Source organism: Micromonospora sp. DH14, assembly GCF_029809455.1.
GTDB lineage: Bacteria > Actinomycetota > Actinomycetes > Mycobacteriales > Micromonosporaceae > Micromonospora > Micromonospora parva.
Window position 1 is genome coordinate 1 of record NZ_JARVKT010000002.1, and the last position, 56,512, is coordinate 56,512.

Consider the following 56,512-nt stretch of genomic DNA (forward strand, 5'->3'; position numbering starts at 1 on the left):
CCCGGTTACATTCCGAACCCGGAAGCTAAGCCCTCCAGCGCCGATGGTACTGCACTCGTGAGGGTGTGGGAGAGTAGGACGCCGCCGGACAATCTTTCAGAAGAGGCCACCCCTCACGGGGTGGCCTCTTCTGCTTTCTACGGCCCCTGTCGAGAATGGGCGCACCGCCGGAGCTCAAGGTCGTGCTCGATCCATGATGTAGTGGCCTTGTTGGTGTGCTGTTACCACTTACAAGCAGGATATTGCGCGATCGTGCGGGTGTGGTGACCCCTGCGTGGCGGCGGTCCTGAGCATGGGGGCAGCACGGCGACAGCGCGGCCGAGCTGCCCCACACCTGACTCAGAAAAGGGCGACGTGGAGCGGACCTCAGGAGGGCTTCGGTCCGCAGACGTAGCGGGGCTCCGCGTCGTAGCGCCAGGTGAACTTCTCCCGCTTGACCACCACGCCGCCCTTCTTGATGACCCGGAAGGCGTCCTGGGTGAAGCCGTTGATGCCGTTGGTCTCGATGCACGAGGGCCCGGGGGTCAGGTGGATCTGCTTCGGCGTCGTGATGTTGCGGCGCGGGCTGTACTCCGTCTTCACACTGTCGTAGATCTTCGTGCTCCAGATCGACACGGTGACCGAGCTGGACGTGTACGACGTGTCGATGAGGACGCCGTCCTCGGTGTTGTTGCGGAACTTGAAGTCCAGGTTGGGCCAGAAGATGGTCGACTCGATGACCGCCGGGTACCTGTCGAACCAGTACGAGTGCGGCTTGTGCTCGACGTCCTCCAGGCCGGCGTAGTAGGTCGCGTTGAACAGCGTGGTGGTGAACTGCGAGGTGCCACCACCGACCCCCGGCACCAACTTGCCGTCGAGGATGACCGGCGCGTCCCGGTAGCCCTGGGCGTAACCGCGTTCCCCGGTGTGACCGTTGAGCGAGAACGTCTTCCCGGGCAGCACGACAGTGCCGTCCACCTTCTTCGCGATCGTGGCGATGTTCTGGCTGCGCGACGAGGCCATGCCGCCGGTGAACCGGGTGGTGAAGGTGGAGACCCGCTCCTTGATGCCCAGGCCGGCGAGCTTCTCCGCGGTCAGCTGCGGCGGCGTCGGCTTCAGCTCGCCGGTCACCTCGCGGCCGTCTGCCTTCGGCAGCACGGCGAGCAGGTCCCGACTGAGCGCCGCCGTGTCCAGCTGCTGCCCGGACTGTCCGTCCTTGACGGTGGGTCGGCCGCCGGCAATGGTCATCGTGGCGTCCTTCGGCGGTACCTCGATCGCGGCCAACTTCTCGCCGAGCGCGGTCCGCAGGCGCTTCACGTCCACCGTGGGGGTCAGCTTGCCGGTCTTGTCGGCGTTGAACCGCAGGCTCTTCGCGATGGCGGCGGGCGGGACCGTCACCGAGCCCTTGCTGGTGCGCAGGGTGACCGGTGCGGCCACCGCCGGCTTCGCCAGCTCGTTGACCAGCCGATCCAACTCCTCCGGGGTGGTGGCCGGGTGGGTCTCCACCAGCGGCACGGTGACCGGCTCGCCGGCCAGCCAGCCGGCGCGGACCACCTCGGCGGAGCGTTCCGGGCTCAAGGCCAGCCCGGGCTTGGGCTGCACCACCTTCGGGGTGGTGCCCTGATAGGTGATCGCCGGCATCGTCATCCCCTGGGCCTGGGCGCCGAGCACCCTGCGGAGCGCGTCGTCCAACCGGCCCACGTCGACTGTCACCACCGGCTCGACGGTGCGGGAGCCGACCAGCCGGCTGACCGGGTGCGCGTCGGCCTCAGCCGCCGCCGCGACGGTCGCCGGCACGTCGACGGCCAGCCCCACGTCGGCCGGTTTGATCTCGGCGGTACGCCCGTCGACGGTGACCTTCAGCGGTGTGGCCAGCGTCGCCGCCCGCCGGTCCAGCTCCGCCCGCAACTCCCGGTCGGCGTCCGCGCGGCTCCGGCCGCCGAGTTCGGTGCCGAGCACGCTGGTGCCACGGGGAACGTCACCGGCGTACGCCCAGGCGCCGGCACCCGCCACGGCGGCGACGACGCCACCGGTGATGCCGGCGGCGAGCAGCATCCGCACCCGACGTGACCGGCGCGGGCCGTTGTCGGGTTCGCCGGGAGCGGCTGTCGTGACCGGCTCAGGTCCATCGTCCGGCCAGGTGACGGCGGTGACCTGCACGGTGGGCCGGTCGTCGACAGGTGGACTGTTTTCGCCGTACAACGTCACTGCAACCTCGATCGCCAGGGTGCCGCGGGAGGTCCTCCCTCCCGGAGCCACCTACGGTAACGAATGCCCAGCCGTCCTCGCGGCTGCGCCCACCAGGCGCTGCCACCGCGTGCCGTACGGCGTGTCGCACCGACCCGGGGGCGGTGCCGGGGGCGGATCACCGACGTGGCACGGTGACCGGGTGGGCACTGCGGAGCGGGTGTTGGCGTACGGGGGCGGCTGGCTGGACCGGGCAGGCCCGTTGCGTACCGATCCGACGCGGTTGAGCGAGCTGTTCGCCGAGCCGACCACGGTGCTGCTGGCCATGTGGCGGGACCGCTGTCTCGTCGACGGCGACGGGCCGGTTCGGCTCAGCGCGGAGCGCGCGGCGCTGGTCCGTTCCGCCGCCGCCGAGACCGTCTTCCTGGGGCTGGACGCGGAGGTCGCCGTGTTCGCCGCGGACCTCTCCGACCTGCCCGAGCGGTCCGCCGTCGAGCTGGCCGGCGCGGTGCGGTCCGTCGACGTGCGGGCCCTGGTCGGGCGGCTCGAACCCGGTCACGCGGCCGTCCAGGCGTACGCCAGGGGTTTGTTGCACTGGCACCGGCAGCAGCGATTCTGCGGGACGTGCGGCGCGGCGGCCGTCACCGGCGGCGGCGGGCACCTGCGGACCTGCACCGGCGCGGAGTGCGGGCGGCTGCTGTTTCCCCGGATCGAGCCGGCGATCATCGTGTTGGTCGAGGCACCCGGTCCGCCGGGGCGGTGTCTGCTGGCCCGGCACGCGGGCGCGGCCGAGGACGCGTACTCGACGCTCGCCGGTTTCGTCGAGGTCGGCGAGAGCCTGGAGGACGCGGTCCGTCGGGAGATGGCCGAGGAGGCGGGCGTGACCGTCACCGACGTGACCTACCAGGGGTCGCAGGCGTGGCCGTTCCCCGCCGGCCTGATGGTGGGCTTCCGGGCCACCGCCACGTCCGACGAGGTACGCGTCGACGGCGAGGAACTGCTGCAGGCGCGCTGGTTCACGCGGGCGGAGCTGCGGGACCGGGTGGCCTCGGGTCGTCAGCTCGGTCGGGTGGACGCGATCGACCACCGCCTCCTGGCGGACTGGCTCGCGGAGGGTTAGTCGGGCTCGCCCACCGGTGCCCGGGCTGGTCGACGGGCCGCCACCGCCATCATGGCGGTGACGACGACAGCCGTGCCCAGGGCGGCGAGAAGGAGACCGGGGACGGTGTGTGGCCGCAGCGTCGCGGTGACGGCCACCAGGCCGGCCATGCCCACCCACAACGGTGCCGCCGCCCACCGTGCGCCGGCCGCGAGCCGGTCGTTGAGCAGCACGAACGTCACCGCGTAGAGGGCGCCGACCGCCGCGAAGAGGGGCGCGTACCGGCCGAGGTGGTCGTAGTCGGGCCCACCGGCGAGGCGGAAGGCGAGCCCTCCGGCGAGCGCCGAGGCGAGCACCAGCACCAGGCCGCATCCGCCGGTCACCGCGAGCGCAACAGTACGGCTGCGCCGGTCGCCGCGGGCCAGCCGCGGTAGGGCAAGGACGGCGGCGACCTGCGGCGCCCAGAGCGCGCCCTTGCTCAGCACGGTGCCGACCGAGTACGCCCCGGCATCCGCCGGGGGCAGCAGCTGCCGGGCCAGCAGCAGATCGGCGTAGGAGACGACGAGCATGGCCAGCGTCGCACCGCAGCCGGCGACAATCTGAGCGACGGCCAGCCGTGGGACGTCGGACTGTCGTCCGGGCTCGCGGGCGAGTCGGTCCAGCACCGCCGGGGCGAGCGCGGCGGTCAGCGCGCCGGCCGCCAGCGCGCCGGTCGGTCCCGCGCCGAGCAGCAGTCCGACGATCACGCCGCCGTAGCGGCCGGCGGCGAGCACTGCCATCCCGCTGGCGAGTCGTACGAAGCGCTGGCCACCCTGCAACTCTCCGAGGGGCCGGGAGGAGAGCACGATCGCCGCTGTGGTGACCGCCAGCAGCACGGGCATCTCGACCGGGAGATCCAGGGCGGTGACCAGCAGTGGCGTCGCCACGGTGAGGGCCCCCGCGCAGACGGCCGCGGTGATCGCGGTGAGCCGTCGGGTGTCGGAGGACCCGTGCCGGGCGTGGTGCACGGCGACGGCCAGTTGCAGACCGAGCCCGGGCACACCGGCGATGGCCACCAGACCGAGGGCGGCGGCGAGCGCGCCGAGGTCGGCCGGGTCGAGCCGCCGGGCGGCCAGCACCGGCACCACGTAGGCCAGGCCGTTGACGAGTACGCCGGCCACCGTGACGCTGATCCCGGCCGCGCCGAGGCCCGTACTCCGGCCGCGGGTCAGCTCGGTCTGGGCAGTCTCCTCGGGACGGACCTGTCGCCGACCGCTCACGTGATCTCCGAGAAGGTCGGGAGCTGCTCGTCGGCCGGTGCCGCCGCCCGGTCCGGTTCCGGCGCCGCCACCGCCGGGGCGGCCGGGGTCCCGGCGGTCGGCGTGATCCGGCGGACCGGCCGTCGACGGACGGTGGTGGAGAGCCAGAGGGCACCGAGGGCGGCGACGATCGTGAGTTGCAGCAGCCCGTCGGTGTTCCGGCGCGTCGAGTCGAGGTAGAGCCAACCGGCGAGCAGTACGAGCGCGCCCGGGAGCCAGGTCTCCACGGCCCGGCTGATCGTCCTGGCCCGACGTGGGTCGGCTGGCCAGGGCAGGCGGCGTGGGCCGGGCACCGCCAGCATGAATCCCGCGGCGACCAGCAGGCCGCCGACGAGGCCGCTCCACAGCACCAACGCGCCGGCCCCGACCGCCAGCAGCGGCAGCGAGCGGGTGACCCGGCGTCTGCCGCGCGGTACGGGACTCGTCGAGGTTCGCCCGGTGGGCTGTCGGGCGGGCAGCACCGCGAGGAGGACCACCACCGCGAGCAGGACGCCGCCGAGGAGAAGCCCTGCCCGGTACGGGGTGTCCGGTGCGAACCGCAACCGCACCTCACCGGAGGCGTTGGCGGGAAGGATCCAGCCCTGCTGCCAACCGTCCACCACCAGTGGTTTCAGCGTTCGCCCGCCGAGGGTCGCCTGCCACCCGCTGTTGGTGTTCTCCCGCACCGCGAGCACCCGGTCGACGGGGTGGCCGGCCACCCGTACCCGCCGCTCGGTGGCCGTCCAGGATTCGATCTCGGTGGTGCTGGCGGTCGCGGCGGCCGGCGTGGGTGTCCGCGGCACCAGGGCGACGGTGGTGGGCGAGGCCAGCTGGCTCGGCGTGGCGACGATGCGATGCTCTCCGCTGCCGAGGTCGAGCTGCCGGGGCGTGTTCCGCCCGCACGGCGTCACCGGCATCTCGCGCATTTCCAGCAGGTCGCGGAGCGTGCCGCGCAGCGAGGTGGTCACCCGCGCCGGGCCGATCTGCAGCGTTGGCCCCGACCCGCAGGCCAGCGACAGGGGGGTGTCGAGGCGCGGTCCGACGGTGGGTGCGCCGGGCAGCACCGTCACCTCGCCGACCGCGATGGGCAGCTTCTCCGGCAACCGCAGTTTGTACGGGTCGGTGCTGGTGGCGGACGGCTTGTCGAGGAACTGGATGGTGATCTCGTCGGTCCGCATCGGCGGGTCCAGGCGGAGCAGCCCGTCGTCGCCGAGCAGGCTGCTGCGGAAGCCGTCGTCGCCGACCACCCGCACACTGCCCAGGCGGGTGGCGGCTGTCTTGTCGTCGACCGAGAAGCGGAGCCCGGTGATGGTCTGCGGCTTGAGCCACGTGAGTCGCAGGATCGGCGCCTCGTCGTCGATCGCCGGTGACCAGCTGGTGGCCGGGTTGCCGTCGAGCGCTGCCCCGGCCCGGCCGGTCGGGTCGGGCGCTGCCGTCGAGGAGGCGCTGATCTGCGGCGCGAGGCGCAGCGGCTGCGCGTCGGTTACCACCTTGTCGAGGGCGCTGTCCAGGTCACCGCCGGCCGTCGGCCGCGCCCACAACTTGGCGTCGTACGCGCCGGCCACCGGCAGGGTCAGCGTCCGGTCGATGGTGGAGGCGTCCTCGGAACCACGGATGGCGTCGGTGGAGCAGTGCGGGTGCCCGTCGACGGAGAAACAGGCCGGCGTGGTGGGTGCTGCCGACACGACGACCGCCGCCGGTCGGTCGGTGGCCGGTGCGGCGGGGAGGACCAGGGTGCGGCTGGTCCGGATGCCCGGAATCTTGATCTCGGCGATGCCGACTGATCCGTTTCCGAACGGGCGGAGGTCGTACGCGCCGTCGACCGAGACCCGGACCTTCCGGGTGGCGTGGACGCCGGGCAGTTCGAACACCATGTGGTCGGTGAACTGTTCGACGGTGACGCTCTCGTACCCGGCACTGACCGTCACCGTCGTGGGCAGGGCGTCAGCCTTCAGGTCGAACCACACCTCGACTCTGCTGACAGCCGTCGGATTGGCGAGGCTCACCTCGATCCACTGACGGTCGCTGGGCGAGTACGGCGCGGACTGCCAGGAGGTCGCCGGGTTGCCGTCCATCGCCGCGTACGGCTGGTGTTCGGGGCGGGCGCCGCCCGGCGAGTCCACCTGTGAGCGTGCGGTAGAGGTGCGGATCGCGTCGATGCCCTCGAACCGGGCGACGGTGGAGTGCTGCGCCCCCCATTCGGGCAGGTAGTCGTGGGCTGGCGCGGCCACCTCGAAGGTGTCGTCGGCGGTCAGCGTCTGGGAGGTGTTGTCGCGCAGTCGGCCGAACGACACGTCGCGCCTGCGCAGCCCGTCGGTCAGCACCACCGGGCCGGCGACGTCGGCGGTCGGCGCGTCGCCCGCCAGGACGGTGGGCGCCGTGCCGAGCTGACCCGCCGCCGCGAGGTCGAGAAGTGATTCGGGGCCGCCCACCACTGTGGTGACGTCGGCTTTGTCGTACGCGACCACCGGTTCGACCGGCCGGTCGACCCGGTAGACCTCCAGCGCCCGGACGGGCACGTCGAGCCCGTGGTCGCGGAACTCGTCGGCGGACGAGGGTCCGCCGCGCAGCGGCCCGAAGGACGTGACGCGGGTCAGTCCGGGTGAGCGTTCCAGCGCCTGGCGGACCACCGCTGGGCGGGCAGTGTCGGAGCGGCCGTGGTCGAGGTCGGCGCGGAACAGGACGTGGCTGATCCCGGAGCGGGCCAGCAGGTCCGCCAGGCCGGTCGACCCGGCGCCGTTGGCGAGCGTCGATTCGATCACGTCCAGCAGCCGGATCGTGGTCGGTGGGGTGAAGGGGATGGCGTTGCGTACCGCCCACCGGCTGCTCAGCAGCGGCTGGGTGATCTCGTCGGTGGTGTTTCCCCAGTCGTACGACGGGAAGCGCGCTCCGGGTACGACGAGCACCCGCCCGCGTCCCGTGTTCGCGTCGAGCCAGTCGGTGGCTTCGTGCCAGTAACCGGGCACCTCCTTGACGCTTCCCGGGGTGGCGAGACCGCCGGCGAGCGCGGGCGTGGCGACGGTGGTGACGGCGACGATGGCGACACCGGCGGTCAGCCAGGCGCGGGCGACGGTGCGCGGGCGGTGCCGGGCCGGCGCGGTGCGTGCCGCCCGGACGGCCAGCCCGATCAGGTGCGCCATGCCCAGGGCCACTGGCAGGCGGAGCAGGACGTCGAACTTGTGCACGTTGCGCAGGGGTGCGCCGACGCCGTCGAGGAATTCCCGCTGTGGCCCGGCGAGGATGTTCGGCAGGTCGCTGATGTGCCCGAGACCGACGAGCGCGACGCCGAGCAGCAGACCGGTGATGAGGAACCGGCGGTGCGGCATGCCGCGTCGGGACAGCCCGAGGACGCCGAGGGCGGCGACCGCCAGGGTGGCGGCGACCAGCACCGCCTCGTTGGCCAGTCGCGCCCCGGACGGGATGGTCGGCCCGAACGGCGAGGCCAGGTAGGCGACCCAGTAGGAGGCGCCGCGCAGCGTGGTCACCGCGTCGGTGACGCTCGTGGTGTTGCGGGCGGTCTCGATGTAGTCGAGGAAGGGAGGGCTGTACCGGCCGAGGACCAGCAGCGGAACCAACCACCAGGCGGTGGCCAGCGCCACCGCGCCACACCAGGCGGCGATGGCGATGACCCGGCGGCGTAGGGGTTGGAGGGTGGCGAGCCAGAGCACCGCCAGTGGCACCACCGCGAACACGGCGGTGGCGTTGACGCCACCGGCGCAGGCGACGGCGAGGGCCGACCCGGCGACGGCGCGCCGCAGGTTCGTGCCGGCGGCGAGGCCGACGAGCGGAATGAGCACCCAGGGGGCGACCGCGCTGGGCCAGGCTTCCACCGACGACCAGCCGAGTTGGGTGAGGATGCGCGGTGACAGCGCGAACGCGACACCGGCGATCATGCGACCGGCGGGCGTTCCGATGCCGAGCCGGCCGGCCAGGCGTACCGCGCCGAGGTAGGCGACACAGAAGAGCAGTGCCCACCACAGCCGCTGCACCACCCACGGCGCGAGGCCGGACTCCGACCCGAGCAGGAAGAACGGGCCCATCGGCCAGAGATAGCCGTACGCCTGGTTCTGTAGTTGGCCGAACGTGCCGGTGGGGTCCCACAGGTGCAGCGAGCGGAGCAACCACCCCGCCGGGTTGACGTTCAGGTCGACCTTGGTGTCCGGGACGACCTGGCCCGGGGCCTGCTGGAAGGCGAGGGCGGTCAGCGCGATGCAGATGACCAGGTGCCGGAACCGTCGGGCCGTGTGCCGGCTCCGGCTGGACCCCGGAGCGGCGCCACTGGCCACCTCTGCACGCATTTCGGCTCCTGTCTTCACCGGCCGGACGCGCACCTGCAGCAGACGACTGTCGCGCGACGTTGTCCGGACCGGGCACGGACGGGCGACCAGGGACGCTGCGGTGGCGTTATCGGGAGAACGGCCGTCCCCACGGCGTGTAAGCGTGTGGCAGGCTGCCGACCATGTCAATGCCAGAAGCTGAGGCCGAGACGCATCCGGAACGCGTCGCGTCCGATGGCGACGGGCCCGGGCCGATCGGCCGATGGCTCCGCGCCGACCCCGTCCGCGCCGTGGCGATCGCCCTGATCGCCGTGTCCGTCGCCTGGCGTGCCGGCCTCGCCGCCCGTGGCTGGTTCTCGCAGGACGAGTTCGTCATCGCCGCACAGGTGCTCGACACCGGCCTGGACCCGGACTATCTGCTGCGCACGTTCAACAATCACCTCATGCCCGGCGGCCTGTTGGTGGCGTGGGCGATGGTGCGAGCGGCGGGCTTCGCCACCTGGCCGTGGGTGTTGCTGCTGGCTGTTGGTCAGGCGGCGACCGGGATCGCTCTCTACCGGCTGCTGCGTGACCTGCTCCGCCCGGGTTGGGGTCTGCTCATCCCGCTGTGCCTGTACGTGTTCAGCCCGCTGACCCTTGAGGTCTCCTCGCTGTGGTTGGTCGGGTTGCTCGTGCTGCCGATGCAGTTGGCACTGGTCCTGGCGGTGACGGCCCAGGTCCGGTACGTCCGTACCGGGCGCCTGCGGCACCTCGTGGTGGTCGCGTTCTGGCTGGTGTTCGGCCTGCTCTTCGACACCAAGTCGCTGCTGATCGTGCCGCTGTTGTTCCTGCTGACCGTCTTCCTCTTCACCTCCGGTGGCGGGTGGGGCAGTCTGCTGACGGCGGTCCGCCGGTACTGGCCGGCGTGGCTGGTGCTCTCCGTGCTCTCGGGGGCGTACCTGGCGTTCTATCTGAACCGTCCCTCCGGCGAGCTGAGGGAACCGACTTCGGTCGGTCAGGTTCTCAACTTCCTCGGTGACCTGATCGGCGAGACAGTGGTGCCGGGTCTGCTCGGCGGCCCTTGGCGCTGGACCTACGCCGGTGACGGTCCGCCGCTCGTCGACCCGTACGACATCGCGAAGTGGTTGTCCTGGGCGGTGTTGGCGACGCTCGTCGTGGTCACCGTTCGGCGACGCCCGTCGGCCGGGCGGGCCTGGCTGCTGCTCACCTCGTACCTCGGGCTGGTGGCGGTCCTGTTCGCGGTGACCCGGCTCGGCGGCCCGCTCGGTCCGCTGATCGGTGTCGTCCCCCGGTACGTCGCCGACGTGGTGCTGGTGGCGGCGATCTGTGTCGGCGCGGCGCTGCTGGGGATCAAGGACACCAACGAGGACGAGGTGTCGGCCTGGCCGGTGCCGACGGTCCTGCGGGAGCCGGGGGCCTTCGCTGTCGGCCTGGTCACGATGATCGTCGTGCTGGCGACGATCGGGGTGGGCACCCTGTGGAGCACCGGCCGTTTCGGGGACAACTGGAGTACCAAGTACGGGCGGGAGTATCTCGCGACGGCGCAGGCCGAGCTGGCCGCCGCGCCGCCGGGCACGGTCTTCCTGGACATGGCCGTACCGGACCGGGTCGTCGCCGGTTACTTCTGGCCGGACAATCTCCAGTCGCACTTCTTCCGCCCGGCCGAGCGCCGTCCCACCTTCGTGACGGAGGCCGCGAAACCGTCGACGTTCGACGATCTCGGCCGGATCCGTCCGGTCGTGGTCCAGGGGCGGAAGATCGTGCCCGGCCCGGTGGACGGTTGCGGGCACCTGGCGGAGGGCGGCCGACCCACCCGGATCCCGTTGGACGGGTACCTGGTGGAGTGGCCGTACGTGGTGCACTTCGGCTACCTCAGCTCAGGTGACTCGACGGCGCTGTTCCGGCTCGGGGACGCGACACGGGAGATCACCCTGCGGCGCGGGCTGAACGACGTCTTCTTCCTGTTGGAGGGCGCGGGGGACGCGGTCGAGGTCACCGTGCGGACACCGGGGGTCGGGGTCTGCACCGAGTTGATCACTGTTGGTCGGGCTGTGCCGGCGTCGTGAATGGTTGAGCGGACCGACGCACCGGTTCGACGGGCGCGGGACACGCTGCCGCTGTACGTGGTAGCGGCGGCGGTCACGGCGCTGGTGCTGGCTCCGCTGGCGAAGCCCGGCTACGCGCTGCTCTACGACATGGTGTTCGTACCCCGGCAGCCGTTGACCTGGGATCTCGTCGCCCCGGCGCAGAGCCTGCCCCGGGCGGTGCCGATGGACGCGGTGGTCTCGCTGGTCACCCAACTGGTGCCGGGCTGGCTGGTGCAGCGACTGGCGTTGGCCGGGGCGGTCTTCTTCGCGGCGGTCGGCGCCGGCCGGTTGGTGCCGACCGATCGCCGCGCGGTCCGGCTGTTCGCCGCGTTGGCGTACGCGTGGACGCCGTACCTGGCCGAGCGGTTGCTGATCGGGCAGTGGGGGCTGCTCCTCGCGTACGCCGCGCTGCCCTGGCTGGTGCGGGCGACGCTGGACCTGCGGGCCGGGCGCGCTGGCGCGCTGGCGCGGGTGGTGCTCGCCGCCGCTCCCGCCGCTATCACGCCGACCGGCGGCCTGATCGCGCTGGGCATGGTGCTGGTGCTGACGTCGGACCGGATGCGCGCGCCCCGGTCGCTGCTGGTGTCGCAGCGGATGCACCCGCACCGGTCCCGGCAGGCGTTTGCCGCGGTCGGCGTGCTCAATGCCCCGTGGGTGATCGCCGCCCTGGTCAGCGGTGCTGGTGGTGCCTCGGATCCGGCGGGCGTCGCGGCGTTCGCGGCCCGTTCGGAGAACTGGGCCGGCCCTCTGGTGGCGCTCGCCGGCACCGGGGGTATCTGGAGCGCGCAGGCCACGCCGGCCAGTCGCGCTGCGCCGCTGGTGCCGGTGGCGACGGTGTTGCTGCTGATCCTGGCCGGTGTCGGTGCCGGCCTGCTGCGGCGTCGGCTGCCCCCGGGCGGGGCGGCGCGGCTGGCGGTGCTCGCCGGGATCGGTGGTCTTCTCGCCGCCTTCGGGGTGCTCCCCGGCGGGGATGCCGTGCTGCGCTGGGCGGTGGTGCACCTGCCCGGCGCGGGGCTGCTGCGCGATGGTCAGAAGTTCCTGGCTCCGTACGCCCTGCTGCTGGTGGTGTGTGCGGCGTTGGGGGCCGAGCGGCTGGTGGCCCGGCTCGACCGGGAACTGGCCGGGGTGGTCCTGGTCGGGTTGCTGTTCCTGCCGGTGGCGGTCCTGCCGGACCTGGCGTTCGGCGGTGCCGGTCGGCTTCGTCCGGTGAGCTATCCGGCGGAGTGGCAGCGGGTGGCCGCATACCTCGACGAGGAGCCGGGGGAGATTCTCTCGTTGCCGCTGAGCGCCTACCGCGCGTACCAGTGGAACCCTGGTCGGGTGGTGCTGGACCCGGCGCCCCGCTACCTGCCGGGGACGGTCCTGACCGACGACACGCTGCGGGTCGGCGACGTCGCGGTGGCCGGCGAGAACCCGCGCGTCGGTGAGATGCGCCGGGCGCTGGCGGCCGGGCAGCCGGTCTGGACCACCGGGGTGCGCTGGGTCCTGGTGCAGCGTGAGGTCTCCGGCGAGGTGGAATCTGAGGTGCTCGGCGGCTTGGTGCGGGTGTACGACGGACCGTCACTGACGCTGTACCGCAACCCGGCGACCGTGCTGCCACCGGGGCCGTCCGGGCCGGCCCGACTGGCGGTGGTGGCGGCACTCGGCGCTGCCCTTCTGGTGGTCATCGCTGCCGCCGTTTCGGCACTACACCGGCGACCTACCGCGTGGTAACGTCCGCTCGCACGTCTCGCCATTGGAGGATTGGCATGCGTAGAGCTCTGACCCTGGCCGTGTCTGGCCTGGTGGCGGCGTTGCTGGGGATCCTGGCTCTCGGCGGGATCTCGGCCGCCGCGACCGCCACCGACGAGGAGGCCGTGAACCAGGCCAAGCAGGTCTCGGAGGCGGCCAAGCGGGCCGGAAAGAAGGACCCGTACGCCCCTGCGGTTTACGGCGACAGGTAGGACGGCTCGCCCCGCTGCGCGACCGGGCGGGGCGACTCCGCAGCCTTCAGGATCGCCTCGAAGCGTCCGCCGGCAGCCTGCCAGGTGAAGCTCGCCGCGTGCTCCCGGGCCTGGGCGCCCATCTCCCGCCGCAGCTCATCCCGGTGCAGAAGCGTGCGCACCTTCAGCAGGTAGTCGTCGATGTCGTCGGCCAGCAGCCCGGTGCGCCCGTCGACGACCGCTTCGGCGACGCCGCCCGCTTCCCGGAACGCGACAGTCGGGGTGCCGGCCGAACCCGCCTCCACGATCGTGAGCCCCCAGCCTTCCTTGAGGGACGGGGTGAGGGCCACCCAGGCCGAGGCGAGCAGGGCGGCCTTCTCCTCCTCGGTCACGAAGCCCCGGAACTCCACCCGCTCGGTGATGTCCAGCTCCGCGGCGAGTTCCCGCAGGTGTGACTCCCACCAGCCCTGGCCGGCGACGACCAGACGCAGTTGGGGCAGCTCGTCGGCGAGGGCCGCGACGGCTCGCAGCGCCACCTCGACCCGCTTGTGGGGCACCAGCCGGTTCAGTGTCACGAGCAGCGGGAACGTCGCCCGCTCGACGTCGGTGTGGGGCAGCGTCGGGGTGCCGTTGTGCACCACGGAGACCTGCTCCGGTGGCACGCCGAGCTCTGCCAACTCGCGGCGGGTCGCCTCGGAGACGGTGACGTAGCGGCACCGCCGGTAGAGGCGGACGGCGAGCGAGGACTCGATCCACCAACCGAACCGGGCCGCCCACTGTGGAAGCACCACGGGCCACTGCTCGCGATGCACGTGGTGGATCAGCTTGACCACCGGGCGTCGGGCCCACAGTGGAGCGAGGAACGGCAGCCCGTTGCAGACGTCGACCAGCACATCGGGTCGGCCGCCGCGGCGGGCCGCCAGCGGTCCGATGCCCAGTGCGCCCACGACGTACCAGAGAGCCGCCCAGAGGTAGACGGTGTGCCGGCCGCCGCGCCGCACCAGCCGTACGCCCGCCTCGTTGATCTCGTCGGCGGGAGCCTGGCTGTGGGCGGCGCAGAAGAGAGTGGCGCGGAATCCGCGCGCCACCAGCTCGGCGGCGATCCGTTCGACGTACACCTCGGAGCCGCCACCCTCGGGGTTGCGGGTGTCTCGCCAGTTGAGGAACAACACGTGTTCGGGCATGCCGAAGCGACGCTCCACGCGAACCCTACTCTCAAGTAATTTAGCGACCCGCGTCACATTAGGGGCTGGTGTGCCGGCCGGCAATGCCCCGATGGGCCAGCGCTGCGCTACCCGCCAGCGCTGCGCTACCCGCCGACGGTGGGCGTCGGCGTGCCGGCCGCGACGGTCGGCGGTGTGGTGGCCGGTGCGGCCACTGTGGGAGCGGGGGCCGCGGACGCCTGAGAACGCCCGGTGGGTCGACGTCGGGGCTGTGATCCGAGCAGTTGCAGGGGTCGTTCGACGCCGTAGTAGCTGACCGCGGCGTACATCAGACCGAAGGCCATGGTGAGGGCGAAGGTGTTGAGCAGCCCGCCGGAGAAGAGCGGTCGGTCGTCGATCAGGTAGATGAGTTCGATGACCATGGGGTGCCACAGGAACAGTCCGTACGAGACCGCGCCGAGCCACCGGGCGGACGAGCTGCGGAAGATCTCCTTGGCCCGGCTCGGCCCGCCGAAGGCCACCGGGATCAGAATCAGCGCCGCGATCATGAGGTACAGGGCCAGCTTGACGCCGAACTCGGCGGCCGTCGGCTCGGCGAGGTCGCGGGGGCCGGCGACGGGCGTCGTCGCGATCGCCATCAGGCCGACGGCGGCAGCCCAGCAGGTGACCGGCGCCGAGGCCAGGTCGTCGAGGACGCGGAAGGCCGCGGGTGCCGTTCCGGTGCGCAGGGCTACGTGCGCCGCCGCCAGTGCCATGCCCGTGCCGAACCAGGCGGCGTACGAGGGCAGCCACATGGTGTGCAGGGCGGTGTCGAGCCAGCCGAACCCCATCAGGGTGAGCCATCCCGCGGTCAGCAGCGCGCTCCCGCTGACGATCACGACGGTCCGGACGGGACGCCAGGAGCGGCCCACGGCGAGGGCGGCCACCAGCGGCAGGATCAGGTAGAACACCACCTCGGTGGCGAGGCTCCAGGTCTGACTGAGGCCGGCGCGCAGCTGCCCCGGCTGGTAGATCTGGGTGAAGGTGAGGTGGCGGATCCAGTCGGCGACGGACGCCTGCCCGTTCTGCGGCAGGACGATCAGGCAGACCGTCACCGCCAACCAGTAGGCGGGCAGGATGCGCAGGGCGCGCCGCCACAGGTAGCGCTTGCCGCGCGGCCGGGCCCGGCCCGTCGCGGCACTGAGGGCCCACGGCCGGAACAGCAGAAACCCGGACAAGACGAAGAAGATGGCGACGCCGACGTCCAGCCGAGCCAGCCAGCCGCCCCAGGTGGTGTTCATCGTGACGGCGGTCTGGAATCCGACGTGGTGACCGACGACCGCCACCGCGCCGATTGCTCGCAGCGCGTCGAGGGCGGGAAGGCGGTCGGTTACCGAAGGCTCCGAAACTGTTGGCGCGGCGGCTGTGGACATCTGGACATCCAGGGGGTCGCTTTGAAGGTGACCGGGGAGTAACCTCCCGCCATGTTAAGGATCGGGTGCCCCGGACAACAGGTCGTAGGGCGGCAGGTTACAGGAGGATGAGTGAAGCTTCGCGTGGGCGCCGCGCTCTTCGGGCTTGGCGTCTTATTGCTGGTCTTCGCGGCCGGGCTGCCGTTTTACGTGGCCCCCGCCGTGACCAAGCTGCCATATGATCTTGAGCCAACGACGTCCGTCGCCGAGGCGAAGAACGCCAAGTTCCTGAAGATCACCCGGGTCGGAGATTCGGCGACCATCGAGGTCCTGCAGGGTGACCTCACGTCCAATGTCGAGGTCATTCCACAGCCCGACGACACCAGGGACCGGCTTCCCGAGGACCTGAAGGGCGACACGGTGATCTGGGACGTCTACCAGACGGTCCGGCGTACCGACAGCCCCGAGGTGGTGGTCAGCCAGTACAGCACCGAGCTCGCTCTCGACCGGATCTCCGGTGCCGCCGCGCCGTGGAAGGAGCAGTGGCTCAACGAGACCGGGGCGGACGCGACTCCGGTCGGCAACGTCAAGTACTCCGGTCAGATCTACAAGTTCCCGTTCGGCACGGACAAGCGCGACTACCAGATCTTCGACCGTGATCTGAAGCGGGCGACTCCGGCGAAGTTCGTCGGCACCGAGAAGATCAAGGGCATCGAGACGTACCGTTTCGAGCAGCGGATCGACAACGAGGCGCTGGCCACGCCGGAGAGCAGCCTCCAGACGTTGCTCGGTAAGTTCGCGCCGGGTGCCACCAGTGGTCAGATCGTCTACAGCAACATCCGGACGGTCTGGGTCGATCCGGTGACCGGCTCGTACGTGAACGTGCGGGAGCAGCAGCGCAAGGAGTTGCAGCCCAACACCGGCACCCCCACGGTGCTGCTGGACGCGGACTTCAACTACAACGACGACACGGTCAGCCGCAGTGTCGAGACGGTCAAGGACAACCGCTTCAAGATCGGCCTGATCAGCTTCTGGGGTCCGATCGTCGCTGGCGTCCTCGGTCTGCTCGCTGTCGTCTTCGGTGTGTGGCTGGTGACCCGACCCGAGGGTGGGACGGCCCGGCACCGCGCCGATCCGGCGGTCGACGACCCGACCCGGGTGGACCAGGAGCCGGTGCGCGACACGGACACCGTCGAGCAGCCCCGGCCGGAGCCGGTCGGCGGGCCACTGACCGACGAGATTCCGCCGGCTTCGACGAACTGGAAGTCGGAGGACCCGACGGTGCCGAGTCAGCGTCAGGTTCCGGGCGAGGTGGAGCAGCGCTGAGGCGCGTACGACCGGACGTGTGACTGAGGGGTGGACCGCAAAGCGGTCCACCCCTCAGTCATGTGGCAACCCGTGCCACCTGGGTACTTTACATTTGTTACTCGATTGTAATCAGTCAATGCCTCGTCACCGTGCGCCGATTGCCCTGTCGCCTCCTGCCGGCATTGAGGCCATTTAGGAGGGTTGCGATGGTCGGAACGGTGACGGTCCGTGATGCTGCGTCCTCGTGGGGTGGCCCGACTGTTACCGCCCGGTAATCGGGGGGTTGTGACCTGTGCGGCAACGGGTGCACCATCAAGCCCGATCGTTACCAGCCGGTAACAGGCCGCCGGCTCCCGGTGCGGGCCCGGCCGGAACCCGGCCACTCGTGCGCATCGTCCCGAGGAGGAGCCCGTGCAGGATCGGTTACACAGTCAGGGTCGTACCCGGTGGTGGCGTTTCGCCGCCATGATGGTGCCCGCCACCGTCGCCACGGGCGCCATCCTGTTCGGAATGTCGACCGGCGCGATCGCGTCCGACATCACGGTCTCCGGCCAGACCTTCAAGATTGGCGCCGATCGCCTTGAAGGCGACGGCTTCAAGCAGTACGGCGGCATCGTCCGCGAGAAGGGTAAGGACGGAAAGCCCGGCCAGGCCCATCCGATCGCGCTCTCCGAGATCAGCAGCGCCGAGCTGTACAGCCTCTGCCAGTCCGTCCGCGCCGACCTGCCGGGCCTGCCGGTGGTGCTCACCATCAACGCCGGTGAGGGCAAGGAACCGGCCCGTGCCAAGGACCTGCTGATCGCGATGGACTCGTTGGACGGCAACGCGACGTTCACCAACATCAAGATCGGTCGGGACGCCACCGACCTGAACCCGACCGCGCAGGCGGGCTCGTTCGGCCAGAACTCCGACCACGTCACCATCACCAACCTGCGACAGGTGTCCCGCTACACCACCGCGGCCACGTTCAACCTGATCGGCCTCCGACTCAAGGTCAACGTGGGTGATGACGCGAAGGGCAAGGAGTGTTTCTGAGGTGAGCCACGGTCCGCGGTGGTCGACACCGCGGGCCAGGCCCAGGTCCCTGTTCCCGCTCGGCCAGGAGGAGTACGTGACAACCGCGAACCCGTCCCACGCCCGGCCCGGTGGTCCGGCTCAGGCGTGGCGGCACTTCCGCCGCTGGCAGCGCAGCCGGCCGTTCTGGGGCGGACTGCTCATCATCCTGGCCGGGCTGGAGATGTTCGCCTCCACCCGGATGACCGTCAACGGCCTCAGTTTCCGCAGTGGCGCGACCGGCCTGCTCTCGCTGCTGATCCCGATCATCCTGGTGACCTGTGGCGTGCTGCTCTGGTTCAGCCCGGCGCAACGGCTGTTCTACTCGGTCGTCGCGGCGGTCACCGCGGTGTACTCGCTGATCGGGCTCAACCTCGGTGGCTTCTTCGTCGGCCTGCTGCTCGGCGTCATCGGTAGCGCCCTCGCCTTCGCCTGGACGCCGGTCCACCCCGCGCCGGCCACCCCGACAGCGGCCGAGATCGAACAGGACGACGATGTTCCGGGTGGCGGCGGGCTGGCCGGCGTCGGCCTGGCTGACGGTGGTCAGGACGGAGCCGACCGGGACGGCGGTGGGCAGACCGGTACCGACCAGGCTGAGCCTGGCCGCTGCGGTGTCGATCAGGCCGCTGGCGACGGGCGCGAGTCGGTCCGGGCGTCCGGCGAGGGTGCGCCGCCCGAGTGGCCGGGACGTTCCGCTGATCCGCGAGCCCTCGCCATCGCGCTCGTGGTCGTCGGCCTGGCAGCCGTCGGGCTGGCGGGCCAACCCCGAGCGGTGCAGGCCGCGCCGAACCGGCCGGCCTCCGGTGGCTGCCCCACCCCGCCCCGGGCCGTCACCCCGTCACCCACCCGTGGCGCGGCCACCCCGACGCCCACCCCGAGCCCGACGCGGGACGGCAACGTGATCACCGACATCCTGGACGGAATCGGCGATCTGCTCGGCATCGGCGGACAGAACGACCCCGCCCCCTCGGCAAGCCCCACCACCACGCCGTCACCCCGGCCGACGGGTACGGCGACGCCCCGCCCCAACCCCACCGACTGCCCGTCGCAGTCCCCCGGCAGGCCGGCCCCGGGCGAGCCGACGCCCGGCCGGCCGGCAACGGTGCAACCGGGCAAGCCACTGCCGCGCATCGCCGCCGACCCGGGTCTGCCGACGGTGGCCCAGACGGCGTCGAAGCTCACCGGGTCGTCGGTGCGGATGACCGGGTTGCGGTTCGAGGGGATCACGGACCTGCGCACCGCGCGGGGCAACCTCACGGTGCTGAAGTTCAGCATGCGGGAGGCGGTGACCACCGACTTCCTGCTGAGCGCCGACGGTCCCGCGGGGCGCAACCAGCGGTACGCGACGAACCAACTGACCGTCCGGGGTGACGTGGCCTTCTACGCGACCCGGTTCGTCGGCCGGCTGCTCGGCATCAAGATCACGCTGACTCCGGACCTGCCGTTACCGGACGGCCTTCCGATCACCTCGCCCATCCCGATCACGTTCACCGACCCGGTCATCGACCTGGCGTACGTCACCAGTGACACGCTGACCGCCCGCCCGGCGTTGGCGCTCAGCCTCAGCTGATCGCCCGACCGCGCGGGCGACCTCGGCTCGGGCGTGGCCGCGCGCGGCGACGGACCCGTCGTACCGTCGGCGCGCGCGGCCGTGGCCTGGTCAGAGCCGGGCCAGCGCCCGACGCAGCGGGTCGAGACCCAGCGCACCCAGGTCCAACGCCTGCCGGTGGAACTCCCGCAGGTCGAAGTCGGCGCCCTTGCGGGCCTTGGCGTCCTCGCGGGCCTGCAACCAGATCCGCTCACCCACCTTGTACGACGGCGCCTGCCCCGGCCAACCGAGGTAGCGGTTCAGCTCGAAGCGCAGGTTCTCGTCCGGGACCCGGCAGTGCGCCCGCATGAACTCCCAGCCCAGTTCGGGCGTCCACCGCTCACCCGGGTGGAAGCCGAAGGGGTTGTCCTTCGGGATCTCCAGCTCCAGGTGCATGCCGATGTCCACGATCACCCGTGCCGCGCGCATCGCCTGGCCGTCGAGCATGCCGAGCTTGTCACCCGGGTCGTCCAGGTAACCCAGCTCGTCCATCAGCCGCTCCGAGTAGAGCGCCCAGCCCTCGCCGTGCCCGGAGACCCAGCAGAGCAGCCGCTGCCAGCGGTTGAGCAGGTCGGCCCGGACGGCGGTCTGCGCCACCTGGAGATGGTGACCGGGCACGCCCTCGTGGTAGACCGTGGTCACCTCCCGCCAGGTGGAGAAGTCGGTGATGCCCTGCGGCACCGCCCACCACATCCGACCCGGGCGGGAGAAGTCCTCACTGGGGCCGGTGTAGTAGATGGCGCCGTCGCTGGTCGGGGCGAGGCAGCACTCGATGTGGCGGACCTGCTCCGGGATGTCGAAGTGGGTGCCGTGCAGTTCGGTGATCGCCTTGTCGGCCAGCGCCTGCATCCAGTCCCGGAACGCCTCCTTGCCCTGGATGGTCCGGGCCGGGTCGGCGTCCAACCGGGCCACGGCCTCGTCGACGGTGGCACCCGAGCCGGCGATGCGCCCCGCCACGACGCGCATCTCCTCCTCCAGCCGGGCCAGCTCCGCGAAACCCCAGGCGTACGTCTCGTCCAGGTCGATCTTGGCGCCGAGGAAGTACTGAGAGGCGAGCTCGTAGCGCTCCCGGCCGGCGGCCTGCTTGTCCCGCCCGTGCGGGGCCAGCTCGGTACGCAGGAACTGGCCGAACTCGGCGGTCGCCGCCGTCGCCGCCGCCGCGCCCCGACGCAGCTCCGAGCCGAGCGTGCCCTCCGCTCCCAGCCGCTCGACCAGCCCGTGGAAGAAGTTGTCACCGGTCGGGTCGACCCAGATGTCGCACTGCTTGGCCACCTCGACCAGCTGCACCTTCGAGCTGACCGCACCGGCGGCGAGCGCCTCGCGCAGGGTGGTCTTGTAGCCCTCCAGGGCGGCGCCGAAACCGTTGAGCCGGGCGGCGATGTTGGCCTGGTCGTCGCTGGTCGCGGTGGGCATCAGGTCGAACACCATGCGGATCTCGTGCAGTCCGCTGGTGATCACACTGACCTCGCTGGTCACCTCGCCGGCGTCGTACCGGGCGAGGTCCAGGCCGAGTCGTTCCTGCATGGCCTCCTTGGCGGTCCGTTCCGATTCGGTCTCCGGCTCGGTCACCTCCAGCTCGGCGAGCGTCCGGCGGGTGAGGTCCGCGCGGGCCCGGTAGCCGTCGGGCGACAGGTCGTCGAGCTGATCGTCATGGCCGGCGATGCCGACGAAGGTCGCGCCGGTGGGGCTCAACGGCGCCCACTCGGCCACGTAGCGGTTGGCGAGTTCATCAATTCGTCCCACGCTGCGACACTACGTGACCGCCCCACCGCTTTGTCGCCGACGTTTGTTGTGTTCGAGCTGCGGGTTCGGGCACGGCGTGACGTCCGAAAGGCGCGCGACTTTGTCGTACGGTTACGGCAGAGTGTCAGGGGTGACCACCGATACCACTCCTGACAAAGCGCCGGTCCGCGCCTGGCTGCCCGGCTTCGTCGCCCTCGCCGCGATCTGGGGCTCCAGTTTCCTGTTCATCAAGGTCGGGGTGGCCGAGCTGCACCCTGTTCAACTCACCCTCTACCGGGTCCTCGCCGGCGCGCTGACGCTGCTGGTGGTCCTCGCCGTGCTGCGCGACCGACTGCCCCGCGAGCCCCGGGTCTGGGCGCACCTGACCGTCGTCGCCGCCTTCGGCGTGTCAGTGCCGTTCACCCTCTTCGGTTACGGGGAGCAGCGGGTCGAGTCGATGCTGGCCGGCATCTGGAACGCCACCACCCCGTTGATCGTGCTGCCGCTGGCGGTGCTGGTCTTCCGCACCGAGCGGCTCACGGTGCGCCGGGCGGTCGGGCTCGGGCTCGGTTTTGTCGGGGTGCTGGTGGTGCTCGGGGTCTGGGAGGGCATCGGCGGGGCCCACTTCGTCGGGCAGCTCATGTGCTTCGGCGCGGCGGCCTGCTACGGCGTGGCCATCCCGTACCAGAAGCGGTTCGTCGCCGGCAGCACGCACTCGGGTCTGTCGCTCTCCACCGCGCAACTGCTGCTCGCCGCCGCGCAGTTGGCGATCGTCACCCCCTTCGTCGCCGGCCTCCCGCCGCTGCCCACCGAGCTTTCGGCGGGGGTGGTGGCCAGCGTGCTGACCCTCGGCGCGCTCGGCACCGGCCTCGCGTTCGTGATCAACATGCGCAACATCCGGGTGGCCGGCGCGAGCACCGCGTCCACCGTCACGTACCTGATCCCGATCTTCGCGGTGTTGATCGGTGCCGTGGCGCTCGACGAACGACTCAACTGGCACCAACCGGTCGGCGCGCTGATCGTGCTGCTCGGGGTCGCGGTCTCGCAGGGGATGTTCAGCCGCCGCCGGACCAGCCCGGTGGTCGGCGTCGGCGCACCCGCCACCCCGGCCGCCGAGCCCGCCCGCCGCTGAGCGACCACCTGATCGACAGGGCTTTCCAGAAATCGGGGTGTCCGGCGGACCCGGACACCCCGATTTCCTGAAACGCGAGTCGGTCAGCGCCGGTCGTGCGTCCAGGCCACCAACTGCTCCGCCGACCACGTGTTGACCACCCGGTCGGCGGGGACACCGCACAGTGCCGCGCGTTCGCAGCCGAACCGCTGCCAGTCGAGCTGGCCGGGCGCGTGCGCATCAGTGTTGATGGCGAACCGGCAGCCGGCCTCCAACGCGCGGCGGATCAGACGCTTCGGCGGGTCCTGCCGCTCCGGCCGAGAGTTGATCTCGACGGCGGTGTCGTGCTCGGCGCAGGCGGCGAAGACGGCGTCCGCGTCGAAGTCGCTCTCCGCCCGGGTACGCGCCCGGTGCCCCCGATCGCCCGGACCGGTCACCCCGGCGGGCCGGGACGACACCATCCGGCCGGTGACGTGGCCGAGGATGTCCAGGTGCGGGTTGGCGACCGCCTTCACCATGCGCCGGGTCATCTTCGACCGCTCGTCCTTCAGCCCGCTGTGCACCGACCCGACCACCACATCGAGCCGCGCCAGCAGATCGTCGTCCTGGTCCAGGGAGCCGTCGGCGAGGATGTCCACCTCGATCCCGGTGAGGATCCGGAAACCCTCGGGCAGCGCCGCGTTGACCTGCGCCACATGGTCGAGCTGCTGGCGCAGCCGGGCCGCGGTCAGCCCCCGGGCCACCGTCAGCCGGGGCGAGTGGTCGGTCAGCACCAGATACTCGTGGCCCAACTCCACCGCGGCCAACGCCATCTCCTCGATGGGCGAACCGCCGTCGGACCAGTCCGAATGGGTGTGGCAGTCGCCGCGCAGGGCGGCGCGCAGCGCCGTGGCCTCGGCGTCCAGGTCGCTGCCCTCGGTCGCCACCAGCCGGCGCAGGTAGACCGGCTCCTCACCGGCGAGGGACTCCGCCACACAGCGGGCCGTCACGTCACCGACCCCGGCCAGCTCGGTGAGCGTGCCGTTGCCGGCCCGTTCGGTCAGCTCGGCCGCGGGCAGGCCGGCCAACGCCTTCGCCGCCGACCGGAACGCGCGTACCCGGTAGGTGGCCTCGTTGGCCCGTTCCAGCAGGAACGCGATCCGGCGCAGGTCGGCGATGGGATCTCTCGCGCGAGCCATGTCAGGGCGCCTTCGGGCAGCCGTGCCGGCGTTGCCACGCGGTGACCTCGGCGGCCGGCTCCCGGTTGCCGCCGCGCCGCCAGGAGTCCAGGTAACGCGCCGGCCAGATCACCCCACGCCGGATCCACCAGCCGTCCTTACCGGTGCACCCCGGCGAGATGCCGAAGTGCACGTGACAGACGTTGTTCGCGTTGCCCGTGCGGCCCACCTTGCCGAGCTGCTGACCGGCGCGGACCCGCACCCCGGCGTCGACACCGCTGGTCACGACACTCAGGTGCGAGCCGTAGTACCGCACCCCGTCGTCGCCGAGCAGGGAGACCGACAGGCCGCCGTTGTCCGGGCCCTGTGGCCCACGTTTGCGGTACCGGTCGACGCGGCTCACCTCCAGCACCGTCCCGTCGGTCACCGCCACGAACGGCTCGCCGCAGTCGGCGAAGAGGTCCGTCGCCGGGTACGCCCCGTGCGTCGGGTGGTAGTCGACCTTGTCGGCGCGTACCGGAAAGACATGCTTCAGCCCGACGCGGGGTGCCGTCGCCGAGGGCGTGGCCGACGACGGCGCCGGCGGGCTCGGGTCGGTCGCCGCCGGCGACGGCTGCGACGCCGGCTGGTCGGCTGTCGCCCAGACCGCCGGTGGCGTCGGCGCGGCGCCGTCGGGCACCCCCGGCCGGGTGGTCGCGCAACCGGCGGCCAGCACCGGGGCGAGCAGCAGCAGAATGGGGTACGCCGGACGAGCGCGGCGGCTGATCGTCGGCGAGGCCATCCGGTCATCCTGGCAGAGCCGGTACCGTGGGCACGAGCGGCACGCGTGAGGGAGGGCAGCGACGGTGACCTTTGCCCGACCCGAACCTGGCCCGGATTTCGGTGCCGCCCGCCCGATGCCGCGTGCCCCGTCGGGTCTCTTCCCCTCCGGGCCCCCGACCCGACCCACCTACCGCGAGCCGAACCCGGTCACCGGCGGTGGCGTCGCCGCCGGTGGTGGCGCGGCAGCCGGTTGGCTGCTGCTGTTCGGCCTGCTCGGCACCGACGTGGCCAGCTACGCGTGGTGGACGGTGATCGCCGGCCTGCTGGCCTGGGTCACCGCCCTGGTGCTGGTCCGCTACGGCGACCGGGGGGTGGCCACCGGGGTCGCCATCGTCACGGCCGGTGGCTGGAGCATCGCCGCCGCCGTGGTGGCGGTCCGCTGGGCCACCAGTGGTGACTGGCCGCTGTGGTGACCGGCACGGACCGGCCCCGCAACGCCACCCGGTGACTGCACCGTGTGCCCGGTTGGCTGCGTAGCGAACGCCGTCTTGACGTGGCCGCCCAGACTCGGCACGCTCGGCACTATGGTCTGGACCACTCCGCGACAGGATCCCGATCGCAGCCGCCGCCGCCTGCAGTTGCTGGCCGAGCTGGCGGGTGCCCGGGCGGTCCGCCAGCGCAGCCGACCACAGCGGCAGCGCACCGAGCGTCTGCGGCAACTCATCGCCACCCGCCGTCGAGTCGTCGGCTGATTCGACTTTGTCAGGAATGACCCGCCCTTCGGGGCGTTGACGGGTCGCCCGCCGACCCGACCGGCTAACGTGCACGCGTAACGAGTCGACGCTGTGTCGAGGGCTATTGGGGGGACCGTGTCGTACTTCGCTGCGGCCGTGGTGCGCGACGACAGTGGCTGGACCGCTGCCGAGGTCAGCCTGCGTGGCGCCACCGACATCGACGAGGTCGCCGACCGGCTGCGTGACGTCGACCAGGAGGCCGACGTGTCGCTGCTCTTCGTCGAGGCCGACGACGCGTACCTGGTGATCCTGCGCCTGGACGAGGGCGAGGACCTGCGGGTGTTCGGTTCGGACTCTGCGTACGCCGAGGAGTCGCAGCTGGGGGCGCTGCTGGTCGGTGACCTGAAGACCTCGGTCACCGGGCTCGACGGTGACGACGAGCCCCGCCCGGCGAGCACCGGCGACGACGAGAGCGAACAGCCCGTCGTCGACCCGGAGGCCGACCCGGTCGGTGACGCCGACCTGCTGGCCAACCTCGGCATCTCCGCGCAGAAGCTGCTGACCCTCTGCACCCACGAGGGGATGATGCCGGCGGACGTCACCGCCGAGATCTGCCAGGTGCTCGGCTGCGCCGACGAGGTCGAGGAGCTGCGTGAGGTCTGAGCCGGCCGACGCCACCGATCCGTCGCTGGAGTCGATCCGGCCGGGCCAGCCGACCCCCGGTGCGGTGGGCCGCGCCGGGCCCGGCGCCCACGAGGGCCTTGCCGACACTGGTGAGATCGGCCGGCGGCAGCGGCACGAGCTGTGGATGCGCCGCGCCCTGGAGGTCGCCGTCGCCGGTCCGCCGGTCGACGACGCAGTCAGCACCGACGTCGACGACGTGCCGGTGGGGGCGGTGCTCTACGGCCCGGACGGCACCGAGCTGGCCACCGGACGCAACGAACGGGAGTTGACCGGGGACCCCACCGCGCACGCCGAGGTGCTGGCCCTGCGCCGAGGCGCCGAACGCACCGGCCGGTGGCGGCTCGACGGCTGCACCCTGGTGGTCACCCTCGAACCGTGCACCATGTGCGCCGGGGCGCTGGTGCTCGCCCGGGTCTCCACCGTCGTCTTCGGCGCCTGGGAACCCAAGACCGGCGCGGCCGGATCGCTCTGGGACGTGCTGCGCGACCGCCGGCTCAACCACCGCCCCGAGGTCTACGGCGGGGTGCTGGAGGCCGAAACCGCCACCGTCCTGCGCGCGTTCTTCCGCTGAGGTCGGGTCGCCGGTCAGGCCGGCGGCAGGGTGACGGTGACGACCAGCCCGCCGCCCGGACGGGGCTGCGCCTCGGCGGTGCCACCGTGGGCGCGGGCCACCGCGCGGACGATGGACAACCCCAGCCCGAAGCCCCGCGCGCCGACGACCCGCTCCCGCGACAGCCGCCGGAACGGCTGGAACATCGTCTCCACGTCGTAGCCGGGAACGACCGGGCCGGAGTTGGTCACCGTGAGGGTGGGTCGACCCCCGACCAGCCCGGTACGCACCTCCACCCAGCCGTCGGCGGGCAGGTTGTGCCGCAACGCGTTCTCCACCAGGTTGAACGTGAGCCGCTCCAACAGCACCGGGTCGCCGCTCGTCGGCGCCGGGGCCAGCGCCCGCCGTACCCGCACGCCGGGTGCCTGCCCGCCGGCCTGATCGGTGGTGTGCGCGCAGACCTCGGCCAGGTCGACCGGCGTACGCTCGGTCAGCTCGTTCTCCGAGTCGGCCAGGGTCAGCAGACCGTCGATCAGCCGCTCGTGGCGTTCGTTGACCGCCAGCAGCGACTCGCCGAGCCGCCGGGTCTCCGCCGACGCGTCCGGTCGGGTGACCGCCAACTCGACGAGCGCGCGGTTGAGCGCCAGCGGGGTACGCAGCTCGTGCGAGGCGTTCGCCACGAACCGGCGCTGCCCGTCGAAGGAACGGTCCAACCGTTCCAGCATCTCGTCGAACGTGTCGGCGAGCTCCCGTACCTCGTCGCGGGGCCCGGTGAGCGCGATCCGCTCGTGCAGACCACGGCCGGCGGTGTCCGCGCCGGCGATCCGCCGGGCCGTGCCGGTGATCTGGTGCATTGGCTGCAACGCCCGGCCGGCGAGTAACCAGCCGAACGCGATAGCCACCGTCGACACCACGATCAACGCGATGCCGCCCTGGGTGAGCAGTGACTCCAAGGCGTTGCGCTTCGCCTCGTCCTGCACCTCCTGCACCAGGGCGCGCAGATTGTCGATGTTCTGCCCGCTGTGCTGCTGGGGGGTGTTCTTCGGCAGGTCACGCAGGCTCACCCCGAACGGCTGCGGCATCCGCTGATCCACCAGCACGTATGTGACGGCGAGCAGGACCACTCCGGCCAACAGGAAGAGCCCCCCGTAGATGAGGGTGAGCCGGGCGCGGATCGTCAGCCGTTTCATCGGATCTGGTACCCCGACCCGGGGACCGTCTCGATCACCGGCGGGTCGCCGAGTTTGCGGCGAAGCTTCATCATTGTCACCCGGACCACGTTGGTGAACGGGTCGATGTGCTCATCCCAGGCGCGCTCCAGCAGATCCTCTGCGGAAACCACGGCGCCGTCGGCGCGCAGCAGCTCGGCCAGCACCGCGAACTCCTTGCGGGACAGCGCCAGGTGCCGGTTGTCCCGGCGTACCTCGTGTCGGGCCGGGTCGAGCTGGATGCCGGCGCGCCGTAGCGTCGGCGGGGCCGCCGGACGGGACCGGCGGGTCAGCGCGTGCACCCGAGCCGACAGCTCGACCAGGGCGAACGGTTTGGTCAGGTAGTCGTCGGCGCCGAGCGCCAAACCGGCCACCCGCTCCCGGACCGCAGCCGACGCGGTCAACATCAGCACCCGGGTCTCCCCGCCCGAGTCCACGATCGCCCGGCACACGTCGTCGCCGTGCACCACCGGCAGGTCACGGTCCAGGATCACAACGGCGTACTCGTTGACGCCGAGCCGTTCCAACGCGGCGTCTCCGTCGTACGCCACGTCGACAGCGAAGGACTCCCGACGCAGCCACTCGGCGATGGCGTCCGCCAGCACGTTCTCGTCCTCGACCACCAGCACTCTCACTCCTCCATGGTGCTCGGGGTGCGGTAACGGTGGCATAACCGCCGACGGTAACGCCGGGGATACGCCCGCTGCCGTGCAATGGGTGCGGCGTTCGGCGAACCGCGCCGGACCTGAGCGGAAGCGGACATCATGCGACGACAGATGCTCGCGATCCCGGTGCTGCTCGCCCTGGTGTTGGCCGGGTGCGGCGCGGGAGGCGACGACGGCGGCGGGGTCGCGACCGCCGGCGGGACGAAGGCCGTGGCCACGGCGAGCGGCGCGCCGGTCAGTGACTCGGACCAGCAGCTCGCCTTCGCCAAGTGCATGCGGGAGAACGGGGTGGATCTGCCCGACCCGGAGGCGGGCGGCGGCCGTCCCAACTTCCGGTTCGGCGCGGACGTGGATCAGCAGAAGGCCCGGGAGGCCATGGAGAAGTGCCAGGACAAGCTGCCCAACGGCGGGCAGCGACCGCCGCTCAACCCCGAGCAGGCCGAGCAGATGCGCACCTTGGCCAAGTGCATGCGGGAGAACGGGGTGCCGGACTTCCCGGACCCGGACGCCGACGGACGGGTCCAGATGGGGACCGGAGGCAACGCGATGAGGATGGGCGATCCGGCCATGAGGGCTGCACTGGAGAAGTGCCGGCAGTACGCGCCGCAGTTCGGGGGTGGCCGGTGACCGGGACCATCCGACGCTCACGGCTGCGCGCCGCCGTCACCGGCGGCGTCGTTCTGCTGGTCGCCGCCGTGGGCGTGGTCGCCGCGGTGGGCTTCGGCGGCACCGATGGTGGCCGCGCCCAGGCCGGCGACGCGCCACCCGCCACCGTCACTGTCACCCGGCAGACCCTCGCCGACTCGGAGACCGCCGACGGTGAGCTGGGGTACGGCACGACACGTACCGCCACGGCGAAGCTCAACGGCACCGTCACCGCGATGGCCGCGACCGGGGCGACGGTACGGCGGGGCAAGCCGCTCTACCTGATCGACAACGAGGAGGTGGTGCTCCTCTACGGCGGGTTGCCCGCGTACCGGACCCTCGCCCCCGGGGTGAAGGGGGCCGACGTCACGCAGTTCGAGAAGAACCTCGACGCGCTGGGCTACACCGGCTTCACCGTCGACGACGAGTACACCAGCGCCACCGCCGACGCCGTCCGGGAGTGGCAGGAGGACCTGGGGCTGACCGAGACCGGCCGGGTCGAGCCGGGGCGGATCGTCTACGCCGACCGGGAGGTCCGGGTGGAGAGCCACCAGGCGGACCTCGGCGACCTCATCCAGCCAGGCCAGGCGGCGCTGACCTACACCGGCACCAACCGGGTTGTCACAGTCGAGCTGGACGTGGACGACCAGCGGTTGGCCAAGCGCGACGCGAAGGTCAGCGTGCGGCTGCCGGACGGCCGAGCGGTGCCGGGCACGATCAGTACTGTCGAGACGGTCATCCAGGCCGGCGCGGCCGGCGCCAACGGGCAGGCCGGCGACGCCGAGACGAAGATCGAGGTGACAGTCGCGGTGACCGACCCGAAGGCCCTCACCGGCTTCGACCAGGCCAGCGCGGACGTCACGTTCACCGTATCGGAGCGCCGCGATGTGCTCACCGTGCCGGTGGCGGCGTTGCTGGCGCTCGCCGAGGGCGGCTACGGCGTCCAGGTCGCCGAGGGCGGTGCGAGCCGGATCCTCGCGGTGACCACAGGGCTGTTCGCCGACGGCCGGGTCGAGGTCACCGGCGGGGACGTCACCGAAGGCATGACGGTGGTGGTGCCGAGGTGAGCAGCGAGGTGATCGTGCTCGACCGGGTCAGCAAGCGGTACGCCGGCGGCGTCGTCGCGGTGGATGACGTGTCGCTGCGGATCGGCCACGGCGAGTTGGTCGCGATCGTCGGGCCATCCGGGTCGGGTAAGTCGACGATGCTGCACCTGATCGGCACCCTGGACCGGCCGTCGTCGGGCAGCGTGCTCATCGACGGGTACGACGCGGCGAAGCTGACCGACCGGGAGCTGTCCGCGTTGCGGGCCACCCGGATCGGCTTCGTGTTCCAGCAGTTCCACCTCGCCCCGGGCGTTCCGGTGGTGGACAACGTCGCCGACGGGTTGCTCTACTCCGGCGTACCGCTGCGGCGGCGGCGCGACCGTGCGGAGGCCGCGCTGGTCCGGGTTGGCCTGGGCCACCGGTTGGGGCACCGGCCGCACGAACTCTCCGGCGGGGAACGGCAGCGGGTCGCCGTGGCCCGTGCGGTGGTCGGCGAGCCGGCGGTGCTGCTCGCCGACGAGCCGACCGGCAACCTGGACTCCCACTCCGGTGCCGGGGTGTTGGAGTTGCTGCACGATCTGCACCGGGCCGGCACCACCGTCGTGGTGATCACCCATGATCGGGAGATCGCGGAGAGCCTGCCCCGGCAGGTGCGGATGCACGACGGCTCGGTGCGGCACGACTCGGCCCGCACGTCGGGCGGGGTCCGCTGATGGCGACGCTGATCCCGGCCCGGCTGGGACCGGCGGACGTCCTGCGCGTCGGCGGGGTGGGGTTGCGGACCCGTCCGCTGCGGGCGTTCCTCTCCGCGTTGGGCATCGCGATCGGCATCGCCGCGATGATCGCGGTGGTCGGCATCTCCTCGTCGTCACGGGCCGAACTGGACCGGGCGCTCGACGCGCTCGGCACCAACCTGCTCACCGTCGAGCCGGGCAGCACCCTGTTCGGCGCGGACGCGCAACTGCCCGAGGAGTCGATCGCGATGATCGGGCGGATCGGCCCGGTGACCGACGTGTCAGCGACCGGGCAGGTCTCCGACGCCAAGGTCTATCGTTCGGACCGGATTCCGGCGGGAGAGACCGGTGGCATCGCCACCCGGGCGGCCCGGCTGGACCTGCTCGGCACCGTTGGGGCCGAGGTGGCCACCGGCACCTGGCTCAACGAGGCGACCGCCCGCTACCCGGCGGTCGTGCTCGGCGCCACCGCGGCGCAGCGGCTCGGGATCACCGCGGCCGACCCGCAGGTGCAGGTGTGGCTGGGTGGACGGCCGTTCACCGTGGTCGGAACCCTCGCCGCCGCACCTCTCGCCCCGGAGCTGGACACCTCGGCGTTGATCGGCTGGTCGGCGGCCACCGAATACCTGGGCTTCGACGGCCACCCCACCACCGTCTACACCCGGGCCGAGGAGTCGCAGGTCGAAGCGGTCCGGTCGGTGCTCGGCGCGACCGCCAACCCGGAGGCGCCGAACGAGGTGGAGGTGTCCCGGCCCTCGGACGCGTTGGCCGCCGCCGAGGCGACCGACGACGCGTTCACCGGCCTGTTGCTGGGTCTGGGCGCGGTCGCCCTGCTGGTCGGTGGGGTCGGTGTGGCGAACACCATGGTGATCTCGGTGCTGGAACGCCGAGCCGAGATCGGCCTACGCCGGTCACTCGGGGCCACCCGTGGTCAGGTCCGGACCCAGTTCCTCGCCGAGTCGCTGCTGCTCTCCGCGCTCGGCGGGATCGGTGGGGTGGTGCTGGGCATCCTGGTCACCTCGGGATACGCGCTGTCGCAGCACTGGCCGACAGTGGTGCCGGCCTGGGCGATGCTCGGCGGGGTGGGTGCCACGCTGATCATCGGCGGCTTCGCCGGCCTCTACCCGGCCGTGCGCGCCGCTCGCCTCTCACCGACCGAGGCGCTGGCCGCCGTTTGACCTGGGTCGACGCGGCGCGGGCCCGGATCGACGCGGCGTGGCGGCCTGGGCGCGGTGTGATGCGGAAGAGCGGTATGACTCTGCGGCATATCTATACCCCTGAGTCATACCGCTCTCGGCGGTGACACCGCCCCCACCTGATCAGGTCAGGCGATGATCGTGTCGAGGGCGATCTCGACCATCTGGCTGAAGGTCTGCTCCCGCTCCTCGGAGGTGGTCTTCTCGCCGGTCTTGATGTGGTCGCTGACGGTCAACACGGTCAGCGCGCGGGCCTTGAACCGGGCGGCGATCGTGTAGAGCGCCGCCGACTCCATCTCCACCGCCAGCACGCCGTAGTCGGCGAGGGTGTCGTAGAGGTCCGGCCGGTCGGTGTAGAAGGCGTCCGCCGCCAGGATCGGCCCGACGTGCATGCTGATGCCGCGCCGCTCCGCCACCTCGACCGACGTCCGCAGCAGCCCGAAGTCAGCCACCGGCGCGTAGTCGATCAGCCCGTCGAAGCGCATCCGGTTCATGTTCGAGTCGGTGGACGACCCGATCGCCGCCACCACGTCCCGCAGTTGCAGGTCGGTGCTGAGGGCACCGCAGGAGCCGACCCGGATCAGCGTCTTCACGCCGTACTCGTTGATCAGCTCGTGGGCGTAGATGGAGGCCGACGGCATGCCCATGCCGGAGCCCTGGACGGAAACCTCGACGCCGTTCCAGCGGCCGGTGAAGCCCAGCATGCCCCGGACCGTCGAGTAGCAGGTGGCGCCCTCGAGGTAGGTCTCCGCGATCCACTTGGCCCGCAGGGGGTCACCCGGCATCAGGACCCGCTCGGCGATCTCGCCCGGCTTCGCGCCGATGTGCGTACTCATGGCAAAGATCCTGCCAGGCCGGCCCGGGCGATACCGGTTCGGCGTCGGAACCAGCGGTCCTGTACCCTCGTCGGCGGTGGCGTGTCCGAGCGGCCTAAGGAGCACGCCTCGAAAGCGTGTGAGGGTTAACGCCCTCCGAGGGTTCAAATCCCTCCGCCACCGCTCTGTAGTGCAGAAACGCCCGGTTGATCCGCGAGGATCGGCCGGGCTTTCTCGTTCAGATTTGCTGCTCGCCGCCGTCGACGAACAGTTCGCCTCCGGTCATGAAGCTGCTCTGGTCGGAGGCGAGGAAGAGCGCGGCGTCGGCGACCTCGTCCGGGTGGGCCATGCGGCCCATGGGCACCCCCGAGGCGATGGCCTGTAGCAGCCCGGGGGCCTCCGCGGGGCTGGACGCCAGACCTGCGAGCCCAGGGGTTTCGGTCGAACCGGGAACCAGGGTGTTGACCCGGATGTTCCGGCCCACCAACTCGGCGGCCCAGGTATCGACGGATGTCGCAGCAGTGCACCCGTACGACTTCTGGAGGTTGTTCCGCCGCTGACGGCCTCGTTGAATGGGCCGGCCCGGGTGAACCGGCCCAATCAGCGGCCTGCTTCGTTCAGGAAGGCCAGCACGGCAGCGACCCGGCGGTGCACATCGGTGTCGGGCGGCAGATCAAGTTTGGTGAAGATGTTCCCGATGTGCTTGCTCACCGCGCGCTCGGTGATCACGAGCTGGGCCGAGATGCTCGTATTGGTGCTGCCTTCCGCCATCAGGGCGAGAACTTCGCGTTCCCGTGGGGTGAGGTCAGCGACCGGGCTGCGCCGGGCGGCGACGAGCTGGGCCACGACATGCGGATCCAGGACGGTGCCGCCGCCGGCGACCCGACGCAACGCGTCGAGGAACTCCTCCACCCGCGACACCCGATCCTTGAGGAGGTAACCGACGGCGCCCTGCCCGTCGGCGAGCAACTCGGTCGCGTACGCGCGCTCCACGTACTGCGACAGCAGCAGCACCGGCAGGCCCGGGTGGCACTGGCGGGCGGTAATCGCGGTCCGCAGCCCTTCGTCACGAAACGTCGGTGGCAGCCGAATATCCATGATGGCGACGTCGGGTCGTTGCCGGCCGATCGCCGCGAGGATGGCGTCTGGCGTGTCCACCGCCGCCGTCACCTCGAAACCGGCGGTGCCGAGGAGCAGGCTGAGCCCCTCCTGAAGCAGGACGTTGTCCTCGGCGATCAGGACGCGCACGGCAGTTCCACCCGCAGCACCGTCGGCCCGCCGGTCGGGCTGCTCAACTCGACCCTGCCGTCCAGCGCCGCGACCCGGCGTCGGATCCCGGTCAGGCCGGTGCCGGTCGACGAGTGCGCGCCGCCGATGCCGTCGTCGGTCACGTTGACCACCAACCGGCCGGCCCGGTGCTCCACCCGCAGGTCACCACCGGACGCACGACTGTGCCGGGCGATGTTCGTCAGCGCCTCGGCCACGACGAAATAGGCGGCGCTCTCCAAAGCGGCCGGCAGCCGTTGCAGCGGACTGACCCGGACCGTCAACGGCACCGGGCAGTCGGCGGCGAGCGCGTGCACCGCACCGGGGAGCCCTCGGTCGGCGAGAATCGGCGGGTAGATGCCCCGTACCACAGCGCGCAGCTCGGTCAGCGCCGCCTCGACGCTCGTCCGGGCCCGGTCGATCAGTTGATCAGCGAGCGCCGGGTCGGCGACCCGCTGACTCTGCGCGACACCGAGCTGGATGGAGATCGCCACCAGCCGGGCCTGGGTGCCGTCGTGCAGGTCGCGCTCGATCCGCCGCAGCTCAGCCGCATGAGTGTCGAGCGCCTCGGCCCGGGTGGCGGTGAGCTCCGAGACCCGGCGCTCCAACCGGCTCCACGACGACGGGGCGAGCGACGCGCGGGCGGCCAGCGCGTACGCCACCGTGAAGGCCGGGACAGCCCACCGGAGAAGCACCAGCGCGACGAGCGCGAGCAGGGTCGACAGCAGAGCCTCGGCCCAGCTCGTGACTGTCACGACGTAGCTGAGCGGTGCCTCAGCCGGCACGGCCCACCAGACCAGAGGCACGATCAGCCCACCCAGGGCGGTCAGCCAGAGCAGCAGAACCCCGGCGGCGAGCGGCAACCCGGTCATGGCGTGCACGGTCAGCCAGGCCGCACTTCGATACGTGGCCGGATCGCCCGCGGCGGCGCGCAGCGGGGCGGTCGGCGATCCGCCCGGTGTCCGGGTCTCGGCCGTGACCGGCATGGCCAGCAGTCGGTGGGCGCGGCACCGCTCCAGCTCCGCGAGCCACACGAGGGCGCGCACCGCTGGAGGCAACAGCGCGACGCCGACCAGCACGAGACTCAGACCGAGCGCTCCGGCCAGCGCGCCGACCGCGACCGCTGACACGACGGCTGTGGCCGCGCCGGTCACCAGGTATCTCGTCGCCAACCATGCCCGCCGCATCGTCCCATTCTCTGTTCACAGCGGAGGACAAGCAGTGTAGCCAGCTACACCATCGACAGGGGTCTCTGCTCTCTCGTGGGCCCGCCCGGAGGTCTCTAGCGTCGGTGAGATGAAGTCACCGACACGACGATGGCAACGCCCCGGCGTGCTCGCCCTGGTCGTCCTGCTCACCTTCGCGGGTGTCAGCGCGCCAGCTGCGGCCCGCGCACCTGATCCTGGTTGCTCCGGGTGGCCGGCGACGACGACAGCGCTGCACGATCTGACCAGCACCCAGCGGCTGCTCGGCGCGGCCATCGAGGTGGAGGGACCCCGCTGCGGTCGATGGTCCGACGCCAGCGGCCGGGCGGACCTGCGAACAGGCCGGCCGATGCGGGCCGACGAACGGATCAGGATCGGCAGCTCGACCAAGACATTCACCGCGACCGTGGTGCTACAGCTCGTGGCCGAGGGCCGTCTCGGGCTGGACAGCCCCATCGAGGCGTACCTGCCAGCTCTGGTCCGGGGCAACGGGCACGACGGCCGGCGGATCACGGTCCGCGATCTGCTCCGGCACACCAGCGGCCTGCCCGACCACGTCGACGCGCTCGACTGGGACCGGTTGGATCGATGGCGGTTTCGGCACCATGAGCCCGCAGAGCTGGTCGCGGTGGCGCTGGCTCAACCACCGCCTGGTGGGAGCTGGCACTACTCGACCACCAACTACGTCCTCGCCGGTCTGATTGTCGAGCGGGTCACCGGCCGTGGCATCGGCGTGGAGATCACCCGGCGGATCATCGAGCCGTTGGGCCTGCGGAACACCTACTGGCCTGGCAACTCGGTGCGGATCCGAGGGCCGCATCCGCGCGGCTACGCGTTGGTCGCCACCGAGCAGCGGCGGGATGTCACCGAGTTCGACATGTCCTACGGCGGGGCTGGCGGCGCGCTGGTCTCGACCCTCGCCGACCAGAACCGTTTCTTCGCCGCGTTGCTCGGGGGTCAACTGCTGGATCCGATCCGCCTAGCCGAGCTGACCCGGACCGTGCCGACCGACCCGGACCGGCTGTGGCCGGCGGCCCGATACGGGCTCGGGATCATCTCGACACCCCTGGCGGGCTGCGAGGAAGTTCTGTACTGGGGGCACGGCGGCACGACGCCGGGCTTCCGGACCCTGGGCGGGGTCACCGCGGACGGCAGACGCGCACAGCTCGTCGTCAACGACGAGCCGGCGTCGTACGAGAGTTGGCAGGCGTTGTCCGCCACCGTCCACACCGCCCTGTGTGAAACCCGGTGAGCAGCCACCGAGCTGCCTTCCTGACGACAAAGGAGACGAGAATGTCCTGGACCGGTGGGACGACCAGCGCGGTGCGGACGACGGCGGTGCTGACCACACTCGCCATCACCGTCACTGCCACTGCGGGCCCCGTGTGGGCGGATGCCGATGGTCTCCAGGGTTACGAGCGACAACGCCTGATCTGGCACACGTGTCAGCGCGGTGCGGTCGACCAGGCCGGTGCGGAGCTGGATCAGGCGGGTGCCACCTGCACCGAGCTGACCGTGCCGTTGGATTACGCCCACCCGGGCGGCCGTAGCATCACGCTCGCGCTGTCCCGGCTCTCGGCGACCGACACCACGCGCCGCGTCGGCGTCCTGATGCTGAACACCGGCGGACCAGGCGCACCAGCCAGGTCGGATGTCCTGCCGATACGGCAGTGGCTGGGTGACGTCGGGGCGACGTTCGACCTGATCGGCCTCGACCCCCGCTTCGTCGGTCGCAGCACCCCGCTGGATTGCGGATGGCCGACCGGTACCTGGACCCGCTCGGCCGGGCCCGACCGCGCCACGTTCGACCGACTGACCGCATTCGAACGGGACCTGGCCGCCCGGTGTGCCAGCCGCAATGCGGACGTGCTGCCGCATGTCAGCACGCGGAACACCGCACGCGACATGGACCTGCTCCGGGCCGTGCTCGGCGAGCAGAAGTTGTCCTACCTCGGCTACTCCTACGGCACGTACCTCGGGGCGGTCTACACCCAGATGTTCCCCGAGCGCGCGGATCGGATCGTCCTGGACAGCGCGGTCGACCCGTCGAGCTACGGCGCCAGGGTGCTGCGCGAGGCCGGGCCCGCCAACGAGATCGCGTTGCGTGACTGGGCGGAGTGGGTGGCCCGCCACCATGACCGGTACGGCCTGGGCGGCACCGGCCAGCAGGTGTTGGCCGTCGTGGACGGCATCTACGCCGCTGCGACCCGCCGCCCGCTCTGGGTGGGCGAGTACCGGGTCGATCGGCAGTCGCTGCCCTTCCTCCTCCTCAACCGGCTCGGCGACGACCGGGACGAGGTCCACGCCGACCTCGCCGAGACGGTCCAGGTGCTTCGGCAGGCCGCGACATCGGGATCGGCGACACCCACCGCGTCGTTGGCGGACACCCTGTCGTTCATGTTGACCGGTGCCGACTCGGCGACGGGCAGCGTGCAGGCAGCGATCCTCTGTGCGGACGTGCCGGTGTCCCGCGATCCCGGCGACTATTTGCGGGACATCCGTCAGCACCGGGCCAGCGAACCTCGGTTCGGGGAGGTGACCAGGGCGGTCAGCCCGTGCGCGTTCTGGCCCCAGCAGTCACGGGAGCGGCCGACCATGGTGCGGAACGCGGTGCCCGCCCTGATCGTGCAGTCGACCGGGGACACCCGGACGATCTACCGTGCCGGGCAGGCCATGCACCAGGCGCTCACCGGCTCCCGCCTGCTCAGCCTGCGCGGCGCTCGGATCCACGGTGTCTTCGGCAACTACGGCAACACGTGCGTGGACGGCGTGGTCATCGACTACCTTGCCGACGGGCAGTTGCCGGCGGACGACCTGGACTGCGTCAACGCGCCATCGACCTGATCGGTCCGCGCGGGTCAAGCCGGGTTCGGCTAACCAACCCGCGCTGGTCGCGCCCGCGCTGGTCACGCCCCGGTCGGCCAGCCCGCGCTCGGTCAGCACGGGCCGACGCCCTCGATGAAGAGGCGGCGGGCCCAGTCCGCGTACCCGGCGATGGTTTTTCGGACCGTGCGCCCGTCGTGGAGGAACAGGTACGCGCGGTCGCCGCTGCGGGCGAGCAGCCCGTCGAGGCGGTGTGTCCCCTGTGGAGCACGGAGGCGGCTGACCTCCGGGTAGCGGTCCCAGACCTGGTCGACGGGGGAGCCCGCCGTGATGCCCTCCGGCGTCCGCATCGGGTCGCCGACCCAGAGCAGCACCAGTTTGTCGTCCATGAAGACCGGGCTGACGGTGTCATGGCCGGCGAGCACCGGCCCGCAGGCATCCAGGCTCGTGCGCAGGATGCCGCGTCGGGTCAGCTCGTCCTCGGTGGCACCGAATTCGATGTTCCGCAGGCCGCTCAGGTCGATGATCTCCACGCTGCCGACGGGCCGGCCGTCCGGGATCGGCCCGGTTGGTGGTACGCCGCTGCCGGCGATCGAGGCAGCAGTCATCAGCGTGGCGATAAACGCAAATTGTCGCAATTTCATGGAATCCCCCAGTCCCCAACGGAACGGGAGCATTCAGGTTGCTGCCAGTGGCCGGATTACTGATTTTCCCACTGCTCGACCAGCTCGTCCCAGTAGTCGGCGCTGAGCCGACGCCGCCCGTGCGCCAACCAGCCGTCGGTGTTCCGCTCCAGGTGCAACCCCAGTTCGGCGAACGGGTCGATCCAGGTGCCGGGCTCGACGCCGAGCCGGGTCAGGGCCCCGTTGATCGGCCAGAGCGGGCGCGGCGCTTCCAACTCGTCGTCGAAGCACGGGCCCCAGGACAGCTCCCCGCCCAGCCACACCGCCGCCGACTGGTAGCCGGCACCGGCACCGAACTCCGCCTCCAGGTACGCCACCGGCCCCGACTGTGACCAGCGGGTCAGCACCTCGACCAGGGCCGTGGACAGCACCAGGCCGAACGGGCGCTCGGCGCTCCGGTCGTCAGTCGCGAAATCCGGCAACGACCCGGTCAGTTCGATCACCAACTGTGGGGTGACGGGCAGCAGCGCGAAGTCCTGGCGCAGTTCGCCGAGGACCGCGTGATCCAGCTCGGCGGTCTGCTCGCGGAGCAGTTCGGCGTCCGCGACCACCGCGCTGAGCTGGTAACTCATCAGTCCCCCGTCGTCCACAGGGTGTGGATAGAACATGTGTACGACGGCGGCGGGCTCCACCGGCCCCGGGACCGTACCCGCCGTCCGCGCTCACCCCCGAATCAGCCGGGATGGTTCGTCACCGCACTGTCCGTTCGCCTCATTTCGATGGCCCGGTCGACTACCTATGGTTTCCTGGCGCCTATCGAAACGGGGTCTCTGTGCAACGAAGCGCATCTCTTCTGGTTCTCCCCATTGTTCTGGCCGGCCTGGCGGTGAGTGCCCCCGCGCAGGCAGCGGACGGCGTCCAGACCATCACCCGGGGCGGCGTCGTGCTCCAGCACCACGAGGTGTCAGTGCTGAAGGCGACGCCCCGGCTGCGCGGCACCGGTGCCGGCCGATCCGACTTCGACGGCGACGGCATCGACGACATCGCGGTGACCGGCGACCCGTCCTACTACAGTTTGCCGCTGGTCCCGGCCGGCGTGGTCACCGTGCGGTACTCCTCGGCCGCGAAGGTCGACTACCTGATGGGTGCCATCGCGGGGGACGGCGGCGCCGTCGCCTTCGGCATGGCGCTCGTAGCGGGGGACTTCAACGGCGACCGTTACGACGACCTGGCGATCGGCAACCCGGACGAGCCTGATCCCCGTACCAGGACGCACGCCGGCGGGGTCTGGGTCATCCCGGGCGGCCGCGACGGCCTGGTGGTCGACTCGGCCGTCCACTTCAACCAGGATTCGCCCGGTGTTCCGGACAATCCGGAAAGCTTCGACCAGTTCGGGGCCGCTCTCGCCGCCGGTGACATCAACGCCGACGGCCGCGACGACCTCGCCATCGGCGCCTGGGGCGAGTCGATCGGCACCAAGGCGAGCGCCGGTGCGGTCACCGTCCTCTTCGGTGCGCCGGCCGGCCTCACCGTCACCGGGGCCCAACACCTCCACCAGGACCAGACGGCGGTGCCCGGGTCGGCCGAGAACAACGACCAGTTCGGCTACACGCTCGCGATCGGCAAGGTCGACAACAACCGGTACCAGGACCTGGTCATCGGCGCTCCCCGGGAAAACGACGGCGTGAGCTGGGGCGGCAGCGGCATGGTCACCCTGATGTGGGGCTCGGCGAGTGGTGTGTCATCCGCCGGTGCCACCTCGGTCACGGGTGCGGCGATCGAACCCGACGATGGGACCGGCACCGTCGCCTGGTACCTGGGCGATGCGCTCGCCGTCGGCGACCTGAACGGCGACGGGCTGGGCGAGGTGGTCGTCGGAGCCCCCGGCGCGCAGACCCCCGGCATCAACGGCGGCCTCGTCGCGGCCTTCGCCGGCCGCTCCGGCGGCCTGTCCAGCAGCGCCGTTCAGATCATCACCCAGCGTACGGCCGGTGTGCCGGACGACCCCGAGTCTGACGACCGCTTCGGTGGCGCGCTGGCGGTCGGCGACGTGACCGGTGACGGTAAGGCCGACGTGCTGGTCGGCGCCCCCGGCGAGGACATTGGCTCGCGGGTCGACGCCGGCAGCGTCACACTGCTCAAGGGATCCGCCGCGAGGCTGACGGGGGCCGGTGCGCAGGCGTTCGACCAGAACCACTCGGCCGTCCCGGACGGGTCCGAGCAGGGCGACAGGTTCGGTTCCGCCGTCGCGCTGCTGAACCTCAGCCGCGCCACCGGGTTCGACGCCCTCGTGGCGTCCCCCGGGGAAGAGGTGAAGGGTGACCTCGCCGGATATCCGTCCGGGGTCGTCAACCCGTTCTACGGCTCAGCCGGTGGGCTGGTACCGCAGAACAGGACGTGGAGCGGTCTGTCCGACCGGACGGCGATCGTCTGGCCCCAGCGCTACGGTCTCCGGATCGCCGGGCCGCAGAGTGGCGGCCCGCTGTTCTGAGTGCATCTCGTGCCCTCCCCAGTCGCGCCGGCCCCGGTGCCGAGATCTTGGACAGTTTCCGTTCTGCGCGGACGGAAACTGTCCAAGATCTCGACGAAGGTGACGGGTTGGGGCACATTCGGCCGCGCTGGGCCGAGGGGCGGGCCGTGTCCCAGGTGGACGGTCGTGGAGGCGCTCTCATGTTAATCTCGCTCAGCCAAGCATGATCATCTTGAGCGTCCGAGGGGACACATGACGGCCGACGTTCCGCACGCGGGAGGGCTGCTGGACCCGGGCGCTGCCATGGATCGGCTCGCCGAGTGGAGGGGTCGCCTCGACCAGCTGGCGACCGCCACCGACGCGATGAGCGAGCGCATCCAGGAACTGCGGGTGACGGTCGCCGACGGCAACGGGCTGGTGGAGGTCACCGTCGACTCCGTGGGCGCCCTCGTCGACCTGCACCTCGGGCAGCGGGTCCAACGCGTCGCCCCCGATGTCGTCGCCCGGACGATCATGACCACGATCGCTACGGCCAAGCGGCAACTGGCCGACCGCGCTCAGGAGATCATCAGCGACACCCTGGGCACCGACTCGCCTGCCGCGCGGGCGATCGCCGAACGCGTCGGGCAGCAACTGCGCGACGCCGAGCCCGGAGTCGGTGGCCCGGACGAGCAGCACAGCCGGTGGTGATCCGGTGAGCGGCGGGTTCGAGGTCGACGCCGAACAGATCCGTCAGCACGCACGCAACATCGAGGCGTTGCGCGCCCGCTTCGGCGCGGTCAAGAACGCCAGCGCGCACATCACCCAGGACGACGCCGCGTACGGGCTGTTGTGTGGGTGGATCTCCGGGATCCTGGAGGGCCGGCACACCCGGCAGGACGAGCTGATCGCGTACGCCGAGGAGAACCTGGCCCTGGTGGTGAAGGGGCTGGGCACGACCGCCGACAACTACGACAACGCCGACGTCGACTCCGACAACACGATCCGCAAGGTCGGCAGCCAACTGGACCCGACGTCATGACCGACGCCTCGCTGATCGCCGACGTCCAGTCGACCCGTAAGCCCTGGACCGGCGCGGCCGCCGCGGACAGCTTCCAGGGTCTGGTCGACGCCATCCACAGCGAGGGTTGGGTCGACGACCTGCTGGCCGGTGCGGCGTTCGGCGTCGAGGCCGTCGCGACGGTGCTGGATCCCTTCAGCGCTCTGCTCGCCAACGGGCTGGGCTGGGCGATGGAGTACTTCGAACCGCTGCGCGAAATCCTCGACCAACTCACCGGGATGCCCGACGTGGTGACCGCGCACGCGGCGACCTGGAACAACATGGCCTCCGAACTGGAGAGCATGGCCACCGACCTGAAGACCAGCCTCGGGGTGGACCTGCCCGGCTGGCAGGGCCAGGCCGCCACGGCGTACCAGACGTTGATGGCGCACAACGTCACCGGGATCGACGCGTTGAGCGGCATCTCCGCCGCGATGGCCGCCGCGACCCAGGCCGCCGGGAACCTGGTGGCGTTCACCCGCGATGTCGTCCGCGACCTCATCGCCGACCTGGTGGCGCGGGTGATCGTCTGGGCCGTCGAGGCGATCTTCGTGGTCACCATCCCGGCGATCGCCGCGTCGATCGTGGCGGCCGTCGTCAAGTGGGGCGGGCGCATCCTGACGTACGTCGGCGCACTGATCTCCAGCCTCACCAACCTGTCCAAGCTGCTGAACGGCTAGGGCGAAGACGATGGCGAAACCCAAGACGCCCCCCGGCGGGAACGGTGACGGCGGAAACACGTCGCGGCCGGGTGACGGCGACGGCGACATCCCGGGGCAGCGGCGGCGCAGCTCCAGCGAGGTGCCCGAAACCGTCACCGGCGGGCAGGATTTCGCCGCCGAGGAGTTCAAGCTCGGACGGCCGGGCGGCGACTCCGGCGACGCACCGGGTCGCCCGTCCGGCGGGGACGACGGTTACCAGACCCCCAAGCCCGGCACCCCCGAGTACGAGCGGCGGCTGGAGGAACTCGCCGCCGACCCGGCCCACAACGGCAACATCAGCGCGAAGTCCCGGATCGAGGCCGAGGTCGGGCTCGCGGCCGAGGCGGACGGCAAGATCCCCGGGCCCATCCAGCGGGCTGAACTCGACAACTCGGATCCCGCATTCCAGAAGGACCAGGGCGAGTTCGTCGATTCCAACGGGGAGAACTGGGACGTCAAGTCCCCCAATGATTTGTTCCCCGCCGGGCGGCGGGCTGGTGAGCCGATGCCCGAGGGTATGAAGGGCCGCTACGATGGCGAGGAGTTCGAGCAGAAACTCGCCGACGAGGTCGCCGGTGGACAGAACGTCATTCTCAACACCCGGAGCCTGTCGCCGAGTGCGTTGGCCGATCTCAAGGCGCGGGTCGCTGGTCGACCGGAGTGGGACGGCAAGGTGGTGTTCGACAAATGAGTAGATACAAGCGGGCCAGCGGCGACGTGATCCGCTGGCCGGACAGCCCCGACGCGCGGGAAGCGCTGGAGGAGTGGTTCGCCGACGCTTCGGCCACGGCGTACCTGTCCGGGGATTTTCTGGATTTTCGCGGCGCGGACCTCAGCCGTCTCGACCTGGCCGGCGCCTATCTCGCCAATTCGCACCTGGTCGGCGTCCGATTCGAGGAGGCCAACCTCGGCGACGCCAACCTGAGCAACGCCGAGTTGCAGGGCGCTGATTTCTCCTTCGCCGACCTGGCCAAGGCGGAAATGGTCGGTTGTTCGGCCGGTAATGCGCTGTTCCGGTCGGCTCGGCTGTTCGCGGTGCAGCTCGACGACGCCGTTCTGGAAGGGGCGGATCTCCGGCACGCGATTCTCAATTCCGCCAAGCTCTACAAGACCGATCTGCGCGGCGCCAATCTTGAGCTGGCCAGCCTGCGCTGGAGCACGCTCGGCAGCACGAGCATGCCGACGGTGCTGACCGGCGCGCGGATGTTCGGCAGCCAGTTCGAGGGCGCGAAGGGTGCCGTCGTCGGTCCGGTCCTTGTCGACGAGGGGGCGACCCGGGCCCTCGGTGGCGCGGAGCTGGAGGCGTGGTTCTCGGGGCAGGGCGCGGAGCACGTCCAGGTGGTCGGCTGACGCCGCCGCACAGACGACTCAGGGCCGGTCCCCGTTGGGGCCGGCCCTGTCGTTCGTGCTGCTCAGGCGAGCGGAGGATACGAGATTCGAACTCGTGAGGGTGTAAACCCAACACGCTTTCCAAGCGTGCGCCCTAGGCCTCTAGGCGAATCCTCCGCGAGCCAGGATACAGGCCCGTGTCGGCCGGGCCACCCCACCACCCCCTGAAGATCGACGGGCGGTCGGGTAGGCTGGGCGTCACCTCCCGTGCGGCGGTATCTCGTGAACCTCCCCAGGGCCGGAAGGCAGCAAGGATAAGCGAGCTCTGCCGGGTGCACGGGAGGCCTTTTTGTCTGTGGGCTGGTTGATCCACTCGACATTCACGATGTCGCGGTGTCCCGGCCAGGCGGACACCGCGGTTTCCAGGAAGCCGAGTCGATCAAGCCAGGAAGCCGAGTCGATCAGGTTCGTAGGCCCGGGCGCCGCGGCGGGGTGGGTGGTCACCCGCGCCCGACCGGCGCAGAATGGCTCGGTCGAGAGGAGGCGGGACGAGTGACGCTGGCGCTGTACCGCAAGTACCGGCCACGTACCTTCGCCGAGGTCATCGGGCAGGAGCATGTCACCGAGCCGTTGTCGCAGGCGTTGCGCAGCGGCCGGCTCAACCACGCCTACCTCTTCTCCGGCCCCCGTGGCTGCGGCAAGACCACCAGCGCCCGGATCATGGCCCGCTCGCTCAACTGTGAGCAGGGCCCCACCCCGGAGCCGTGCGGCAAGTGTGCGTCCTGCCGCTCGCTGGCCGCCGACGGCACCGGCTCGATCGACGTGATCGAGATCGACGCGGCCAGCCACGGTGGTGTCGACGACGCCCGCGAGCTGCGGGAGCGCGCCTTCTTCGCGCCGGCCAACAGCCGCTTCAAGATCTACATCATCGACGAGGCGCACATGGTCTCGACCCAGGGCTTCAACGCCCTGCTCAAGCTGGTCGAGGAGCCCCCGGAGTACGTCAAGTTCATCTTCGCCACCACCGAGCCCGAGAAGGTCCTCGGCACGATCCGGTCACGGACCCACCACTACCCGTTCCGGCTTTTCCCGCCGAAGGTGGTTCGCCCGTACCTGGAGCAGCTCACCCAGGCCGAGGGCGTCGCCGTCGAGCCGGCGGTCTTCCCGCTCGTGGTGCGCGCCGGTGGCGGCAGCATGCGGGACAGCCTCTCCGTGCTCGACCAGCTCATCGCCGGCGCCGGCCCGGAGGGCGTCAGCTACGCCCGGGCCGTGTCCCTGCTCGGGGTCACAGACTCCGCGTTGATCGACGAGATGTGCGACGCGCTGGCCGCCGGTGACGGCACCGCCGCCTACGCCACCGTCGACCGGGTCGCCGAGGCCGGGCACGACATGCGCCGGTTCGCCTCCGACCTGCTGGAACGGCTGCGCGACCTGATCGTGCTCCAGCAGGTGCCGGACGCCGCCGCGAAGGGCCTGATCGACGGTCCGGCCGACCAGATCGAGCGGATGGCCGCCCAGGCCTCGCAACTCGGCCCGGCCACGCTCTCCCGTTGCGCCGACATCGTGCACGACGGCCTGGTGGAGATGCGCGGCACCACAGCGCCCCGCCTGCTGCTGGAGCTGATCTGCGCCCGGATGCTGCTGCCCGGCGTCGACGACTCCACCGGCGGCCTCCTCCAGCGCCTGGAACGGATGGAACGCCGGCTCACAGTGGGCGGCACCGACGCGCCGTCGGCAGCCGCCGGCTCCGCGCCCGCCAACCACCCAGGGGTACGCCCACAGCCCGCCGCACCGGTCCCGGCTGCCGCCACCCCCGTGAACGCTCCGACCTCCGCACCGCCGTGGGAGGTCGACCCGGCCGCGTCCCCGGGTGCTTCCGCGCCGGCCGCCTCGGCCACCGGGGCACCCGCCTCCGACGCTCCGATTTCAAGCGCTCCCAGCTCGGGTGCTCCGACCTCCGGTGCGCCGGCCTCGTACGTGTCGACGGCCGACTCGCCGATCCCCGCGTCCCCGGGTGCGTCGACCGGCTCGGTCACTGTTGACCCGACCGTCCCGGTCTCACCCACCGGGCCGGCCCCGCGTCGCGTGGTGCCACCGTCGGCGGTGCTTCCCGACCCGGCCACGCCCGCGCCGCCCCGCCCGGGGGCACCGGCTCCCGCGCTGGATGCGGTCGCGGTGCGCCGCGTCTGGCCCGACGTGGTCGGCAAGGTCAACCGGACCAACAAGCGGATCGCCGCTCTGATGCGGGACGCAGTGGTCCGTGAACTCGACGGCGACATGCTGGTCCTGACGGTGAAGTCCACGGTGCTGGCCAAGATGATGGCCGACCACGCGGCGGTGCTCACCGACGCGCTCTACGAGGAGTTGGGCGGGCGCTGGCAGATCCGGTGTGAGGTGGCCGGCGAGCGCGGTGGCGCATCGCTGTCCGGCCCTCCGCGCTCGCAACCCGCCACCCCGGCCCGCCCCGCAGCCTCGCCCGCCGCGACCCCGACGGCCGGCCCGACGAGCGCACCGCCAGCCGTGCCGGGCTCGCCCGCCGCTGGCTCGCCCTCCGTGCCGGGCTCGAACGCCGCCCCTGGCACGAACCCCGCGTCAGGCTTCGACCCTGCGTCAGGGTCGAACGCTGCGCCGGGCTCCAACCCCGCGCCTGGCTTGAACCCTGGGTCAGGCCCCAACGCTGCGCCGGGCTCGAACCCCGGGTCAGGCATCGGCGCAGCGGCTGGCACGAACGCGCCAAGTGGGAACGCCGCCGGGCCGGGGGCTGTGACACCCAACGCCCCGAGCGGCGCTGCCGGCCCGACGAGTGCGCCGCGCACGGCGGTGAACCCGACCGGCCCGGCTTCGCGGGGCGGTGTCGGCGCGGGTGGCGGTGGTCAGGGTGCGGGTCGACAGGGTGCGGTGCCGTCCGCCCCGGCAGCCGACGACGAGGGTGACTGGCCGGAGGCGGCCCGCCCCGGCGGCGGCGCCCCCGTCGCCGAGGCGACGGATGACGAGGACTGGCCGGAGGCCGCCCAACCCGGCGGTGCGTCGGCCGGCAGCGGATCGAGCCCGGACGGCTCCCAGCCCGCGTCGGCGTCGACCGGCGCGAACGGCGGCGACGCGAACGGCAGCGGCACCAACGGCGGCGCGGTGACCGGCACCAACGGCACCGGCACCAACGGCGGGGGTACCAACGGCGGGGGTACCAACGGCGGCGGTGCGAACGGTGCCGGACCCGGTGGTTCGGGTGGCCCCGGGGCGGCGGCCGGTGGCGGTAGGCCGGGCGGGCGGGGTAACCCGACACCGGCGGCCCGGCAGCCGGCGACAGCCGGTGGTGCCCCGGTGAGCAGCGCCATCGCCGCGGCTCGCGCGGCGGCGGCGGGGCGCGGTGCGCGTACCGGAGCGGCGGCCCGGCCCGTCGCGGACGCCGAATGGGCCGGCGAGCCGCCCTACGACCCGGACTTCGACGGTCCGACGCGAGCCGGTCGGCCCGGCGGCGCGGCACCGGCGGCGACCCCGGTCTATGAGGGGTTCGACCCGGGCGACGAGCCGTTGGACGAGATCATCGACGAGAAGACCGCGCGGGAGTCGAGCGAGGAGCAGGCGGTACGGCTGCTCCGGGAGGCCTTCGGCGCCGAAAAGATCAACGAGGTGGACGCCCGCTAAGGCCCACCCTCCTGCCGCACGAGTCATGGCCTGCGTCGTCGATCATGGAGTTGTGGTGGGTGACAAACCACCCGTCACTGGTCTATTCAGGCAACACCACTCCATGATCGACGCGGGTGGGGGTGGGGTGGGGTTCGGCTAGGAGGACGGCTAGGGCGCAGGCCCAGAGGGGGAAGGGTAGGACGGCTATTCGTTCCATGCCGCCTACCCCGATTGCCAGGCCCTGCTGGGCGGCGAACAACGTCGTCCCGGCCAGCGCGATGAGCCCTGCGGTGAGGGTGAGTCGTCGGTACCGGCCGAGCGTCGTGCCGCTCGGGGCGAAGCCGGCGAGGAGCAGACCGACGTTGCCCAGACCCATGATCAGGAATGCGCCGAGGACGTGCAGGTTCTCGTCGACGTCGGCCGGGTAGCCGGCCGCGAGGGCGTAGCCGCCGGTGGCCAGCAACAGGAGGGTCTGGGCCGAGCGCACCACCGGGCCGCGGCCGAGGATCCGCCAGGTCAGCAGCAGCCCGACGGCGAGCAGTACGGCGGTGGCCAGGGTCGCGGTGTTCATCAGTGGGTGCCACGGCGAGCAGACGTAGCGGGGGCGGGTGGTGTCCCAGTTGCCGCAGTGGACGTTGCCGAGGTCGCTGATGTTGTGGGTGGCCCAGCTGTAGGTCGGCTCGCGCCAGCGCAGCCCGGTGACCAGACTGGCGACGAGAAAGACGGGCGCGGCCGCCAGCCAGCACAGCGCGCCGACCCGGCCGGTACGGGTGAGGTTCATACCCCGAGCAGACCAGCGCGACGGCGGTGGGCGCACTACCACCAGATGGCCGGTTCGGGGTATGGGTAGCCGTACCCGGAGAGCCCGGCGTGGGCGGACGCACCGGGCGGGGCGAGGTCGGTCCCAGCGGATAGGCTGAGCGGCGGTCGAGCAGACGAGTGCGAGAAGGAGCCATCCCGTGCGCCCAGGTGGACAGCCGAACATGCAGCAGATGCTGAAGCAGGCGCAGAAGATGCAGCAGCAGATCGCCGCCGCGCAGGCCGAGCTGGCCGAGGCCGAGCTGACCGGCACCGCCGGTGGCGGGCTGGTCACCGCGACCGTCTCCGGCTCCGGTGAGCTGAAGGCCATCAAGATCGACCCGAAGGCCGTCGACCCGGAGGACGTGGAGACGCTGGAGGATCTGGTCATCGCGGCCGTGCACAACGCCGCCGAGGCGGCCCGGGAGCTGACCGAGCGCAAGATGGGCCCGGTCGCCGGCGGCATGGGCGGCCTCGGCCTGCCCGGTTTCTGAGCCGGCAGATGTACGAAGGTGCCATCCAGGATCTGATCGACGAACTGGGTCGGCTGCCGGGCGTGGGTCCGAAGAGCGCTCAGCGGATCGCGTTCCACGTTCTCTCGGCGGATCCGGCCGACGTCAACCGGCTGGCCGGCGCGCTGCGCAAGGTCAAGGAGCTGGTCCGGTTCTGCACCACCTGCTACAACGTGGCCGAGTCCGAGCAGTGCCGGATCTGCCGCGACCCGCGCCGCACCGACGAGGTGCTGTGCGTGGTGGAGGAGCCCAAGGACGTGGTGGCCATCGAGCGGACTGGTGAGTTCCGCGGTCGCTACCACGTGCTGGGCGGTGCGATCAATCCGCTGGAAGGGATCGGTCCGGACAATCTGCGCATCCGGGAGTTGATGATCCGGCTCGGTGGCGGCGGGGTGCGGGAGCTGATCCTGGCCACGGACCCGAACACCGAGGGCGAGGCGACAGCGACCTATCTGGCGTTGATGGTGAAGCCGATGGGCATCTCGGTGACCCGGCTGGCCAGCGGGCTGCCGGTCGGCGGCGATCTGGAGTACGCCGACGAGATCACCCTCGGTCGGGCCTTCGAGGGGCGTCGCGCGGTCTGACCCTGATGTACGACCGGTGGCCGGCACCCGGGTGGGTGCCGGCCACCGCTGTGTCCCTGCCCGGAAATGATCTGACACCTGTGCCCTCATCGGGGCTGTTCGACGTAACAGTTTGGCATCGCGGGTGCTGATTGATCGGTTTTGGCCGCCGTTTGCCTACGAATCGAATGTCAAGCGGCGGTTGAGGCACGATCCGATACCAACAGTCCACCCGGCTGTTTCCGGCTGGTCGCATCGGGAGCTATGGTCACCGCCATCGGTGACCCCTGTCACCACGTTGTCCGTACCCCCAAGGACGAGGTGAAGCACACATGCGTGCACCCAGGCCGAAGGTCGCGATCGCGGCCGTCGCGGTCGCGGCCCTCGCGGTAGCAGGCTGCGCCGAGAGCAACCGCGACGACAAATCCGGTGGAAGCAAGAAGGACACCCTCGTCTTCGGCGTCGCCGGAGACCCGAAGGTGCTCGACCCGAGCTTCGCCAGCGACGGTGAGTCGCTGCGTGTGGCGCGTCAGGTCTTCGAGACCCTGGTCCGACCGGAGGAGGGTGGCACGAAGGTCACCCCCGGCCTGGCCGAGTCCTGGACCCCGGACGCCGCCGGCACCACCTGGACCTTCAAGCTCCGCTCGGGCGTGAAGTTCCACGACGGCACCGACTTCAACGCCGAGGCCGTCTGCGTCAACTTCAACCGCTGGTACAACGCCAAGGGCCTCATGCAGAGCCCGGACGTCACCGCGTACTGGCAGGACGTCATGGGCGGCTTCGCCAACAACGAGAACGCGGACCTCCCGCCGAGCCTCTTCAAGTCGTGCACCGCCAAGGACGCGACCACTGTGGACCTCTCGTTCACCCGGGTCTCCAGCAAGATCCCGGCCGCGCTGATGCTCCCCTCGTTCTCCATCCACAGCCCGAAGGCGCTGCAGGAGTTCGACGCCAGCAACGTCGCGGGCACCGCCGAGGACATCAAGTACCCGTCGTACGCGACGGAGCACCCGACCGGCACCGGCCCGTTCAAGTTCAAGGCCTGGGACGTCGCCAACAAGACGCTGACCCTGGAGCGCAACGAGGACTACTCGGGCACCAAGGCCAAGCTGAAGACCCTCATCTTCAAGACGATCTCGGACGAGAACGCCCGCAAGCAGGCGCTGCGCTCCGGTGACATCCAGGGCTACGACCTGGTCGGCCCGGCCGACGTCGAGCCGTTGAAGAGCGAAGGCTTCAACATGCTCACCCGGCCGGCGTTCAACGTGCTCTACCTGGCGATCAACCAGAAGGGCAACCCGAAGCTCGCCGACCTCCGGGTCCGGCAGGCCATCGCGTACGCCCTCAACCGTGAGCAGCTCGTCACCTCCAAGCTGCCGCCGGGCGCCAAGGTCGCCGACAACTTCATGCCGGACACCGTCGAGGGCTGGAACGGCGACGTTCCGAAGTACACCTACGACCCGGCCAAGGCGAAGGCGCTGCTGGCCGAGGCCGGCGCGTCGAACCTGACCCTGAAGTTCCACTACCCGACCGAGGTCACCCGGCCGTACATGCCGAACCCGAAGGACATCTTCGAGTTGCTCTCGGCGGACCTGAAGGCCGTCGGCATCACCGTCGAGGCGATCCCGCTGAAGTGGAGCCCGGACTACCTGAACGCCACCACCTCGGGTAGCAAGCACGACATCCACTTCCTGGGCTGGACCGGTGACTACGGCGACGCCTACAACTTCATCGGCACCTTCTTCGACCGGCCGAAGGACGAGTGGGGCTTCAACAACAAGGCCCTGTTCGACCAGTTCAAGGACGCGGACACCACCGCCGACATCGCGGCCCGTACCGAGAAGTACAAGGCCCTGAACAAGTCCGTGATGGAGTTCCTGCCCGGTGTGCCGATCTCGCACTCGCCGCCGGCGATCGTGTTCGGCAAGGACGTGACCGGCGTCAAGGCGAGCCCGCTCACCGACGAGCGTTTCGCCACCGCCGAGTTCAAGTAAGTCCTGATCTGACGCAGCAAGGAACGCGGGCGGGCGCTGTCGCACAGCGCCCGCCCGCAACCCTCCGCACCCCTTCGAGGCCGCCGTGTTCCGGTTCATCGTCAGGCGCCTGCTTCAGCTGATACCCACGCTGTTCGGGCTCTCCCTCCTGCTCTTCATCTGGCTCCGCCGTCTCCCCGGCGGCCCCGAGACCGCCATCCTCGGCGAGCGCGGCACCCCCGAGATGCGGGCCGCGATCCGCCGCAACATGGGGCTCGACGAGCCCATCCTGGTCCAGTACGGCCGTTTCGTACGGCGGATGATCAAGCTCGATCTGGGCACCTCGACCTCCACCAAGCGGGCGGTCACCACGGAGTTCATCGAGCGCTTCCCCGGCACCGTCGAGCTGACCATCACCGCGATGATCATCGCGATCGGTGTCGGCATCCCGCTGGGCTACCTGGCCGCCCGTCGTCGCGGCCGCTTCCTGGACCACGCGTCAGTGGGCGGCTCGCTGATCGGCATCTGCATCCCGGTCTTCTTCCTGGGCTACGTGCTCAAAGCGATCTTCTCGGAGAACCTGCACTGGTTCCCGTCCAGCGGCCGGCAGGACCCGACGCTCGGGGCGACCCGGGTGACCAACTTCTTCGTCCTCGACGGGTTGATGACCCGGGAGTGGGACGCCGCAGCCGACGCCCTCTGGCATCTGGTGCTGCCCGCCATCGCGCTGGCCAGCATCCCGCTGGCGATCATCGTCCGGATCACCCGGGCGAGCGTGCTGGAGGTGCTCAACGAGGACTTCGTACGCACCGCCGAGGCGAAGGGCCTGACCGAGCAGACGGTCCGTCGCCGGCACGTGCTGCGCAACGCCATGCTGCCGGTGGCCACCTCGATCGGTCTGCTCGCCGGTGGCCTGCTCTCCGGCGCGGTGCTGACCGAGACCGTCTTCGCCTTCAGTGGCATCGGAGCGTTCGTCGCCGAGGCCATCGGCCAACGCGACTATCCGGTGCTGATGGGCTTCATCCTGATCATCGCGGTGGTGTACGTGCTGGTGAACCTCCTGGTTGATCTCTCCTACAGCTTCATCGACCCGAGGGTGAGGGTGCGATGACCCTCAGCCCGGGCAAGAAGCGCGAAAAGATCGACCGGCTCTCCGAACTGGCCGCCCGCGACGACGAGCGGGGTGTCAGCCTCTGGCAGGAGGCGTTCCGCCGACTCCGGAGCAACCCGGCCGCGATCGTCGGTGCGGTCATCCTGGCGATCTTCGTGTTGGTCGCGGTGCTCGGCCCGTTCCTCGTGCCGTACGCGCCGACGGACACGATCGGTATCCGGGAAGGGCTGATCAAGCCGGGTGTCATCCCCGGGCCCGACGGCGATCACTGGTTCGGTTACGACCACCAGGGCCGTGACGAGTTCAGCCGCATGATCGTGGGAGCCCGTCAGACCCTGCTGGTCGGTGTGGTCTCCACCCTGATCGGTCTGGCCATCGGCGCGCTGATCGGTGGCATCTCCGGTGCCGCGGCCGGTCTCGGTGGCCGGTGGGGGCGGTGGGTCGACACCACCCTGATGCGCTTCATCGACATGCTGCTGGCGATGCCGAGCCTGCTGCTGGCGGTGAGCATCGCCGCCCTGCTCGGGGCCAGCCTGACCACTGTGATGATCGCTGTCGGTGTGGTCTCGGTGCCGGTGTTCGCCCGGCTGCTGCGCGGCTCGATGATCTCGCAGGCCAACAGCGACTACGTGCTGGCGGCCACCTCGCTCGGCGTCAAGAAGTCGAAGATCGCGCTGACCCACGTGGTGCCCAACTCGCTCGCCCCGGTGATCGTGCAGGCCACCCTGACCCTGGCCACCGCGATCATCGAGGCTGCGGCGTTGTCGTTCCTCGGTCTCGGCAACCCGGACACCGCCGTACCGGAGTGGGGGGTCATGCTCGCCGACGCGCAGCAGTACCTCGGCATCCGGCCGTCGCTGGCGATCTACCCGGCGGTCGCGATCATCATCACCGCGCTCGGCTTCACCCTGCTGGGTGAGGCGATGCGTGAGGCCCTCGACCCGAAGCTGCGGAAGTAGTGCCGTGAGCGCGAGGAGTGAGCTTGCGAGCCCCGCAGTCGCGAACGAAAGGCCGGTACGGCATGGCACTGCTCGAAGTTGAAGATCTCTCCGTCACGTTCGCCCGCCGCGGTCAGCGGGCCGTGCACGCCGTCGACGGGGTGTCCTTCTCGGTCGACGCCGGTGAGGTGGTCGGCCTGGTCGGTGAGTCCGGCTGCGGCAAGAGCGTCACCTCGCTCGCGATCATGGGTCTGTTGCCCAAGCAGCCGGGCCTGCGGGTCGGCGGCAAGGCCGTCTTCGACGGCACCGACCTGCTCCAGCTCGACGACCGGTCGCGGCGGGACATCCGGGGTCGGGACATCGCGATGATCTTCCAGGATCCGCTCTCCTCGTTGAACCCGGTGATCCCGATCGGGTTGCAGGTGACCGAGGTGCTCACCCGGCACCGGGGGATGAAGGGCGAGACCGCGGCGAAGGAGGCGGCGGCGCTGCTCGACCGGGTCGGCATCCCCGACCCGAAGCGGCGGCTGAAGGAGTACCCGCACCAGCTCTCCGGTGGGATGCGTCAGCGTGCGCTCATCGCGATGGCGGTGGCCTGCCAGCCGCGGCTGCTGATCGCCGACGAGCCGACCACCGCGCTCGACGTCACCATTCAGGCCCAGATCCTGGAGCTGCTCAAGGAACTGGTCCGGGACTCCGGCACCGCGCTGTTGATGATCACGCACGATCTGGGCGTGGTGGCCGGCATGTGCGACACCGTCAACGTGCTCTACGGCGGCCGGGTGGTGGAGACGGCCCGCCGTCGTCCGCTGTTCCGCCAGCCGCGTCACCCGTACACGGTGGGTCTGCTCGGTTCGGTGCCGCGCCTGGACGCCGGGCGGGGCGAGAAGCTCAACCCGATTCCTGGTTCGGTCCGCGACCTGCTGCCCTGGCCGGACGGTTGCGCCTTCGCCCCGCGCTGCGCCCGACGCACCGACGAGTGCGTGGGTGAGCCGCCGGAGCTGGTGCACGCGCACGACGGACGTAGCTACCGGTGCGTCAACCCGGAGCCGGTGCCGGGCACGGTGCCCGCCCCGCGCGAGGAGGAATCAGCGTGAGCGAGCGTAGCGAGCGAACCATCAGGCACAGCAGCGTGGCGTCTCGCGCCGGCGCGGAGCGAAGCGGAGTGCTGGCGTGAGCGAGAACGACGTCCTCGTCGAGGTGCGCGATCTGAAGGTGCACTTCCCGATCAAGCGGGGGGTGCTCTTCGACCGGGTGGTCGGCCAGGTGAAGGCTGTCGACGGGGTCGACCTGAGCATCGCGCGGGGCAAGACGTACGGCCTGGTGGGTGAGTCCGGTTGCGGCAAGTCCACGTTGGGTCGGGCGCTGCTCCAGCTCACCCCGCCGACCGCCGGTGAGGTCAGTTTCGACGGTGTCGAGCTGACCACGCTGCCGCCCGGCAAGCTGCGGGGCATGCGTCGCCGGATGCAGATGATCTTCCAGGACCCGATGTCCAGTCTCGACCCCCGGCAGAACGTCGAGTCGATCCTGACCGAGGGCCTGCAGACCCACGGGATCGGCACCGACCGCACCGACCGTCGACGGATCATCGGCGAGACCCTGGACGCGGTCGGGCTGCCGCGCTGGGCGCTGTCCCGCTATCCGCACGAGTTCTCCGGAGGGCAGCGGCAGCGCATCGGCATCGCCCGCGCGCTGGTCCTCGGGCCGGAGTTGATCGTCGCCGACGAGCCGGTCTCGGCGCTCGACGTGTCGATCCAGGCCCAGGTGGTCAACCTGCTGGACGAACTCCAGGACAGCCTGGGGCTGACCTACCTGGTGATCGCGCACGACCTCGCGGTGGTCCGGCACATCTCCGACACGGTCGGCGTCATGTACCTGGGGGCGTTGGTCGAGGAGGCGCCGAGCGACCGGCTCTACAACGAGCCGCTGCACCCGTACACGCGGGCGCTGATGTCCGCGGTGCCGGTGCCGGACCCCGACGTGGAGGACCGCCGGGAGCGGATCCTGCTCGCCGGTGACCTGCCGTCGCCGGCCAACCCGCCGTCCGGCTGCCGCTTCCACACGCGCTGCCCGTGGGCGCAGCCCACCCGCTGCGCCGACGAGCGACCGGTGCTGCGGGAGATCGGTGGCAGCCGGGTGGCGTGTCACTTCGCCGAGCAGATCGCCAGCGGCGAACTGCGCCCGCACGGGGTCAGCGCGCAGATAGTCCGGCCCGAGGGCGAGGGGGACGCGCCGGGCATGGTCTCCGCGCCCACCGAGCCCGGTTCGTACGTCTGAGCCGCCGGACGCGGTGCCGGCGGTCGTCAGCCTTCGGGGCGGTTCAGCAGCCCCACCGCGACGCCGTGCACCGCGTCCAGCCCGGCCGGGTCGGCCAGCGTGACCGACGTGCCGGTCACCGCGTACCACTCGTCCGCGTCCTTGTACTGCACCCGCACTGTGACCTTGCCGTCCGCGTACTCGGTGCGCAGTGTCAGGTCACCGGTGACGACGCCGACCTCGTCGGTCATCACGCCGCCCGGGCCGGGCACGATGTCGGTGGTGCGGCTCTGCGGGCCGGCCGCGCCGCCGGAATCCGCGACCATGCCGGCACCTGGCACGGCGGCGGGAGTCTCGGCGGTGCCGTCGGCGGTCATGCCGGCCGCGGACGGGACGCCCTCCCCGGCGGCGGTCACGATTGGCTCCCCACTCAACAGCCCTCCAACATGTCGGTCAGTGCGGCCTTCTCGGCGCTGGTCACCGTCAGCCGCCAGTAGTGCTTGACCGTCACCCAGTCCTGGGCGTATTTGCACCAGTACGATCGGTTTGCCGGCTTCCACTGGGACGGGTCCTGGTCACCCTTTGCCCGGTTCGACGAGGCGGAAACCGCGAACAGCTGCGGACGGGTGGTGTCGTTGGCGAAGTCACCGCGCTTCGCGTTGTCCCACTCGTCGGCACCCGAGCGCCACGCGTTGGCCAACGGCACCATGTGGTCGATGTCCACGTCGGAGGGATCCGAGAAGCTGCGACCGTCGTACACGCTCTCCCAGCGCCCACCGACCACGTTGCAGCCGGAGAGCTTCACGTCCTTGCCGTCGCGCTGGAGGATGCTGTCCCGGACGTCGCAGTTCTTGCCGGTGTCCCGCCAGTGCGGGAAACGGTCCCGGCTGTAGCCCTTCATCGAGCCGGCGGTGGCGA

At 71.1% G+C, this 56,512-nt stretch carries 51 protein-coding genes, 2 tRNA genes, 1 rRNA gene and 1 other RNA gene (1 of these 55 cut by a window edge); 35 read left to right on the forward strand and 20 right to left on the reverse strand.

Annotated elements, in window-relative coordinates; genetic code table 11:
- Positions 1–90: ribosomal RNA gene (gene rrf / locus QCZ28_RS04165) — 5S ribosomal RNA — on the forward strand; the annotation flags it as partial.
- Between the two features lie 276 nt (positions 91–366).
- Here the strand turns inward: rrf and QCZ28_RS04170 are convergent.
- Positions 367–2,187, reverse strand: coding sequence for a VanW family protein (locus QCZ28_RS04170; RefSeq protein ID WP_279515311.1), 1,821 nt, complete (start codon positions 2,185–2,187; stop codon positions 367–369).
- A 181-nt stretch (positions 2,188–2,368) separates the two neighbouring features.
- Here QCZ28_RS04170 and nudC point away from each other — a divergent pair, with 181 nt between their 5' ends.
- A complete protein-coding gene (gene nudC, locus QCZ28_RS04175) occupies positions 2,369–3,286 on the forward strand; it encodes an NAD(+) diphosphatase (protein WP_279515312.1) in 918 nt (305 codons plus the stop codon).
- On the opposite strand, the gene QCZ28_RS04180 is transcribed toward nudC, so the two are convergent.
- Together QCZ28_RS04180 and QCZ28_RS04185 are read right to left on the reverse strand one after the other, a co-directional pair.
- On the reverse strand, positions 3,283–4,476 hold the full coding sequence (locus QCZ28_RS04180) for a polysaccharide biosynthesis protein (RefSeq protein ID WP_279515563.1): 1,194 nt from the start codon (positions 4,474–4,476) through the stop codon (positions 3,283–3,285). The genes nudC and QCZ28_RS04180 overlap by 4 nt on opposite strands.
- Positions 4,477–4,520: 44 nt before the next feature.
- Positions 4,521–8,840 carry an alpha-(1->3)-arabinofuranosyltransferase gene (locus QCZ28_RS04185; RefSeq protein ID WP_279515313.1) on the reverse strand — a complete coding sequence of 1,440 codons (4,320 nt, stop codon included), beginning with the start codon at positions 8,838–8,840 and terminating at the stop codon, positions 4,521–4,523.
- 161 nt (positions 8,841–9,001) lie between these two features.
- On the opposite strand from QCZ28_RS04185, the gene QCZ28_RS04190 reads away from it, so the two are divergent.
- Genes QCZ28_RS04190 through QCZ28_RS04200 form a run of 3 tightly spaced genes read left to right on the forward strand, consistent with a single transcriptional unit; the run spans position 9,002 to position 12,849 of the window.
- Positions 9,002–10,885: a hypothetical protein gene (locus QCZ28_RS04190; protein ID WP_279515314.1), complete on the forward strand. Its 1,884-nt coding sequence runs from the start codon at positions 9,002–9,004 to the stop codon at positions 10,883–10,885.
- Positions 10,886–12,619, forward strand: coding sequence for a hypothetical protein (locus QCZ28_RS04195; RefSeq protein ID WP_279515315.1), 1,734 nt, complete (start codon positions 10,886–10,888; stop codon positions 12,617–12,619).
- Positions 12,620–12,654: 35 nt separating this feature from the next.
- Positions 12,655–12,849, forward strand: coding sequence for a hypothetical protein (locus tag QCZ28_RS04200; protein WP_279515316.1), 195 nt, complete (start codon positions 12,655–12,657; stop codon positions 12,847–12,849).
- Here the strand turns inward: QCZ28_RS04200 and QCZ28_RS04205 are convergent.
- A complete protein-coding gene (locus QCZ28_RS04205) occupies positions 12,834–14,012 on the reverse strand; it encodes a glycosyltransferase family 4 protein (protein WP_279515564.1) in 1,179 nt (392 codons plus the stop codon). The two genes, QCZ28_RS04200 and QCZ28_RS04205, sit on opposite strands and share 16 nt — an antisense overlap.
- A 125-nt stretch (positions 14,013–14,137) precedes the next feature.
- Positions 14,138–15,403 (reverse strand): acyltransferase, encoded by a 1,266-nt coding sequence (locus QCZ28_RS04210; protein ID WP_279515317.1) that lies wholly within the window; start codon positions 15,401–15,403, stop codon positions 14,138–14,140.
- 111 nt (positions 15,404–15,514) lie between these two features.
- Here QCZ28_RS04210 and QCZ28_RS04215 point away from each other — a divergent pair, with 111 nt between their 5' ends.
- From QCZ28_RS04215 to QCZ28_RS04225, 3 genes are all read left to right on the forward strand, one after another.
- Positions 15,515–16,708: a DUF3068 domain-containing protein gene (locus tag QCZ28_RS04215; protein WP_279515318.1), complete on the forward strand. Its 1,194-nt coding sequence runs from the start codon at positions 15,515–15,517 to the stop codon at positions 16,706–16,708.
- Positions 16,709–17,101: 393 nt separating this feature from the next.
- Entirely contained in the window at positions 17,102–17,725 is a 624-nt protein-coding gene (locus QCZ28_RS04220; RefSeq protein WP_279515319.1) for a DUF6230 family protein, read from the forward strand.
- A 76-nt stretch (positions 17,726–17,801) separates the two neighbouring features.
- Positions 17,802–19,313: a DUF6114 domain-containing protein gene (locus QCZ28_RS04225; protein ID WP_279515320.1), complete on the forward strand. Its 1,512-nt coding sequence runs from the start codon at positions 17,802–17,804 to the stop codon at positions 19,311–19,313.
- Positions 19,314–19,403: 90 nt separating this feature from the next.
- On the opposite strand, the gene QCZ28_RS04230 is transcribed toward QCZ28_RS04225, so the two are convergent.
- Positions 19,404–21,074 carry a DUF885 domain-containing protein gene (locus QCZ28_RS04230; RefSeq protein ID WP_279515321.1) on the reverse strand — a complete coding sequence of 557 codons (1,671 nt, stop codon included), beginning with the start codon at positions 21,072–21,074 and terminating at the stop codon, positions 19,404–19,406.
- 130 nt (positions 21,075–21,204) lie between these two features.
- On the opposite strand from QCZ28_RS04230, the gene QCZ28_RS04235 reads away from it, so the two are divergent.
- On the forward strand, positions 21,205–22,185 hold the full coding sequence (locus QCZ28_RS04235; protein WP_209444463.1) for a DMT family transporter: 981 nt from the start codon (positions 21,205–21,207) through the stop codon (positions 22,183–22,185).
- Between the two features lie 83 nt (positions 22,186–22,268).
- Here the strand turns inward: QCZ28_RS04235 and QCZ28_RS04240 are convergent, their stop codons facing one another.
- Entirely contained in the window at positions 22,269–23,342 is a 1,074-nt protein-coding gene (locus QCZ28_RS04240; protein WP_030328170.1) for a PHP domain-containing protein, read from the reverse strand.
- 1 nt (position 23,343) lies between these two features.
- Entirely contained in the window at positions 23,344–24,102 is a 759-nt protein-coding gene (locus tag QCZ28_RS04245) for a M23 family metallopeptidase (protein ID WP_279515322.1), read from the reverse strand.
- 115 nt (positions 24,103–24,217) lie between these two features.
- Here QCZ28_RS04245 and QCZ28_RS04250 point away from each other — a divergent pair, with 115 nt between their 5' ends.
- The 4 genes from QCZ28_RS04250 to QCZ28_RS04265 all read left to right on the forward strand — a co-directional run bounded on the left by QCZ28_RS04250 (position 24,218) and on the right by QCZ28_RS04265 (position 26,072).
- Complete coding sequence (locus tag QCZ28_RS04250) at positions 24,218–24,556, forward strand: hypothetical protein (protein WP_279515565.1); 339 nt, start codon at positions 24,218–24,220, stop codon at positions 24,554–24,556.
- A 111-nt stretch (positions 24,557–24,667) separates the two neighbouring features.
- Complete coding sequence (locus tag QCZ28_RS04255; RefSeq protein ID WP_167337265.1) at positions 24,668–24,835, forward strand: hypothetical protein; 168 nt, start codon at positions 24,668–24,670, stop codon at positions 24,833–24,835.
- Positions 24,836–24,952: 117 nt separating this feature from the next.
- Positions 24,953–25,480, forward strand: a complete 528-nt coding sequence (locus QCZ28_RS04260; RefSeq protein ID WP_030328163.1) for a tRNA adenosine deaminase-associated protein — start codon at positions 24,953–24,955, stop codon at positions 25,478–25,480.
- A gap of 145 nt (positions 25,481–25,625) precedes the next feature.
- Entirely contained in the window at positions 25,626–26,072 is a 447-nt protein-coding gene (locus QCZ28_RS04265; protein ID WP_279515566.1) for a nucleoside deaminase, read from the forward strand.
- A 14-nt stretch (positions 26,073–26,086) separates the two neighbouring features.
- Here the strand turns inward: QCZ28_RS04265 and QCZ28_RS04270 are convergent, their stop codons facing one another.
- Positions 26,087–27,241 carry a HAMP domain-containing sensor histidine kinase gene (locus tag QCZ28_RS04270; RefSeq protein ID WP_279515323.1) on the reverse strand — a complete coding sequence of 385 codons (1,155 nt, stop codon included), beginning with the start codon at positions 27,239–27,241 and terminating at the stop codon, positions 26,087–26,089.
- On the reverse strand, positions 27,238–27,894 hold the full coding sequence (locus QCZ28_RS04275; protein ID WP_279515324.1) for a response regulator transcription factor: 657 nt from the start codon (positions 27,892–27,894) through the stop codon (positions 27,238–27,240). Before QCZ28_RS04275 ends, QCZ28_RS04270 begins: the two co-directional genes overlap by 4 nt.
- A 129-nt stretch (positions 27,895–28,023) precedes the next feature.
- Between QCZ28_RS04275 and QCZ28_RS04280 the strand changes: the two genes are divergently transcribed.
- From QCZ28_RS04280 to QCZ28_RS04295, 4 genes are read left to right on the forward strand one after another with little or no spacing between them, the layout of a single operon-like run.
- Positions 28,024–28,551: a hypothetical protein gene (locus QCZ28_RS04280; RefSeq protein ID WP_279515325.1), complete on the forward strand. Its 528-nt coding sequence runs from the start codon at positions 28,024–28,026 to the stop codon at positions 28,549–28,551.
- A complete protein-coding gene (locus QCZ28_RS04285; protein WP_279515326.1) occupies positions 28,548–29,636 on the forward strand; it encodes a peptidoglycan-binding domain-containing protein in 1,089 nt (362 codons plus the stop codon). The genes QCZ28_RS04280 and QCZ28_RS04285 overlap by 4 nt, the downstream gene beginning before the upstream one ends.
- 8 nt (positions 29,637–29,644) lie before the next feature.
- Positions 29,645–30,328: an ABC transporter ATP-binding protein gene (locus tag QCZ28_RS04290; RefSeq protein ID WP_279515567.1), complete on the forward strand. Its 684-nt coding sequence runs from the start codon at positions 29,645–29,647 to the stop codon at positions 30,326–30,328.
- Positions 30,328–31,527 (forward strand): ABC transporter permease, encoded by a 1,200-nt coding sequence (locus QCZ28_RS04295; protein WP_279515327.1) that lies wholly within the window; start codon positions 30,328–30,330, stop codon positions 31,525–31,527. Before QCZ28_RS04290 ends, QCZ28_RS04295 begins: the two co-directional genes overlap by 1 nt.
- A 146-nt stretch (positions 31,528–31,673) precedes the next feature.
- On the opposite strand, the gene deoD is transcribed toward QCZ28_RS04295, so the two are convergent.
- Positions 31,674–32,381, reverse strand: a complete 708-nt coding sequence (deoD, locus tag QCZ28_RS04300) for a purine-nucleoside phosphorylase (protein WP_030328147.1) — start codon at positions 32,379–32,381, stop codon at positions 31,674–31,676.
- 75 nt (positions 32,382–32,456) lie between these two features.
- Here deoD and QCZ28_RS04305 point away from each other — a divergent pair.
- Positions 32,457–32,543, forward strand: a tRNA-Ser gene (locus QCZ28_RS04305).
- 55 nt (positions 32,544–32,598) lie between these two features.
- Here QCZ28_RS04305 and QCZ28_RS04310 read toward each other — a convergent pair.
- The 3 genes from QCZ28_RS04310 to QCZ28_RS04320 are packed head-to-tail and all read right to left on the reverse strand — an operon-like array spanning position 32,599 to position 34,813.
- Complete coding sequence (locus tag QCZ28_RS04310) at positions 32,599–32,964, reverse strand: SDR family oxidoreductase (protein WP_347815086.1); 366 nt, start codon at positions 32,962–32,964, stop codon at positions 32,599–32,601.
- Positions 32,961–33,608, reverse strand: coding sequence for a response regulator transcription factor (locus QCZ28_RS04315; RefSeq protein WP_279515328.1), 648 nt, complete (start codon positions 33,606–33,608; stop codon positions 32,961–32,963). The genes QCZ28_RS04310 and QCZ28_RS04315 overlap by 4 nt, the downstream gene beginning before the upstream one ends.
- Complete coding sequence (locus QCZ28_RS04320; protein ID WP_279515329.1) at positions 33,596–34,813, reverse strand: sensor histidine kinase; 1,218 nt, start codon at positions 34,811–34,813, stop codon at positions 33,596–33,598. Before QCZ28_RS04320 ends, QCZ28_RS04315 begins: the two co-directional genes overlap by 13 nt.
- Positions 34,814–34,922: 109 nt before the next feature.
- Here QCZ28_RS04320 and QCZ28_RS04325 point away from each other — a divergent pair, with 109 nt between their 5' ends.
- Both QCZ28_RS04325 and QCZ28_RS04330 read left to right on the forward strand, forming a co-directional pair.
- Complete coding sequence (locus tag QCZ28_RS04325) at positions 34,923–36,083, forward strand: serine hydrolase (protein WP_279515330.1); 1,161 nt, start codon at positions 34,923–34,925, stop codon at positions 36,081–36,083.
- Positions 36,084–36,124: 41 nt separating this feature from the next.
- Positions 36,125–37,675 carry an alpha/beta hydrolase gene (locus QCZ28_RS04330; RefSeq protein WP_279515331.1) on the forward strand — a complete coding sequence of 517 codons (1,551 nt, stop codon included), beginning with the start codon at positions 36,125–36,127 and terminating at the stop codon, positions 37,673–37,675.
- A gap of 92 nt (positions 37,676–37,767) precedes the next feature.
- Here QCZ28_RS04330 and QCZ28_RS04335 read toward each other — a convergent pair whose 3' ends face one another.
- Both QCZ28_RS04335 and QCZ28_RS04340 read right to left on the reverse strand, forming a co-directional pair.
- Positions 37,768–38,262 carry a hypothetical protein gene (locus QCZ28_RS04335; protein ID WP_279515332.1) on the reverse strand — a complete coding sequence of 165 codons (495 nt, stop codon included), beginning with the start codon at positions 38,260–38,262 and terminating at the stop codon, positions 37,768–37,770.
- A gap of 92 nt (positions 38,263–38,354) precedes the next feature.
- Positions 38,355–38,909, reverse strand: coding sequence for a hypothetical protein (locus QCZ28_RS04340; protein ID WP_279515333.1), 555 nt, complete (start codon positions 38,907–38,909; stop codon positions 38,355–38,357).
- Between the two features lie 200 nt (positions 38,910–39,109).
- Here QCZ28_RS04340 and QCZ28_RS04345 point away from each other — a divergent pair, with 200 nt between their 5' ends.
- The 6 genes from QCZ28_RS04345 (at position 39,110) to QCZ28_RS04370 (ending at position 43,837) form a co-directional block, all read left to right on the forward strand.
- Positions 39,110–40,768 (forward strand): hypothetical protein, encoded by a 1,659-nt coding sequence (locus QCZ28_RS04345; protein ID WP_279515334.1) that lies wholly within the window; start codon positions 39,110–39,112, stop codon positions 40,766–40,768.
- Positions 40,769–40,999: 231 nt separating this feature from the next.
- Positions 41,000–41,437: a YbaB/EbfC family nucleoid-associated protein gene (locus tag QCZ28_RS04350; RefSeq protein WP_279515335.1), complete on the forward strand. Its 438-nt coding sequence runs from the start codon at positions 41,000–41,002 to the stop codon at positions 41,435–41,437.
- Between the two features lie 4 nt (positions 41,438–41,441).
- The gene (locus QCZ28_RS04355; protein WP_279515336.1) at positions 41,442–41,768 is read left to right on the forward strand and encodes a type VII secretion target; all 327 of its coding nucleotides are present in this window, start codon (positions 41,442–41,444) and stop codon (positions 41,766–41,768) included.
- Positions 41,765–42,466 carry a hypothetical protein gene (locus tag QCZ28_RS04360; RefSeq protein WP_279515337.1) on the forward strand — a complete coding sequence of 234 codons (702 nt, stop codon included), beginning with the start codon at positions 41,765–41,767 and terminating at the stop codon, positions 42,464–42,466. The genes QCZ28_RS04355 and QCZ28_RS04360 overlap by 4 nt, the downstream gene beginning before the upstream one ends.
- Before the next feature lie 10 nt (positions 42,467–42,476).
- Complete coding sequence (locus QCZ28_RS04365; protein ID WP_279515338.1) at positions 42,477–43,178, forward strand: hypothetical protein; 702 nt, start codon at positions 42,477–42,479, stop codon at positions 43,176–43,178.
- Positions 43,175–43,837: a pentapeptide repeat-containing protein gene (locus tag QCZ28_RS04370; RefSeq protein ID WP_279515339.1), complete on the forward strand. Its 663-nt coding sequence runs from the start codon at positions 43,175–43,177 to the stop codon at positions 43,835–43,837. The genes QCZ28_RS04365 and QCZ28_RS04370 overlap by 4 nt, the downstream gene beginning before the upstream one ends.
- Positions 43,838–43,908: 71 nt before the next feature.
- Here the strand turns inward: QCZ28_RS04370 and QCZ28_RS04375 are convergent.
- Positions 43,909–43,993: transfer RNA gene (locus QCZ28_RS04375), tRNA-Ser, on the reverse strand.
- A gap of 82 nt (positions 43,994–44,075) precedes the next feature.
- Here QCZ28_RS04375 and ffs point away from each other — a divergent pair.
- Both ffs and QCZ28_RS04385 read left to right on the forward strand, forming a co-directional pair.
- Positions 44,076–44,165, forward strand: an RNA gene (ffs, locus tag QCZ28_RS04380) — signal recognition particle sRNA small type.
- 203 nt (positions 44,166–44,368) lie between these two features.
- Positions 44,369–47,461: a DNA polymerase III subunit gamma and tau gene (locus tag QCZ28_RS04385; RefSeq protein ID WP_279515340.1), complete on the forward strand. Its 3,093-nt coding sequence runs from the start codon at positions 44,369–44,371 to the stop codon at positions 47,459–47,461.
- Positions 47,462–47,543: 82 nt separating this feature from the next.
- Here QCZ28_RS04385 and QCZ28_RS04390 read toward each other — a convergent pair whose 3' ends face one another.
- The gene (locus tag QCZ28_RS04390; RefSeq protein ID WP_279515341.1) at positions 47,544–48,224 is read right to left on the reverse strand and encodes a DUF998 domain-containing protein; all 681 of its coding nucleotides are present in this window, start codon (positions 48,222–48,224) and stop codon (positions 47,544–47,546) included.
- Between the two features lie 202 nt (positions 48,225–48,426).
- On the opposite strand from QCZ28_RS04390, the gene QCZ28_RS04395 reads away from it, so the two are divergent.
- From QCZ28_RS04395 to QCZ28_RS04425, 7 genes are all read left to right on the forward strand, one after another.
- On the forward strand, positions 48,427–48,735 hold the full coding sequence (locus tag QCZ28_RS04395; RefSeq protein ID WP_030328137.1) for a YbaB/EbfC family nucleoid-associated protein: 309 nt from the start codon (positions 48,427–48,429) through the stop codon (positions 48,733–48,735).
- An 8-nt stretch (positions 48,736–48,743) separates the two neighbouring features.
- Entirely contained in the window at positions 48,744–49,337 is a 594-nt protein-coding gene (gene recR / locus QCZ28_RS04400) for a recombination mediator RecR (protein WP_030328135.1), read from the forward strand.
- 311 nt (positions 49,338–49,648) lie between these two features.
- Positions 49,649–51,310, forward strand: a complete 1,662-nt coding sequence (locus QCZ28_RS04405; protein WP_279515342.1) for an ABC transporter substrate-binding protein — start codon at positions 49,649–49,651, stop codon at positions 51,308–51,310.
- Between the two features lie 85 nt (positions 51,311–51,395).
- On the forward strand, positions 51,396–52,400 hold the full coding sequence (locus QCZ28_RS04410) for an ABC transporter permease (RefSeq protein ID WP_030328131.1): 1,005 nt from the start codon (positions 51,396–51,398) through the stop codon (positions 52,398–52,400).
- Positions 52,397–53,359 carry an ABC transporter permease gene (locus tag QCZ28_RS04415; protein WP_088987229.1) on the forward strand — a complete coding sequence of 321 codons (963 nt, stop codon included), beginning with the start codon at positions 52,397–52,399 and terminating at the stop codon, positions 53,357–53,359. Before QCZ28_RS04410 ends, QCZ28_RS04415 begins: the two co-directional genes overlap by 4 nt.
- A gap of 62 nt (positions 53,360–53,421) precedes the next feature.
- The gene (locus tag QCZ28_RS04420) at positions 53,422–54,435 is read left to right on the forward strand and encodes an ABC transporter ATP-binding protein (protein ID WP_279515343.1); all 1,014 of its coding nucleotides are present in this window, start codon (positions 53,422–53,424) and stop codon (positions 54,433–54,435) included.
- A gap of 76 nt (positions 54,436–54,511) precedes the next feature.
- Positions 54,512–55,615, forward strand: coding sequence for an oligopeptide/dipeptide ABC transporter ATP-binding protein (locus QCZ28_RS04425; RefSeq protein ID WP_279515344.1), 1,104 nt, complete (start codon positions 54,512–54,514; stop codon positions 55,613–55,615).
- A 26-nt stretch (positions 55,616–55,641) separates the two neighbouring features.
- On the opposite strand, the gene QCZ28_RS04430 is transcribed toward QCZ28_RS04425, so the two are convergent.
- Together QCZ28_RS04430 and QCZ28_RS04435 are read right to left on the reverse strand one after the other, a co-directional pair.
- Positions 55,642–56,031, reverse strand: coding sequence for a hypothetical protein (locus QCZ28_RS04430; RefSeq protein WP_279515569.1), 390 nt, complete (start codon positions 56,029–56,031; stop codon positions 55,642–55,644).
- Positions 56,025–56,512, reverse strand: the 3' portion of a protein-coding gene (locus QCZ28_RS04435) for an HNH endonuclease family protein (RefSeq protein ID WP_210859005.1). It continues 151 nt past the right edge of the window; only the last 488 of its 639 coding nucleotides appear in the window; its start codon lies off the right edge, out of view; its stop codon occupies positions 56,025–56,027. Before QCZ28_RS04435 ends, QCZ28_RS04430 begins: the two co-directional genes overlap by 7 nt.

Excerpts from the sequence above, each read along its gene's own strand:
- QCZ28_RS04420 (WP_279515343.1), top strand. The coding sequence starts at position 53,422 with ATGGCACTGCTCGAAGTTGAAGATCTCTCCGTCACGTTCGCCCGCCGC.
- QCZ28_RS04325 (WP_279515330.1), top strand. The coding sequence starts at position 34,923 with ATGAAGTCACCGACACGACGATGGCAACGCCCCGGCGTGCTCGCCCTG.
- QCZ28_RS04330 (WP_279515331.1), top strand. The coding sequence starts at position 36,125 with ATGTCCTGGACCGGTGGGACGACCAGCGCGGTGCGGACGACGGCGGTG.
- QCZ28_RS04240 (WP_030328170.1), bottom strand. The coding sequence starts at position 23,342 with ATGGCTCGCGCGAGAGATCCCATCGCCGACCTGCGCCGGATCGCGTTC.
- QCZ28_RS04340 (WP_279515333.1), bottom strand. The coding sequence starts at position 38,909 with ATGAGTTACCAGCTCAGCGCGGTGGTCGCGGACGCCGAACTGCTCCGC.
- QCZ28_RS04265 (WP_279515566.1), top strand. The coding sequence starts at position 25,626 with ATGCGCCGCGCCCTGGAGGTCGCCGTCGCCGGTCCGCCGGTCGACGAC.
- QCZ28_RS04205 (WP_279515564.1), bottom strand. The coding sequence starts at position 14,012 with ATGCCCGAACACGTGTTGTTCCTCAACTGGCGAGACACCCGCAACCCC.
- QCZ28_RS04295 (WP_279515327.1), top strand. The coding sequence starts at position 30,328 with ATGGCGACGCTGATCCCGGCCCGGCTGGGACCGGCGGACGTCCTGCGC.
- QCZ28_RS04255 (WP_167337265.1), top strand. The coding sequence starts at position 24,668 with ATGGTCTGGACCACTCCGCGACAGGATCCCGATCGCAGCCGCCGCCGC.
- QCZ28_RS04210 (WP_279515317.1), bottom strand. The coding sequence starts at position 15,403 with ATGTCCACAGCCGCCGCGCCAACAGTTTCGGAGCCTTCGGTAACCGAC.
- QCZ28_RS04390 (WP_279515341.1), bottom strand. The coding sequence starts at position 48,224 with ATGAACCTCACCCGTACCGGCCGGGTCGGCGCGCTGTGCTGGCTGGCG.
- deoD (WP_030328147.1), bottom strand. The coding sequence starts at position 32,381 with ATGAGTACGCACATCGGCGCGAAGCCGGGCGAGATCGCCGAGCGGGTC.
- QCZ28_RS04405 (WP_279515342.1), top strand. The coding sequence starts at position 49,649 with ATGCGTGCACCCAGGCCGAAGGTCGCGATCGCGGCCGTCGCGGTCGCG.
- QCZ28_RS04270 (WP_279515323.1), bottom strand. The coding sequence starts at position 27,241 with ATGAAACGGCTGACGATCCGCGCCCGGCTCACCCTCATCTACGGGGGG.
- QCZ28_RS04195 (WP_279515315.1), top strand. The coding sequence starts at position 10,886 with ATGGTTGAGCGGACCGACGCACCGGTTCGACGGGCGCGGGACACGCTG.
- QCZ28_RS04245 (WP_279515322.1), bottom strand. The coding sequence starts at position 24,102 with ATGGCCTCGCCGACGATCAGCCGCCGCGCTCGTCCGGCGTACCCCATT.
- QCZ28_RS04320 (WP_279515329.1), bottom strand. The coding sequence starts at position 34,813 with ATGCGGCGGGCATGGTTGGCGACGAGATACCTGGTGACCGGCGCGGCC.
- QCZ28_RS04360 (WP_279515337.1), top strand. The coding sequence starts at position 41,765 with ATGACCGACGCCTCGCTGATCGCCGACGTCCAGTCGACCCGTAAGCCC.
- QCZ28_RS04350 (WP_279515335.1), top strand. The coding sequence starts at position 41,000 with ATGACGGCCGACGTTCCGCACGCGGGAGGGCTGCTGGACCCGGGCGCT.
- QCZ28_RS04200 (WP_279515316.1), top strand. The coding sequence starts at position 12,655 with ATGCGTAGAGCTCTGACCCTGGCCGTGTCTGGCCTGGTGGCGGCGTTG.
- recR (WP_030328135.1), top strand. The coding sequence starts at position 48,744 with ATGTACGAAGGTGCCATCCAGGATCTGATCGACGAACTGGGTCGGCTG.
- QCZ28_RS04395 (WP_030328137.1), top strand. The coding sequence starts at position 48,427 with ATGCAGCAGATGCTGAAGCAGGCGCAGAAGATGCAGCAGCAGATCGCC.
- QCZ28_RS04370 (WP_279515339.1), top strand. The coding sequence starts at position 43,175 with ATGAGTAGATACAAGCGGGCCAGCGGCGACGTGATCCGCTGGCCGGAC.
- QCZ28_RS04415 (WP_088987229.1), top strand. The coding sequence starts at position 52,397 with ATGACCCTCAGCCCGGGCAAGAAGCGCGAAAAGATCGACCGGCTCTCC.
- QCZ28_RS04190 (WP_279515314.1), top strand. The coding sequence starts at position 9,002 with ATGTCAATGCCAGAAGCTGAGGCCGAGACGCATCCGGAACGCGTCGCG.
- QCZ28_RS04185 (WP_279515313.1), bottom strand. The coding sequence starts at position 8,840 with ATGCGTGCAGAGGTGGCCAGTGGCGCCGCTCCGGGGTCCAGCCGGAGC.
- QCZ28_RS04365 (WP_279515338.1), top strand. The coding sequence starts at position 42,477 with ATGGCGAAACCCAAGACGCCCCCCGGCGGGAACGGTGACGGCGGAAAC.
- QCZ28_RS04335 (WP_279515332.1), bottom strand. The coding sequence starts at position 38,262 with ATGACTGCTGCCTCGATCGCCGGCAGCGGCGTACCACCAACCGGGCCG.
- QCZ28_RS04250 (WP_279515565.1), top strand. The coding sequence starts at position 24,218 with ATGCCGCGTGCCCCGTCGGGTCTCTTCCCCTCCGGGCCCCCGACCCGA.
- QCZ28_RS04280 (WP_279515325.1), top strand. The coding sequence starts at position 28,024 with ATGCGACGACAGATGCTCGCGATCCCGGTGCTGCTCGCCCTGGTGTTG.